69 protein-coding genes, 9 tRNA genes, 2 rRNA genes and 2 other annotated features (1 of these 82 only partly in view) are annotated in these 55,998 nt (G+C 37.4%); of the genes, 3 read left to right on the forward strand and 77 right to left on the reverse strand.

The window, feature by feature from the left end; all coding sequences use genetic code 11:
- The 12 genes from IEV35_RS16720 to IEV35_RS16775 form a co-directional block, all read right to left on the reverse strand.
- Nucleotides 1–365 (reverse strand): 16S ribosomal RNA (locus tag IEV35_RS16720); the annotation flags it as partial.
- Nucleotides 366–521: 156 nt separating this feature from the next.
- Nucleotides 522–597: transfer RNA gene (locus tag IEV35_RS16725), tRNA-Ala, on the reverse strand.
- 12 nt (nt 598–609) lie between these two features.
- Nucleotides 610–686 (reverse strand) — tRNA-Pro (locus IEV35_RS16730).
- A 7-nt stretch (nt 687–693) separates the two neighbouring features.
- A tRNA-Arg gene (locus IEV35_RS16735) sits at nt 694–770 on the reverse strand.
- Nucleotides 771–773: 3 nt separating this feature from the next.
- Nucleotides 774–862, reverse strand: a tRNA-Leu gene (locus IEV35_RS16740).
- A 13-nt stretch (nt 863–875) separates the two neighbouring features.
- Nucleotides 876–950, reverse strand: a tRNA-Gly gene (locus IEV35_RS16745).
- Between the two features lie 17 nt (nt 951–967).
- Nucleotides 968–1,052, reverse strand: a tRNA-Leu gene (locus IEV35_RS16750).
- A gap of 9 nt (nt 1,053–1,061) precedes the next feature.
- Nucleotides 1,062–1,137, reverse strand: a tRNA-Lys gene (locus IEV35_RS16755).
- 6 nt (nt 1,138–1,143) lie between these two features.
- A tRNA-Thr gene (locus tag IEV35_RS16760) sits at nt 1,144–1,219 on the reverse strand.
- Between the two features lie 4 nt (nt 1,220–1,223).
- Nucleotides 1,224–1,299, reverse strand: a tRNA-Val gene (locus IEV35_RS16765).
- Nucleotides 1,300–1,415, reverse strand: a 5S ribosomal RNA gene (gene rrf / locus IEV35_RS16770). It abuts the tRNA gene before it with no gap.
- Nucleotides 1,416–1,897: 482 nt separating this feature from the next.
- The gene (locus tag IEV35_RS16775) at nt 1,898–2,122 is read right to left on the reverse strand and encodes a hypothetical protein (RefSeq protein ID WP_188385873.1); all 225 of its coding nucleotides are present in this window, start codon (nt 2,120–2,122) and stop codon (nt 1,898–1,900) included.
- 200 nt (nt 2,123–2,322) lie between these two features.
- Between IEV35_RS16775 and pdaB the strand changes: the two genes are divergently transcribed.
- Entirely contained in the window at nt 2,323–3,081 is a 759-nt protein-coding gene (pdaB, locus tag IEV35_RS16780) for a polysaccharide deacetylase family sporulation protein PdaB (protein ID WP_188385812.1), read from the forward strand.
- A gap of 34 nt (nt 3,082–3,115) precedes the next feature.
- On the opposite strand, the gene IEV35_RS16785 is transcribed toward pdaB, so the two are convergent.
- The gene (locus tag IEV35_RS16785; RefSeq protein WP_188385813.1) at nt 3,116–3,727 is read right to left on the reverse strand and encodes a KinB-signaling pathway activation protein; all 612 of its coding nucleotides are present in this window, start codon (nt 3,725–3,727) and stop codon (nt 3,116–3,118) included.
- A 148-nt stretch (nt 3,728–3,875) separates the two neighbouring features.
- Between IEV35_RS16785 and gerD the strand changes: the two genes are divergently transcribed.
- Nucleotides 3,876–4,532, forward strand: coding sequence for a spore germination lipoprotein GerD (gerD, locus tag IEV35_RS16790; RefSeq protein ID WP_188385814.1), 657 nt, complete (start codon nt 3,876–3,878; stop codon nt 4,530–4,532).
- A gap of 53 nt (nt 4,533–4,585) precedes the next feature.
- Here the strand turns inward: gerD and salA are convergent, their stop codons facing one another.
- Together salA and cwlD are read right to left on the reverse strand one after the other, a co-directional pair.
- Nucleotides 4,586–5,647 carry an iron-sulfur carrier protein/transcriptional regulator SalA gene (gene salA, locus IEV35_RS16795; protein WP_188385815.1) on the reverse strand — a complete coding sequence of 354 codons (1,062 nt, stop codon included), beginning with the start codon at nt 5,645–5,647 and terminating at the stop codon, nt 4,586–4,588.
- 107 nt (nt 5,648–5,754) lie between these two features.
- The gene (gene cwlD, locus IEV35_RS16800; RefSeq protein WP_188385816.1) at nt 5,755–6,477 is read right to left on the reverse strand and encodes an N-acetylmuramoyl-L-alanine amidase CwlD; all 723 of its coding nucleotides are present in this window, start codon (nt 6,475–6,477) and stop codon (nt 5,755–5,757) included.
- A 268-nt stretch (nt 6,478–6,745) separates the two neighbouring features.
- Between cwlD and IEV35_RS16805 the strand changes: the two genes are divergently transcribed.
- Complete coding sequence (locus IEV35_RS16805; protein ID WP_188385817.1) at nt 6,746–6,988, forward strand: hypothetical protein; 243 nt, start codon at nt 6,746–6,748, stop codon at nt 6,986–6,988.
- A gap of 28 nt (nt 6,989–7,016) precedes the next feature.
- Here the strand turns inward: IEV35_RS16805 and IEV35_RS16810 are convergent, their stop codons facing one another.
- The 62 genes from IEV35_RS16810 to clpC all read right to left on the reverse strand — a co-directional run.
- Nucleotides 7,017–8,240, reverse strand: a complete 1,224-nt coding sequence (locus IEV35_RS16810; protein WP_188385818.1) for an efflux RND transporter periplasmic adaptor subunit — start codon at nt 8,238–8,240, stop codon at nt 7,017–7,019.
- Complete coding sequence (locus IEV35_RS16815; protein ID WP_188385819.1) at nt 8,237–8,914, reverse strand: hypothetical protein; 678 nt, start codon at nt 8,912–8,914, stop codon at nt 8,237–8,239. Before IEV35_RS16815 ends, IEV35_RS16810 begins: the two co-directional genes overlap by 4 nt.
- 356 nt (nt 8,915–9,270) lie before the next feature.
- The gene (rpsI, locus tag IEV35_RS16820; protein WP_188385820.1) at nt 9,271–9,663 is read right to left on the reverse strand and encodes a 30S ribosomal protein S9; all 393 of its coding nucleotides are present in this window, start codon (nt 9,661–9,663) and stop codon (nt 9,271–9,273) included.
- 18 nt (nt 9,664–9,681) lie between these two features.
- Entirely contained in the window at nt 9,682–10,119 is a 438-nt protein-coding gene (gene rplM, locus IEV35_RS16825) for a 50S ribosomal protein L13 (protein WP_188385821.1), read from the reverse strand.
- Nucleotides 10,120–10,405: 286 nt separating this feature from the next.
- The gene (gene truA, locus IEV35_RS16830; protein WP_188385822.1) at nt 10,406–11,146 is read right to left on the reverse strand and encodes a tRNA pseudouridine(38-40) synthase TruA; all 741 of its coding nucleotides are present in this window, start codon (nt 11,144–11,146) and stop codon (nt 10,406–10,408) included.
- A 20-nt stretch (nt 11,147–11,166) separates the two neighbouring features.
- The gene (locus IEV35_RS16835) at nt 11,167–11,967 is read right to left on the reverse strand and encodes an energy-coupling factor transporter transmembrane component T family protein (protein WP_188385823.1); all 801 of its coding nucleotides are present in this window, start codon (nt 11,965–11,967) and stop codon (nt 11,167–11,169) included.
- Entirely contained in the window at nt 11,960–12,832 is an 873-nt protein-coding gene (locus IEV35_RS16840; protein WP_188385824.1) for an energy-coupling factor ABC transporter ATP-binding protein, read from the reverse strand. The genes IEV35_RS16835 and IEV35_RS16840 overlap by 8 nt, the downstream gene beginning before the upstream one ends.
- Nucleotides 12,808–13,647, reverse strand: a complete 840-nt coding sequence (locus IEV35_RS16845) for an energy-coupling factor ABC transporter ATP-binding protein (RefSeq protein WP_188385825.1) — start codon at nt 13,645–13,647, stop codon at nt 12,808–12,810. Before IEV35_RS16845 ends, IEV35_RS16840 begins: the two co-directional genes overlap by 25 nt.
- Nucleotides 13,648–13,914: 267 nt before the next feature.
- Complete coding sequence (gene rplQ / locus IEV35_RS16850) at nt 13,915–14,268, reverse strand: 50S ribosomal protein L17 (RefSeq protein ID WP_186871278.1); 354 nt, start codon at nt 14,266–14,268, stop codon at nt 13,915–13,917.
- Nucleotides 14,269–14,312: 44 nt separating this feature from the next.
- Nucleotides 14,313–15,257 carry a DNA-directed RNA polymerase subunit alpha gene (locus tag IEV35_RS16855; protein WP_188385826.1) on the reverse strand — a complete coding sequence of 315 codons (945 nt, stop codon included), beginning with the start codon at nt 15,255–15,257 and terminating at the stop codon, nt 14,313–14,315.
- A gap of 297 nt (nt 15,258–15,554) precedes the next feature.
- Nucleotides 15,555–15,944 carry a 30S ribosomal protein S11 gene (rpsK, locus tag IEV35_RS16860; RefSeq protein ID WP_188385827.1) on the reverse strand — a complete coding sequence of 130 codons (390 nt, stop codon included), beginning with the start codon at nt 15,942–15,944 and terminating at the stop codon, nt 15,555–15,557.
- A gap of 20 nt (nt 15,945–15,964) precedes the next feature.
- Nucleotides 15,965–16,330 (reverse strand): 30S ribosomal protein S13, encoded by a 366-nt coding sequence (rpsM, locus tag IEV35_RS16865; protein ID WP_188385828.1) that lies wholly within the window; start codon nt 16,328–16,330, stop codon nt 15,965–15,967.
- Between the two features lie 23 nt (nt 16,331–16,353).
- Nucleotides 16,354–16,467 (reverse strand): 50S ribosomal protein L36, encoded by a 114-nt coding sequence (rpmJ, locus tag IEV35_RS16870; RefSeq protein WP_010095733.1) that lies wholly within the window; start codon nt 16,465–16,467, stop codon nt 16,354–16,356.
- Between the two features lie 30 nt (nt 16,468–16,497).
- Nucleotides 16,498–16,716 carry a translation initiation factor IF-1 gene (gene infA, locus IEV35_RS16875; RefSeq protein ID WP_010095735.1) on the reverse strand — a complete coding sequence of 73 codons (219 nt, stop codon included), beginning with the start codon at nt 16,714–16,716 and terminating at the stop codon, nt 16,498–16,500.
- Between the two features lie 423 nt (nt 16,717–17,139).
- Nucleotides 17,140–17,784, reverse strand: coding sequence for an adenylate kinase (locus IEV35_RS16880; protein WP_188385829.1), 645 nt, complete (start codon nt 17,782–17,784; stop codon nt 17,140–17,142).
- 28 nt (nt 17,785–17,812) lie between these two features.
- Nucleotides 17,813–19,105, reverse strand: a complete 1,293-nt coding sequence (secY, locus tag IEV35_RS16885) for a preprotein translocase subunit SecY (RefSeq protein WP_188385830.1) — start codon at nt 19,103–19,105, stop codon at nt 17,813–17,815.
- On the reverse strand, nt 19,105–19,545 hold the full coding sequence (rplO, locus tag IEV35_RS16890) for a 50S ribosomal protein L15 (RefSeq protein WP_188385831.1): 441 nt from the start codon (nt 19,543–19,545) through the stop codon (nt 19,105–19,107). Before rplO ends, secY begins: the two co-directional genes overlap by 1 nt.
- A 30-nt stretch (nt 19,546–19,575) precedes the next feature.
- The gene (gene rpmD / locus IEV35_RS16895) at nt 19,576–19,758 is read right to left on the reverse strand and encodes a 50S ribosomal protein L30 (RefSeq protein ID WP_188385832.1); all 183 of its coding nucleotides are present in this window, start codon (nt 19,756–19,758) and stop codon (nt 19,576–19,578) included.
- Between the two features lie 13 nt (nt 19,759–19,771).
- Nucleotides 19,772–20,275, reverse strand: a complete 504-nt coding sequence (rpsE, locus tag IEV35_RS16900; RefSeq protein ID WP_188385833.1) for a 30S ribosomal protein S5 — start codon at nt 20,273–20,275, stop codon at nt 19,772–19,774.
- 18 nt (nt 20,276–20,293) lie between these two features.
- Complete coding sequence (gene rplR, locus IEV35_RS16905; protein ID WP_188385834.1) at nt 20,294–20,656, reverse strand: 50S ribosomal protein L18; 363 nt, start codon at nt 20,654–20,656, stop codon at nt 20,294–20,296.
- Between the two features lie 30 nt (nt 20,657–20,686).
- Nucleotides 20,687–21,223, reverse strand: a complete 537-nt coding sequence (gene rplF / locus IEV35_RS16910; RefSeq protein ID WP_188385835.1) for a 50S ribosomal protein L6 — start codon at nt 21,221–21,223, stop codon at nt 20,687–20,689.
- Nucleotides 21,224–21,253: 30 nt separating this feature from the next.
- Nucleotides 21,254–21,652 carry a 30S ribosomal protein S8 gene (rpsH, locus tag IEV35_RS16915; RefSeq protein WP_188385836.1) on the reverse strand — a complete coding sequence of 133 codons (399 nt, stop codon included), beginning with the start codon at nt 21,650–21,652 and terminating at the stop codon, nt 21,254–21,256.
- 30 nt (nt 21,653–21,682) lie between these two features.
- Nucleotides 21,683–21,868, reverse strand: a complete 186-nt coding sequence (locus IEV35_RS16920) for a type Z 30S ribosomal protein S14 (RefSeq protein WP_188385837.1) — start codon at nt 21,866–21,868, stop codon at nt 21,683–21,685.
- 28 nt (nt 21,869–21,896) lie between these two features.
- On the reverse strand, nt 21,897–22,436 hold the full coding sequence (gene rplE, locus IEV35_RS16925) for a 50S ribosomal protein L5 (RefSeq protein WP_188385838.1): 540 nt from the start codon (nt 22,434–22,436) through the stop codon (nt 21,897–21,899).
- A 26-nt stretch (nt 22,437–22,462) separates the two neighbouring features.
- Nucleotides 22,463–22,774, reverse strand: coding sequence for a 50S ribosomal protein L24 (rplX, locus tag IEV35_RS16930; protein ID WP_188385839.1), 312 nt, complete (start codon nt 22,772–22,774; stop codon nt 22,463–22,465).
- A gap of 34 nt (nt 22,775–22,808) precedes the next feature.
- Nucleotides 22,809–23,177: a 50S ribosomal protein L14 gene (gene rplN / locus IEV35_RS16935; protein WP_010095756.1), complete on the reverse strand. Its 369-nt coding sequence runs from the start codon at nt 23,175–23,177 to the stop codon at nt 22,809–22,811.
- Between the two features lie 42 nt (nt 23,178–23,219).
- Nucleotides 23,220–23,483, reverse strand: coding sequence for a 30S ribosomal protein S17 (rpsQ, locus tag IEV35_RS16940; protein WP_188385840.1), 264 nt, complete (start codon nt 23,481–23,483; stop codon nt 23,220–23,222).
- A 22-nt stretch (nt 23,484–23,505) separates the two neighbouring features.
- Nucleotides 23,506–23,706 (reverse strand): 50S ribosomal protein L29, encoded by a 201-nt coding sequence (gene rpmC, locus IEV35_RS16945; protein WP_026907482.1) that lies wholly within the window; start codon nt 23,704–23,706, stop codon nt 23,506–23,508.
- A complete protein-coding gene (gene rplP, locus IEV35_RS16950; RefSeq protein WP_188385841.1) occupies nt 23,696–24,130 on the reverse strand; it encodes a 50S ribosomal protein L16 in 435 nt (144 codons plus the stop codon). Before rplP ends, rpmC begins: the two co-directional genes overlap by 11 nt.
- 18 nt (nt 24,131–24,148) lie before the next feature.
- The gene (rpsC, locus tag IEV35_RS16955) at nt 24,149–24,790 is read right to left on the reverse strand and encodes a 30S ribosomal protein S3 (RefSeq protein WP_188385842.1); all 642 of its coding nucleotides are present in this window, start codon (nt 24,788–24,790) and stop codon (nt 24,149–24,151) included.
- Between the two features lie 3 nt (nt 24,791–24,793).
- The gene (rplV, locus tag IEV35_RS16960; protein ID WP_188385843.1) at nt 24,794–25,135 is read right to left on the reverse strand and encodes a 50S ribosomal protein L22; all 342 of its coding nucleotides are present in this window, start codon (nt 25,133–25,135) and stop codon (nt 24,794–24,796) included.
- A gap of 20 nt (nt 25,136–25,155) precedes the next feature.
- Nucleotides 25,156–25,434 carry a 30S ribosomal protein S19 gene (gene rpsS / locus IEV35_RS16965; RefSeq protein ID WP_188385844.1) on the reverse strand — a complete coding sequence of 93 codons (279 nt, stop codon included), beginning with the start codon at nt 25,432–25,434 and terminating at the stop codon, nt 25,156–25,158.
- 57 nt (nt 25,435–25,491) lie between these two features.
- Nucleotides 25,492–26,322: a 50S ribosomal protein L2 gene (gene rplB, locus IEV35_RS16970; RefSeq protein ID WP_188385845.1), complete on the reverse strand. Its 831-nt coding sequence runs from the start codon at nt 26,320–26,322 to the stop codon at nt 25,492–25,494.
- Between the two features lie 26 nt (nt 26,323–26,348).
- Nucleotides 26,349–26,636 (reverse strand): 50S ribosomal protein L23, encoded by a 288-nt coding sequence (gene rplW, locus IEV35_RS16975; protein ID WP_188385846.1) that lies wholly within the window; start codon nt 26,634–26,636, stop codon nt 26,349–26,351.
- Nucleotides 26,636–27,259 carry a 50S ribosomal protein L4 gene (rplD, locus tag IEV35_RS16980; RefSeq protein ID WP_188385847.1) on the reverse strand — a complete coding sequence of 208 codons (624 nt, stop codon included), beginning with the start codon at nt 27,257–27,259 and terminating at the stop codon, nt 26,636–26,638. Before rplD ends, rplW begins: the two co-directional genes overlap by 1 nt.
- Nucleotides 27,260–27,285: 26 nt before the next feature.
- Nucleotides 27,286–27,915: a 50S ribosomal protein L3 gene (gene rplC, locus IEV35_RS16985; RefSeq protein WP_188385848.1), complete on the reverse strand. Its 630-nt coding sequence runs from the start codon at nt 27,913–27,915 to the stop codon at nt 27,286–27,288.
- A 31-nt stretch (nt 27,916–27,946) separates the two neighbouring features.
- Nucleotides 27,947–28,255 carry a 30S ribosomal protein S10 gene (gene rpsJ / locus IEV35_RS16990; RefSeq protein ID WP_010095771.1) on the reverse strand — a complete coding sequence of 103 codons (309 nt, stop codon included), beginning with the start codon at nt 28,253–28,255 and terminating at the stop codon, nt 27,947–27,949.
- A 329-nt stretch (nt 28,256–28,584) separates the two neighbouring features.
- Nucleotides 28,585–29,775, reverse strand: a complete 1,191-nt coding sequence (tuf, locus tag IEV35_RS16995; protein ID WP_188385849.1) for an elongation factor Tu — start codon at nt 29,773–29,775, stop codon at nt 28,585–28,587.
- Nucleotides 29,776–29,897: 122 nt separating this feature from the next.
- Nucleotides 29,898–31,976 (reverse strand): elongation factor G, encoded by a 2,079-nt coding sequence (gene fusA / locus IEV35_RS17000; RefSeq protein ID WP_188385850.1) that lies wholly within the window; start codon nt 31,974–31,976, stop codon nt 29,898–29,900.
- 42 nt (nt 31,977–32,018) lie between these two features.
- The gene (gene rpsG / locus IEV35_RS17005) at nt 32,019–32,489 is read right to left on the reverse strand and encodes a 30S ribosomal protein S7 (RefSeq protein WP_188385851.1); all 471 of its coding nucleotides are present in this window, start codon (nt 32,487–32,489) and stop codon (nt 32,019–32,021) included.
- A gap of 41 nt (nt 32,490–32,530) precedes the next feature.
- Nucleotides 32,531–32,950: a 30S ribosomal protein S12 gene (gene rpsL / locus IEV35_RS17010; RefSeq protein WP_188385852.1), complete on the reverse strand. Its 420-nt coding sequence runs from the start codon at nt 32,948–32,950 to the stop codon at nt 32,531–32,533.
- A 132-nt stretch (nt 32,951–33,082) separates the two neighbouring features.
- Nucleotides 33,083–33,334 carry a ribosomal L7Ae/L30e/S12e/Gadd45 family protein gene (locus tag IEV35_RS17015; protein ID WP_188385853.1) on the reverse strand — a complete coding sequence of 84 codons (252 nt, stop codon included), beginning with the start codon at nt 33,332–33,334 and terminating at the stop codon, nt 33,083–33,085.
- A 141-nt stretch (nt 33,335–33,475) separates the two neighbouring features.
- Nucleotides 33,476–37,081 (reverse strand): DNA-directed RNA polymerase subunit beta', encoded by a 3,606-nt coding sequence (gene rpoC, locus IEV35_RS17020; RefSeq protein ID WP_308419801.1) that lies wholly within the window; start codon nt 37,079–37,081, stop codon nt 33,476–33,478.
- Nucleotides 37,082–37,177: 96 nt separating this feature from the next.
- On the reverse strand, nt 37,178–40,714 hold the full coding sequence (rpoB, locus tag IEV35_RS17025) for a DNA-directed RNA polymerase subunit beta (protein WP_188385875.1): 3,537 nt from the start codon (nt 40,712–40,714) through the stop codon (nt 37,178–37,180).
- 395 nt (nt 40,715–41,109) lie between these two features.
- A complete protein-coding gene (locus tag IEV35_RS17030; protein ID WP_188385854.1) occupies nt 41,110–41,712 on the reverse strand; it encodes a class I SAM-dependent methyltransferase in 603 nt (200 codons plus the stop codon).
- Nucleotides 41,713–41,816: 104 nt separating this feature from the next.
- Nucleotides 41,817–42,179 carry a 50S ribosomal protein L7/L12 gene (rplL, locus tag IEV35_RS17035; protein WP_188385855.1) on the reverse strand — a complete coding sequence of 121 codons (363 nt, stop codon included), beginning with the start codon at nt 42,177–42,179 and terminating at the stop codon, nt 41,817–41,819.
- 66 nt (nt 42,180–42,245) lie between these two features.
- A complete protein-coding gene (gene rplJ / locus IEV35_RS17040; RefSeq protein WP_188385856.1) occupies nt 42,246–42,746 on the reverse strand; it encodes a 50S ribosomal protein L10 in 501 nt (166 codons plus the stop codon).
- A gap of 43 nt (nt 42,747–42,789) precedes the next feature.
- Nucleotides 42,790–42,919: a sequence feature (ribosomal protein L10 leader region), on the reverse strand.
- A gap of 48 nt (nt 42,920–42,967) precedes the next feature.
- On the reverse strand, nt 42,968–43,660 hold the full coding sequence (rplA, locus tag IEV35_RS17045) for a 50S ribosomal protein L1 (RefSeq protein ID WP_188385857.1): 693 nt from the start codon (nt 43,658–43,660) through the stop codon (nt 42,968–42,970).
- A 183-nt stretch (nt 43,661–43,843) separates the two neighbouring features.
- Nucleotides 43,844–44,269: a 50S ribosomal protein L11 gene (rplK, locus tag IEV35_RS17050; protein ID WP_042145365.1), complete on the reverse strand. Its 426-nt coding sequence runs from the start codon at nt 44,267–44,269 to the stop codon at nt 43,844–43,846.
- A 182-nt stretch (nt 44,270–44,451) separates the two neighbouring features.
- A complete protein-coding gene (gene nusG, locus IEV35_RS17055; protein WP_188385858.1) occupies nt 44,452–44,985 on the reverse strand; it encodes a transcription termination/antitermination protein NusG in 534 nt (177 codons plus the stop codon).
- Nucleotides 44,986–45,132: 147 nt separating this feature from the next.
- A complete protein-coding gene (gene secE, locus IEV35_RS17060; RefSeq protein WP_188385859.1) occupies nt 45,133–45,306 on the reverse strand; it encodes a preprotein translocase subunit SecE in 174 nt (57 codons plus the stop codon).
- A 60-nt stretch (nt 45,307–45,366) separates the two neighbouring features.
- Nucleotides 45,367–45,516 carry a 50S ribosomal protein L33 gene (rpmG, locus tag IEV35_RS17065; protein ID WP_188385876.1) on the reverse strand — a complete coding sequence of 50 codons (150 nt, stop codon included), beginning with the start codon at nt 45,514–45,516 and terminating at the stop codon, nt 45,367–45,369.
- A 70-nt stretch (nt 45,517–45,586) separates the two neighbouring features.
- Complete coding sequence (gene sigH, locus IEV35_RS17070) at nt 45,587–46,237, reverse strand: RNA polymerase sporulation sigma factor SigH (protein ID WP_188385860.1); 651 nt, start codon at nt 46,235–46,237, stop codon at nt 45,587–45,589.
- 125 nt (nt 46,238–46,362) lie between these two features.
- Nucleotides 46,363–46,872 (reverse strand): NYN domain-containing protein, encoded by a 510-nt coding sequence (locus IEV35_RS17075; protein ID WP_188385861.1) that lies wholly within the window; start codon nt 46,870–46,872, stop codon nt 46,363–46,365.
- 2 nt (nt 46,873–46,874) lie between these two features.
- The gene (rlmB, locus tag IEV35_RS17080) at nt 46,875–47,618 is read right to left on the reverse strand and encodes a 23S rRNA (guanosine(2251)-2'-O)-methyltransferase RlmB (RefSeq protein WP_188385862.1); all 744 of its coding nucleotides are present in this window, start codon (nt 47,616–47,618) and stop codon (nt 46,875–46,877) included.
- The gene (locus IEV35_RS17085) at nt 47,619–48,017 is read right to left on the reverse strand and encodes a Mini-ribonuclease 3 (protein WP_308419802.1); all 399 of its coding nucleotides are present in this window, start codon (nt 48,015–48,017) and stop codon (nt 47,619–47,621) included.
- A 5-nt stretch (nt 48,018–48,022) separates the two neighbouring features.
- Nucleotides 48,023–49,423 (reverse strand): cysteine--tRNA ligase, encoded by a 1,401-nt coding sequence (cysS, locus tag IEV35_RS17090; RefSeq protein ID WP_188385863.1) that lies wholly within the window; start codon nt 49,421–49,423, stop codon nt 48,023–48,025.
- Nucleotides 49,424–49,425: 2 nt separating this feature from the next.
- On the reverse strand, nt 49,426–50,073 hold the full coding sequence (cysE, locus tag IEV35_RS17095; protein ID WP_188385864.1) for a serine O-acetyltransferase: 648 nt from the start codon (nt 50,071–50,073) through the stop codon (nt 49,426–49,428).
- Nucleotides 50,074–50,138: 65 nt separating this feature from the next.
- Nucleotides 50,139–50,358 (reverse strand) — a binding site (T-box leader).
- Between the two features lie 158 nt (nt 50,359–50,516).
- On the reverse strand, nt 50,517–51,986 hold the full coding sequence (gene gltX, locus IEV35_RS17100; protein ID WP_188385865.1) for a glutamate--tRNA ligase: 1,470 nt from the start codon (nt 51,984–51,986) through the stop codon (nt 50,517–50,519).
- Between the two features lie 127 nt (nt 51,987–52,113).
- Nucleotides 52,114–53,208 (reverse strand): PIN/TRAM domain-containing protein, encoded by a 1,095-nt coding sequence (locus tag IEV35_RS17105; protein WP_188385866.1) that lies wholly within the window; start codon nt 53,206–53,208, stop codon nt 52,114–52,116.
- Nucleotides 53,209–53,466: 258 nt separating this feature from the next.
- Complete coding sequence (gene radA / locus IEV35_RS17110; protein WP_188385867.1) at nt 53,467–54,840, reverse strand: DNA repair protein RadA; 1,374 nt, start codon at nt 54,838–54,840, stop codon at nt 53,467–53,469.
- Nucleotides 54,841–55,076: 236 nt separating this feature from the next.
- Nucleotides 55,077–55,998, reverse strand: partial view of an ATP-dependent protease ATP-binding subunit ClpC gene (gene clpC, locus IEV35_RS17115; RefSeq protein WP_188385868.1) — the 3' end only. It continues 1,505 nt past the right edge of the window; the window shows 922 of its 2,427 coding nt (coding positions 1,506–2,427); its start codon lies beyond the right edge, outside the window; its stop codon occupies nt 55,077–55,079.

Raw genomic sequence — 55,998 nt, forward strand, 5'->3', positions numbered from 1 at the left:
GTAGGAGTCTGGGCCGTGTCTCAGTCCCAGTGTGGCCGATCACCCTCTCAGGTCGGCTACGCATCGTCGCCTTGGTGAGCCGTTACCTCACCAACTAGCTAATGCGCCGCGGGCCCATCTGTAAGTGGCAGCCGAAGCCGCCTTTCACCTTCTCACCATGAGGTGAAAAGTATCATCCGGTATTAGCTCACGTTTCCGCAAGTTATCCCAGTCTTACAGGCAGGTTGCCCACGTGTTACTCACCCGTCCGCCGCTAGATCCACTAACATCACCCCGAAGGGATCAGTTAGTTTCACTCGCTCGACTTGCATGTATTAGGCACGCCGCCAGCGTTCGTCCTGAGCCAAGATCAAACTCTCCAAAAAAGTAAAGTTTATAATAACTGAACGAGTCAATTATATTCTTAGCTACTAAAGCACGCTAGCTTTAGATTTATTTAATAGAAAAAACAGGGTATGTTTTTTCTTACATACTGGTTGTTTTGTTCAGTTTTCAAGGAGCAAAAAATGTAAAAACTATAATGGTGGAGCCTAGCGGGATCGAACCGCTGACCTCCTGCGTGCAAGGCAGGCGCTCTCCCAGCTGAGCTAAGGCCCCGAATTAAGTTCATGGTCGGGAAGACAGGATTCGAACCTGCGACCCCATGGTCCCAAACCATGTGCTCTACCAAGCTGAGCTACTTCCCGTAATTTATGGCGCGCCCGAGAGGAGTCGAACCCCTAACCTTTTGATCCGTAGTCAAACGCTCTATCCAATTGAGCTACGGGCGCATATGGTGCCGAGGACCGGAATCGAACCGGTACGGTAGTCACCTACCGCAGGATTTTAAGTCCTGTGCGTCTGCCAGTTCCGCCACCCCGGCACTATATGTTATCTGGAGCGGAAGACGGGATTCGAACCCGCGACCCCCACCTTGGCAAGGTGGTGTTCTACCACTGAACTACTTCCGCAAACGTATTAAATTAAGTGGTGCGGGTGAAGGGAGTCGAACCCCCACATCCGAAGATACTAGATCCTAAGTCTAGCGCGTCTGCCAATTCCGCCACACCCGCATTTATAAATGGTGAGCCATGAAGGATTCGAACCTTCGACCCTCTGATTAAAAGTCAGATGCTCTACCGACTGAGCTAATGGCTCGTTAAATGGTGCCGGCCAGAGGACTTGAACCCCCAACCTACTGATTACAAGTCAGTTGCTCTACCAATTGAGCTAGGCCGGCGTAATGGTGGAGGATGCAGGGCTCGAACCTGCGACCCCCTGCTTGTAAGGCAGGTGCTCTCCCAGCTGAGCTAATCCTCCGCCTGGCGGCGTCCTACTCTCGCAAGGGCAATGCCCTAACTACCATCGGCGCTGAGAAGCTTAACTTCTGTGTTCGGTATGGGAACAGGTGTGACCTTCTCGCTATCGCTACCAGACATTTTTAAATTAAAATCAAGACAAGCTTTATTATATTCATTTCTGATTAGAAATGCAAGGGTTTTTTTAAAAAAGTTTTTTATACCCTAAAAACTAAATAAGAGTAAACAAACGACAATCAAATTAAGTTAGTTAAGTCCTCGATCTATTAGTATCCGTCAGCTCCACGTGTCACCACGCTTCCACCTCGGACCTATCAACCTCATAGTCTCTAAGGNTCTTACATACTGGTTGTTTTGTTCAGTTTTCAAGGAACAATCTTTTGTTTGTCGTTTTTAGCGACAAGATATATATTAACAGGTTTGTTGTTTCTTGTCAACAACTTTTTTAAAACCTTTTTTCGAGAATGTTGTCGACATTTATTTGTATCTGACAACAAAAATTAATATACCATAGGTACATAATAAAATCAATGGTCTTTTACAAAAAAAGTCTCTTCAGAAATTTTCGTTAATAGTGTATTAGATTATTTAACGATCTATCATTCGCTTTGGGTTCTTCTCTTTGGCATATAACGAATACACTCTCTCTCATTAGCTACTCTTCTTAATAGTTGAAATAAAATCTTATATCTCTCTTTCATAGCTCCCTTCACTAAATTGTCTATACGGTTATCATCTAAATCAAATAATATTTCATCTAACTCTCTTTTGATTAAGTATTCTAGTTCTTTTTGTTCTATATGATTAATCATTAAACCAAGCATCAAATTCACCTCACCAGCTGGAACATATATAGTCAACTTCCCAAATCTTAAACTAGCATGATGGGAGTATTTTATATCGTTTACACATTTTTAGGATTTATTCATAAAAAATTCCTCTTAATTTAAAAGATAGCTTGTTCATATTTCACTATCTGTCTCATAAGATGTAATAATAGCTTGTTCATTAGGGAGGTAATTCGATGAATCACTTTTATGTACTTCGTTTTAATCGCTTAAAGAGATGGACTCTTGTTGTCATACTAGCTTTTTTTACTGCTGGATTTTTATGGTTTGAAAATAATGGAACATTATCTGTCTTCTCCAAAGACAAACCGACAGCATTAGCTAAAGGAAGTAGTGAGGAACCAAATATTGCACTAACATTTAATATTAGCTGGGGGGAACAAAAGGTACATGATATTTTAAAGCAATTAGAACAACATCAAGTCCGCGCCACTTTCTTCGTTAGTGGTGAATGGGCCGAAAAACATCCAGATATATTAAAAGAAATATCTGAAAGCAAACATGAAATTGGTATGCTTGGTTATCGTTATAAGAGTTATCTTGATCAAGAAATTTCACAGGTTAGAAAAGATCTACTCTATGCAAAAGAGATATTTGGAAAGTTAGGATACAAGGATCTGGAACTTGTTCGTGCTCCAAGCGGTCATTTTAATGATGAAATTATTAAACTTGCCGAAGACCTAGGGCACAAAGTTATCCATTGGAATATTAATCCTAACGATTGGCAAAATCCAGGTACACAAAAAATTGTAGATCACATCATGTCTCAAACAAATAATGGTGACATTATATTACTCCACGCATCCGATTCAGTAAAACAAACTGCCGATTCACTCAAAGTTATTTTACCTGGTTTAAAAAATAAAGGATTTAAATTTGTTACTGTTTCAGAAATGATGAATCAGGCCCATGCTGAGTCAAATATAGTAGATTAAAAAAAGAACCTGACATATCCCAGGTTCTTTTTTCTTATTTTTTTGCCTTTGGGCTATTATGCAGACGATGAAGGATTAATAATTGATATGTATTACATGCTAGTAAAGTTAATACCATAATCAGCGAGAAATCTGCACCTACAAAGCCAATACGTAACGCAGGTACCCACTCAATTACTGTAAAAACAACCATAAAAAATAGTGCAGGTATGAAAGCATGAGCCTTCGTTTCTTTTGCTTTAATTTTTGCAATAATCCAGCTATAAGTTAATAGCAGAAAAGCACCTAGTATAAACCAAATTAAAGATACTTCTCCATCAGAACCTTTATAAGGGAAATATACTAAATCAAATAACACAAATATGATTAATACAACTTGTACAATTGGCCAAAAAGAACGAAAAATGCTTAACCCTAACCGATGTACGTATAAATAAGCGAAAAATCCTGTCTGACTTACAACACTATACAATAAACCATGTCCAATAAAGAAAAGAATAACTCCAACTAAGCCCATTAAGTTAAACGGTTGAAGATTTTCAGTATATGCCCCACCAATATTAACAAAGAAACTTACAATAAGGCCAACTAGTCCTCCTATTGCTAACGTTTTGAAAAACAGATTTACTACTTTACGTGTATTCAATTAACATGTCCTCCTGAAATTGTTTAAATGTATAAAAGAATTTACTATTACAATGGTATTTTAACACGAACAACTTCTTTTTTCCTTTATCAAGCGCATATTTTTACTTTTCCCTTCTCATATTAATGGTAGTGGAAGGAGGATTTTCATGCTACGTATTATTTGTTTTCCATTAGTTAGTGTTTTTTTCCTCATCTTAAGTGCATGTGGTGGTCAAGCAGCACCTAAAGAAACCGATTATGATGCCACCAAGAAGATGGTTGTTGATATTTTACAAACGGAAGATGGTAAAAAAGCTCTTGGTGAAATATTAAGTGATGAAAAAATGCAAAAACAATTAGTAATTGAATCTTCTACAGTAAAGAAAGCAATTGACGAAACATTAGCATCAGACAAAGGTGCAGAAATGTGGAAAAAGTTATTTGAAGACCCTAAGTTCGTCGAAACTTATTATAAATCCATCGAAGAAGATTTAAAGAAGTTATTAACTGATTTGATGAAGGATTCGGAGTATCAGAAACAAATGTTAGAAATACTGCAAAACCCTGAAATGATGGAACAAACAACAAAGACTCTTAAGAGCCAAGAATTTCGTGCCCATTTGGAAGAAACAATTCAAACAACGTTAGAATCACCGCTTTTCCTAGCTAAAATACAAGACATCTTACTAAAAGCCGCAGAAGAACAAAGTAAAGGCGGCGGTGGAAGTGGTTCTGAATCTGGTGATGGACAAGGTGGCGGATCCGGTGGTGAAGGTTCAGGCGGTGGCGGTTCTGAAGGTGGCGGTTCTGAAGGTGGCGGATAATGGAAATCAAAAAGGTCATTTCCCAATGTATCGGGGAACTGACCTTTTTCACTTTATTCTTCTTCTACTTTAGCAATCACTTTTGCTGCAATTTTGTGGTACTCTTTTCCATTTGGATGATCCTCTTGATATACAGAAGGCGCAAAAACATCCTCTTCCTCATACGGTTGTTGAATCGGAAGCTGTCCTAGCACTTTAGTCTTTAGTACTTCGGCAAGTTTCTTCCCGCCACCTTGTCCAAATACATATTCTTTTTCTCCTGTTTTTGGACTCTTGTAGTAAGCCATGTTTTCAACCACACCTAAAATTTCATGGTCTGTTTTCAAAGCCATTTGTCCTGCGCGAGCTGCGACGAATGCAGCAGTTGGATGTGGAGTTGTTACAATGATTTCCTTACATGATGGTAGTAACTCATGAACATCCATTGCAATATCACCAGTTCCTGGCGGTAAATCTAGTAAAAGGTAATCTAGATCTCCCCACTCTACTTCTTTAAAGAAGCTATTTAGCATTTTACCTAACATCGGTCCACGCCATATTATTGGTGAGTTATCTTCAACAAAAAAGCCCATTGATATTACTTTTACTCCAAAACGCTCAACTGGAATAATCTTACCACCACGAACAACAGGACGCTCTTCAATCCCCATCATATCCGGTACACTAAAACCATAGATATCTGCATCAATAATTCCTACTCTTTTACCAAGTCTCATTAAGGAAACAGCTAGGTTTACTGTTACTGTTGACTTACCAACGCCCCCCTTACCACTAGCAATTGCAAGGAAGTTCGGTTGTTTATTTCCACCCATAAGGGCTTTTTCTTTAGCGCTTTCAATTGCAGGCTGATACTTTTGAATTACTTCATCGGGTAACTGTTCAAATCGAAGTCCAACCGTTACTGCACCATTACGCTTAAGTATTCCTACAACCTCTTGTTGTAGTTGCATTTGTTCTCCAGTATTTGTTTTACCGATGGCAAGCTTTACACTAACATGTTTTTTATCTTCTTTTATCGTCACTTCTTTAATGCCATCTGTTTCTTCAAATGTTCTATGTAAAAACGGATCTTTTACAGGATTGATTAATTGAATAACCTCTTCTTTTGTTAACATGTAATCACCTTCCCATTTCTAGCTTCTTGATATTACTGTCCAAGGCTAGTATAACACAAATCACTCAAAACCTAAGTGATAAGAATCATAGTCCGGTGTATCACTAGTTATTCTACTTCCTTCTCTGGTTCTTCTGTTACATAGCGCAAGATTCCTTCATAGATACTAGCTGCCATTTGGCGCTGATAGGTACCTTGTTTTAGTAACTCTCTTTCTTCTGCATTAGATAGAAAACCGATTTCTACCAACGCCCCAGGTATTTCAGCTTTTTTCAATAAGTACATATTATTTTTTGCAAGTGCTTCTCTGTTTGTGTTCTCCAAATTCCGCGTTATTTCCGCCTGAATCATTTTCGCTAAATGCTTACCTTCTTCTGAATCCGGATAATAAAAAGTCTGCGCCCCTCTCCATTTCGCTGATGGAATCGCGTTTAAGTGAATCGACAAATAGAAATCTGCATCTTTAGAATGTATGAACTCCATTCTTCTTCTAATATCCTCTGCTTTTCTCCTTGATAAGCCTTTTGTATTTTCATCAGCTAAATCTTTGTCAGTTTCTCGAGTCAAATACACTTCCGCTCCAGATTGGATAAGGTATTCTTTCAATTCGTGAGATACAGCTAATGCAATATCTTTTTCTAATGTTTCATCCTTCCCTACTGCCCCTCCATCAGGACCACCATGCCCTGGATCTAGTACGATAGTTTTTCCAGACAAAGGTAGTGTAAAACTTGTGGTTTGAATACCTTCTTCATTAATAGGTAATTTAACTAATACAATAAGGACAATTAATCCAATAAACCATATCGTAATTTTTCCAAATCGATTCATGTCTTTTCCCCCTCATATCTCCTAGAACTTATTTTATGGGACAAGATTTTCGATTATGACTTGAAGTTAGTAAATTCTTTATTGTTCTTTATCGCCTTTGTTATTTTCGAGAAGATAGCTCATCGTTGCTAATATTCAAAAGAAGCTCTAAAATATCTAAAGATAAAGGGATATCATATTCCTCAAACAGTTTTGAACTGGACAAGTGTCATAGTACATAGCTCTAGTTTATTTATTAATTCAATTGAGTAATTGTAAGGAGAAAAGATTGAAGAGAAAAAACTTTTATGAAGGTCTAACAACAGAATCATTAGCATGTTTTTATGTTTTTGTTCAGAAGAAACTAAGACAAGGAGATCATCTCAACCGGATGTTATTTGAAAATAACCTAATAGAAAAAGTAGCAAAAGAACGAGGAATTTCACTTCTAGAACTAAGAATAATTGGAGAATGGTATATTCAAAAAGAATCTCACCATACCATTGAAGAGATAAATAAAAGTGGAGAGTAGTTAATCAACTACTCTCCCACAATTAGCTTTACCTTTCTAAAATACCTATAGTCATATATAAAAGCTTGTCCCTATATTTTCCTATATCTAACCATGCCACATCAGAGAATTTTACTGGCGTAATAAACGGCATTCCTTTTAAGGATTTGGAGATAGGCGCATCTGTCACTAAGTCTCCGACCGACAGACCAGCACTAATTTCCACTTTATCATCTACTTGAAGACCAGTCTGTACAGGTAGATAATCTAATTTTCCAAGTTCATTTAACTTCCAAACATGATTGTTATTAACAATTTCTGAATTAGTAACCACAGCATCAAGTGTCTCATTTACAGTAATCATTAAGTCAACATGGTATCCAGGTAAAATCGCGTCTAGCTGTTGCTCTTCATTAAAACTGACTCGAAAAGGGTAAGTACTTGGTATATCTACATCTACTTCATACGGTGTATCTTCAACGTGTTGAATGAAACCATAGAGTTTCTCGTCCCCTTTCTTTAAAGAAACTTCAACTGATTGTTCTAATTCAACTTGTTCTCTAGCCGATTCTGTCAATTCACCTTTTACTAGTAATTCCATATTTTCTATTTGAATAATTGGGTCATTTAATGTGGTTGAGATCTCTTTTACCTTCCCTTCGAAAGGACTAGTAACCGTTATTGTATCTCCCGTTTCTTGTAAATCCTTTAATTGATCCTTTATTACACTTTCTTGTCTCTGTTTAGCTTTTAATTCTTGTTCTTTTTCAATTACAAACTGTTCTTTCATCAGTTCAGCTTCAACAGGTTCTTGTGTTGCGACGACAACAGTAGTATCTTCCTCAGAATTCTTTACCACAGGTATGGAAGGACTAGGAATACGGTACGCAACCATCTCAGATATAGCTGTTTCAATTGCGTCAATTTCTCCTTCAACCTTCTCGAGTTCATAATTTAAGTAGGTTTCCATCTCTGCAAAATCATTTACTCGATATTGAAATAACGGGTCACCAACTGTAACAATACTTCCTTCTTCCACAAGGAATTTATCGAAACTTCCAACATTCTTATCATAATAAACTGGGCTTTCTCCGGAATATGAAATTACTCCATCTGCTTCAATTGTTTCAAAAAGGTCATCCTGATACACTCTCTCCCAAGAGGAAACAAAGGCTTGTCTCGTTACTTTTTGTCCATTATCCACCCATACAAGGATACAATTTATGCCAATAAATAATATTAACAACCACTTTTTCCATTTCCTCTTCATCATAAGTTAAACCACCTATTTACCATTAGATTATCAGTATAAGCAACTAGGGCTGTTACAACCCAAACAATAGCGTTAAATAAAATTACAGTTGCCCATATAATCCTGTTATCAGTAGCAGATAAATTCTTTAAAAACTTAATTTGAAAACCAACAATCCATAATTGAAAGATGGAAATTGAACCAAAAAGAAAGATGAGATAAGAAATATCAGTTAGATAAGAAGCAATAATTCCAAAAGATAAAGGTGATACATACCAGTCTAATCCGAAATATACTACTAACGGAATCCAAATAACCCTTTCTAACAGTAATACAAATAATACAACAGTCTGCATAAGTAATAATTTTTTATATGGAATCTTTGTAACTAAATAAAATATAAATGACGGAACAAATAAAACAAAAAGGAAAAATAATAATGAATAAATTATTCGACCGATTATAAACCACAATTTTTGCATTTCAAATTCTGATTGTGTATAGATTGTTGCTCCACTAGATATAGCTTGCGAACCAATCCCCAACATAGCCATGCCACTGTATACAAATAGTGACAGAAATAGCAGTAGAAACATGACTTTCCAAGGTGTGCGAATTAATTCTGCTTTTCCAATCCGATAAATATGATCATCGACTGCAAACAATAATTTAATTAAATTTATCGAGTATGTCATCATTTCACCCTTTCCATATAAAAATTTTTGGGGACTCTTGGCTATATTTTAGCTCACGTTTCTACATATATCCATTATTTTCTTTTAATTTTGACTAATAACACTACTTAGTACCTAAAATAACATAGAAAGTAAGATATCTGCCAATCATTTCAAAACGGGGTGTTTGACAAAATACTTTAATAACAGTCAGTATTGTTTAAGGGTAAAATTTTCATCATTCAAAACAACTGTATTCTAAGATGTTTTGAAAAACGGCGGTATACCCTTTATTTTTACGTTTTAATATTACAGGTTTTCCAGACAAAAAAAGACCCTTTCCACCGAAGTGAAAAGAGCCTTGAAACGTAGATAAATTAACGTTTTGAGAACTGTGGAGCACGACGAGCGCCTTTAAGACCGTATTTCTTACGTTCTTTCATACGAGGATCACGAGTTAAGAATCCTGCGCTCTTAAGTGCTTTACGATATTCTGGATCAGCTTCTAGTAAAGCACGTGCGATACCATGACGGATAGCACCAGCTTGACCAGTAAATCCACCACCATTAACGTTAACTAAAACATCATATGTTCCTTGAGTTTCAGTAGCTTGTAATGGTTGGTTAAGGATTAATAATTGAGTATCATATGGGAAATAGTCTTTTGCATCACGACCATTGATAGTAACATTTCCAGTACCCGGTACTAAACGTACACGTGCAGTTGATTTTTTACGACGACCTGTGCCGTAATATTGTACTTGTGCCAATGTGTTTACCTCCTTTTATTATCCGCGAAGTTCGTAAACTTCTGGTTTTTGTGCAGCATGGTTATGTTCTGCACCTCTGTATACATGTAATTTCTTACTCATTTTACGTCCTAAAGTTCCTTTTGGAAGCATACCTTTAATTGCAAGCTCTAACATTTGTTCAGGATACTTTGTACGCATTTCTTCTGCATTACGTTCTTTTAATCCACCTGGATGTCCAGAGTGACGGTAATACTTTTTGTCAGCTAACTTGTTACCAGTTAGTTCAATTTTGTCTGCATTAACGATGATTACATAATCACCAGTATCAACATGTGGAGTGTAAGTAGGCTTATGCTTTCCGCGAAGGATTGCAGCAACTTCACTTGCTAGACGACCAAGACGTTGGCCTTCAGCATCCACAACAAGCCATTTGCGTTCGATATTGTTTTCATTCGCCATGAAAGTTGTGCGCATGATTGGTTTCCCTCCATATTATCATTCATTCATTTTTTTAATTTTTACATTCACTAAACTATATTTTCAACACAATTAGTTCCGGGGCTAATCGCGGTAATAGAAAATAAAATGCCATAGACCATAATACACCTAAATACATACTTTTGTCAAGTTATGGTTAGAAATTTTATTAAATTTATAACTAATACTCTGTGAAAACATAAACTTATTATATATCATATCAACACAAAAGAAAACTGTCGATATTTCCCAGGAAATGTCGAGTGGAGTTGTAGCATTTTTGTCAATATCCTACTCGCCATAAATACAGTCCTTCTGCGGGAGCAGTCTTTCCAGCTATACTACGATCTTTTGCTTCTAACAAAGTAATGATATCATTGGGTTCTATTTTTCCTTGTCCAACCGATAATAATGTTCCAACTAGTATCCGCACCATATTATATAGAAAGCCGCTACCACGAAATACAAATTCTAATTCCTCGCCATGTGAACGACACGATACTTCAAATAAAGTACGTATCTTATCACCTTTCACTGTTGCTCTTGCAGAAGAAAATGTTGTAAAGTCATGTGTACCTATTAAATATTTACATGCACGTTCTATCTTTTCAATATCTAATGAATACGGATAATGATAGATATATTTCCTTCTGAATATATCTCTTTCTTCTCTATTTAACACAAAGTACCGATATTCTTTTTCTACGACATCAAAACGTGCATGAAATTGATCTGGAACAATTTCGGATTGGTGTACATAAAGATCATCAGGGAGTAATGCATTTAGCGCTCGAGTCCAACTTTCGCTCGAGAGCTTTAAATCTGATTCAAAATGGATAGTTTGACCTTTCGCATGTACACCTGTATCTGTTCTACCTGAGGCATGAACGCGGATACTATTCTTTTTATGAATCTTCTGTAGAGCACTCTCTAATTCACCTTGTACAGTTCGTTTGTCAGGCTGTATTTGATAGCCAAAAAAGTGTGAACCATCATAAGCAATTGTACATTTAACTTTTGGCATATCGTTAAGCCTCCAACTTTTTAATAATTTCTAGTATAAAACATGCCTGCGATTACTAATAAAAAAACAAGAAATACATAAATGTCTAATTTCCTGATTTTTAATTCCCGTAGTTTTGTTCTTCCTTCTCCTCCTTGATAGCCACGGGCTTCCATTGCCATAGCAAGTTCTTCTGCCCGTTTAAAAGCACTCACAAATAATGGCACTAAAAGAGGGACAACAGCTTTGATACGGTCTCTAATCGGCCCTGTTCTAAAGTCTACTCCTCTAGAGGCTTGGGCTTTAGAGATTTTATCAGTTTCCTGAAGTAAGGTTGGTATAAACCGTAATGAGATAGACATCATCAAAGCAAGCTCATGTACAGGAAATTTTATTTTTTTAAGTGGATGTAATATATCTTCAATTGCATCTGTTATCTCAATCGGTGTTGTAGTTAAAGTAAGTAAAGATGTGATTAAAATTAATAAAAAGAATCGTAAAGAAATTGCAAAACCTTGAATAAGTGCACCAGAGTAAACTTTAAATCCCAATATATCAAATAAAATAATACCTTCTTTTGTAACAATTAAATGTAAAAGGAAAGTGAAAATAATTAAAAACCAAACAGGAGTTAATCCTTTAAGAATAAATCGAAATGGTATTTTTGTTATTGCTGTTGTAATAATTGCAAATGACGTCAAGATACTGTAGCTTAGAACATTATTTGCAAAGAAGACAAAAATAACAAACAAAAAGATAATTGTTATTTTCATCCGTGGGTCCAGGCGATGAACTAAGGAATTTCCTGGGACATATTGTCCGATAATTATCGCATTATTCACGTAAATCAGCCCCCTTTACGACTTGACTAATTTCTTGAGCTAGACGCTCAATGGTTTGTCGTTTAAAGGGAATATGAGATCCAAAACGAGTTTCAAATGCATGTAAAAACTGAATTATTTCGGGAATATCTAACTGTACTTGATTAAGTAATTCTCTTTGAACAAACACCTCTTCTGGAGGACCTTCCATATATTTTGAACCCTTATTCATAATAATAACTTGATCAGCATATTTTACAGCATCCTCCATACTATGTGTTACGAGTACTGTTGTTAAGCCTTGATCCTTATGAAGGTTATAAAACATATCCATCATTTCGCGTTGACCTTTTGGATCAAGTCCAGCTGTAGGTTCATCCAATACTAGAATTTCAGGTTTAACTGCAAGAACACCAGCAATAGCGACCCTTCTCATCTGCCCTCCACTTAAATCAAAGGGTGATCTATCTAGTAAATTCTCATCAAGTCCTACTGCTGGAAGAATCTCATTGATTCTTTTACTAATTTCTACTGCTGGAACACCGAAGTTCTTCGGACCAAATGCAATATCTTTTTCTACTGTTTCATCAAATAACTGGTGTTCAGGGTATTGAAACACTACTCCTACTCGACTTCTTAACTCTTTAAGACTATCTGGCTTTTTACCTGAGTGAATACGATAGTCACCAATTCGTACTTCGCCCTTTGTTGGAGTAATAAGTCCATTTAAGTGCTGAATTAACGTAGATTTACCAGAACCAGTATGTCCAATGATAGCCACAAAAGAACCAGACGGGATATGAAAAGATACATCTTTTAAAGCAATATGGGCAAAAGGTGAGTTTGCTTGATAAATAAAACTTACATCTTTGAATGTAATGTCCATAGTTCCTCCAGTATTTCATCATGATCTAAAGGTTCATTTTTTATCATGATTCCATTTTGTATTAATTCATCTGCTAAAACAGCTACAAATGGTACATCTAGCCCTATCTTTCTTAACTCATCTTTTTTTGCAAAGATTTCTCTTGGCTTTGCTTCATCCCATACTTTTCCATTATTCATCACTATTACCCGTTCTGCTTTTACAACCTCTTGTAAATCATGTGTAATCGTAATAAGTGAAATTTCACTTTGTTGTTGTATTTCAGCAACAGTTTGCATTATTTCTTTTCGACCTCTCGGGTCTAACATTGCTGTAGCCTCATCTAGAATGAGAACTTCTGGTTTAATCGCCAGAACCCCAGCAATCGCCGCACGTTGCTTTTGTCCACCTGATAATCGGTGTGGTTCTGTTAATCGATACTCTTCCATCCGAACAGCTTTTAATACTTCTTCAATCCTTAATATCATTTCTTCTCTTGGTACACCACGGTTTTCCATACCGAAGGCAACATCATCTTGGACAGTTGTTCCAACAAACTGATTATCTGGGTTTTGAAATACCATTCCTACGAATTTGCGAATTTCCCAAACATGTTTATCATTAACTGGTAATCCATTTATAATAATTTCGCCTTCTTGCGGATATAATAATCCATTCATTAGCTTCGCAATCGTTGATTTCCCAGAACCATTATGTCCAATTATGGCAACCCATTCATCTTTATATATGTCAAATGACACGTTTTTTAATACCCAAGGCTCATTATCTCCATAACGAAATGAAACATTTCTAAACTCTATAAATTTCTCTCTCATCTTTTCTCCTCCTCAACTCAGCTAGGCCAGTGGGTTTTATTTATGTATGTATTTTACTATGAATACGATTGTATGTTAATAGATAAGGTAATTGTTTGAACGCACACGGTTAATTTAAAAACCAAGCCAGTAAAAAAACTGTAGAACATATTCCAAATAAGAATATTTTAACAGATTCCTAAGCATTCCTTTTAAATATACAAAAAAAGGGCTTGGATTTCACCTCACGGAAGAGATCAAGTCCTGCCCTTAACGCGTATGGATTGATTAAACTAGCTCAATAATTGCCATTTTCGCTCCATCACCTTGGCGTTCGCCTAATTTAAGAACGCGTGTATATCCACCTTGTCTGTCTTCATAGCGTTTTGCTACATCATTGAAAAGCTTTTGAAGTACTGTATCTTCTTCATTAGCCTCTTTGTTGTATAAGAATGCAGCTGCTTGACGTCGAGCGTGTAGATCACCACGTTTACCTAATGTAATCATTTTATCTACAACAGAACGTAGCTCCTTCGCTTTAGCTTCTGTTGTTTCAATCCGCTCATGAATAATTAAATCAGATGCTAAATTGCGAAGTAAAGCTAGTCGCTGATCAGTTGTACGTCCTAGTTTTCTTGCCATGGACTATCCCTCCCTTTCTTGAAACTCTAAAGATGTCCGATTTATTAGTCGTCTTTACGTAAGCCTAATCCTAAATCAGCAAGTTTAAGTTTTACCTCTTCTAGTGATTTACGACCAAGATTACGTACTTTCATCATATCTTCTTCAGATTTATTTGAAAGCTCTTGAACTGTATTAATGCCAGCACGTTTTAGACAATTGTATGAACGAACTGATAAATCTAGTTCTTCAATTGTCATTTCCATTACTTTTTCTTTTTGATCTTCTTCTTTTTCGACCATAATTTCTACATTTTGTGCTTCATCCGTTAAGCCTACGAAAATATTTAGATGTTCTGATAGGATTTTAGCGCCAAGAGAAATTGCTTCTTCTGGACGTATACTTCCATCGGTTGTAACATCAAGTGTTAATTTATCGTAGTTCGCACTTTGACCAACACGAGTATTTTCCACTTGGTAAGTAACACGCGATACCGGTGTGAAAATGGAATCAACTGGAATAACACCAATTGGTTGATCTTCGTGTTTATTTGCCTCAGCTGGAACATAGCCTCGACCACGCCCGGCAGTAATTTTCATACGCAAGCTTCCTTTTGCATTAAGTGTTGCAATAGGAAGATCTGGATTTAATACTTCTACATCACTATCATAGGTAAGATCAGCAGCAGTAACTACACCTTCACCTTGCGCATCTATTTCTAGTGTCTTTGGTTCATCTGAATAGATTTTTAGGGCTAGCTTTTTCAAATTCAAAATAATCGCAGTTACATCCTCAACTACACCATCAATTGTAGAAAATTCATGTAATGCACCATCTATTTGAACTGAAGTTACAGCAGCACCTGGAAGTGAGGATAGCAGGATACGACGCAAGGAGTTACCTAGAGTTGTACCATAACCACGTTCGAGCGGTTCTACCACAAATTTTCCAAATGTAGCATCATCACTAATCTCAACCGTTTCAATCTTTGGCTTTTCTATTTCAATCATTCCATAATACCCTCCTTTAAAACGTCGAAACCCCGGTTAGACAAATTACCCAACCGAAATTCCTCATATAGGCAGTTGGCGATTCTGCGCTATCAGTATACTTTTTCGTACATTTTTGTCTATGCGATGCTGTATAGTTGGTTGTAAAAAGAAAAATACACGAGAGATTGTCTAAAGACTTCTCTTAGTATTTTCTTTTTAAAACCACAGGTGAATTATTTAGTATCTCTATTTCCATCTATACTTTTAGTCATCATAACCCATTATTGACAGGGTGACAAATATTATACGTTAAAATTATACACGACGACGTTTTGGTGGACGGCAACCGTTATGAGGTACTGGAGTTACATCTTTAATAGCAGTAACTTCTAGTCCCGCTGCCTGTAATGAACGGATCGCTGCTTCACGACCAGCTCCAGGGCCTTTAACTGATACTTCTAGAGATTTCATACCATTATCAACTGCAGTTTTAGCAGCTGTTTCAGCAGCCATTTGTGCAGCAAAAGGTGTAGATTTACGAGAACCTTTGAAACCAAGTGCACCAGCAGAACTCCATCCAACAACATTACCTTGAACGTCAGTAATTGTAACGATAGTGTTATTAAAAGTAGAGCGGATGTGTGCTACACCAGTCTCAATATTCTTTTTCACACGGCGTTTACGTGTATTAGTTTTACGAGCCATCTATTTACTAACCTCCTTACTTATTTTTTCTTGTTAGCGATTGTACGACGTGGGCCTTTACGAGTACGAGAGTTGTTCTTCGTATTTTGACCACGAACAGGTAAACCACGACGATGTCTTAAACCACGATACGAACCGATCTCGATAAGACGTTTAATATTAAGTGAAACTTCACGACGAAGATCACCTTCAGTTGTGTAACCATCAACTGCTTGACGAATACGTCCTAGCTCGTCTTCAGTTAAGTCACGTACACGTGTATCTTCAGAAACGCCAGCTTCTTTTAAGATATTTTGTGCAGTTTTCTTACCAATACCAAAAATATATGTTAAAGAGATTACCACACGTTTATCACGTGGTACGTCTACTCCTCCAATACGTGCCATAGATACTCTGCACCTCCTTCAATTTATCCTTGTTTTTGCTTGTGTTTCGGATTTTCACAAATCACCATTACTTTGCCTTTTCGTTTAATGACTTTGCATTTTTCACAAATTGGCTTTACAGATGCTCTTACTTTCATCATCTTTACCTCCTTTTATATTAGGAGCACTTATTTATAACGGTACGTAATTCGTCCTCTTGTCAAGTCATACGGAGAGAGTTCTACCGTTACTTTATCACCTGGTAAGATACGGATGAAGTGCATACGGATTTTACCAGACACATGTGCCAAGACCGTATGGCCATTCTCAAGCTCTACGTTAAACATCGCGTTCGGCAACGTTTCCGTTACGGTTCCTTCCACTTCAATTACATCATCTTTCGCCATCGCGCCTTACTCCCTTCTTTTAAATCAGTCACAACATTCGTTTTTAAAATAAATGTTTACTAAACTTACATTTGTGACACGACCAGTTCTAGAAGGCTGTTTTGGACTTCTGGAGACGTATAATCCATATTACATTATAATGTTGTATTCTCTCATTGGTCGATCATATTTTCGTTCCATCAAGCTATGAAGATATTTTGGGTTATTAAACCCAAAAATATCCCTCTTTTGCCCTTTTAAAATAACGACAAACAAGACCTATCATATCCTTGGAAACGAACCAGCACTCTTTAACAATACAAGCTTAAGATGCAATATTGAAAAATAACGCTGATAAGTTCAATCAAAAAGCAATAAACTAAGCGACTCGAGCATATATAATACAAATAGAAATGTCTATTCGTGCAAGCCTACAGTAATAGCTTATTTTTCGATAATCGATTGAATGTCATTAAAAACTTTATCAATATCTTGATCACCATTTACGCTAACAAGATATCCTTTATTATCATAAAAGTCTAGTAACGGCTTTGATTGTTCGATATTAATGTTCAAACGATTTTTAACCGTTTCTGGTTTGTCATCGTCACGTTGAATTAACGCTGAGCCATCTTTATCACAAATGCCCTCTTTTTCTGGAGGATTATACATCACGTGATAAGCTTTACCACATGTTGGACAAATTCTACGACCGGATAAACGCTCCACTAGCTTTTCTTCTGGTACATTTACATGTAATACATGGTCAATTTGTTGATCCAATTCGGAAAGAAGAGCTTGTAAAGCTTCTGCTTGAGCTATCGTTCTTGGAAAACCATCCAACAGGAAGCCATTTTTGCAGTCATCTTTACTTAAACGCTCTTTAACTATACCGATTGTTACTTCATCCGGAACAAGAGCACCTTGGTCCATAAAGCTTTTCGCCTTAACACCAAGTTCTGTCCCTTCCTTAATTGCGGAGCGGAACATATCTCCTGTTGAAATATGAGGGATGTTATATTTCTCGCTAATTTTTTCTGCCTGTGTACCTTTACCAGCACCAGGTAGACCCATTAATAACAGATTCAATACTTTCCCCTCGCTTTTTTGGCAATTCTTACTTGATAAAACCTTTATAGTGTCGCTTCACTAACTGACCTTCTAATTGTTTCATCGTTTGGATTGCAACACCTACTACGATTAGTAAACTTGTTCCACCGATCTGTACTGCTTGAGGAAGACCCGCAAGTTTCCCAAAAACAATTGGTAGGACAGAAACAGCAGCCAAGAATATAGAACCAACAAAAGTTAAACGATGGATAACACGAGTAAGGTACGTCTCGGTATTTTTACCTGGACGAATCCCTGGAATGTAGCCACCTTGTTTTTGTAAGTTCTCAGCCATTTGCTCAGGATTCACTTGAACAAATGTATAGAAATACGTGAATGCAATAATTAACACAACATAAATTACCATACCAATAGGAGTAGTATAATCAAAGATTTCCTGAACCTTTGTTGCAACACTACCTTCAAAGAAGCTCGCAATAGTTCTTGGTGCCATAATAAAGGCAATCGCAAAGATTACAGGAATAACTCCTGCAGCATTTACTTTAAGTGGTAAATGTGTCGAATGACCACCAACTGGAGAACGATTTACAAGTTTCTTTGCATACTGGATAGGGATTTTACGTAATGCTTGTTGCACGAAAACAACACCTGCAGTTATAGCAACAGCAGCTAATGCAACTAGTGCAACAATAACAATATTTATAAATAATTCATCGCCAGGATTTGTAAAATACTGGGCGAATAACTGATTAACAGCATTTGGTATAGCAGCTACGATACCTGCAAAGATAAGTATCGAAATTCCATTCCCAACTCCATTTGCAGTGATCTGTTCACCTAACCACATTAGGAATGTTGTTCCAGCAGTCAGTACTAAAGCAATAATTAAGAACTTACCAGGACCTGGATTTGAAATTAGCAAACCACCAGCCATAGCGTTAAATCCTATAGACATTGCAATAGCCTGAACAAACGCAAGAACTACCGTTCCATAACGAGTAATTTGAGCCAACTTTTTACGACCCATTTCACCTTGTTTTTTCCACTCAGTAAACTTTGGCACAACATCCATTTGCAATAATTGCATAATGATGGAAGCAGTAATATAAGGCATAATCCCCATAGCAAAAATGGAGAAGTTCATTAACGCCCCACCGCCAAATGTATCCAAGAATCCAAATACATTGTTTTGTTCGTTTAAAAATTGAATTGCATTTTTATCTGTGAACGGCACAGGAATAAAAGTGCCAAGACGGAATACAATTAACAAAGCTAATGTAAAAAGTATTTTCCGTCTAATGTCAGCCACGCGCATAAAATTGGAGAATGTACGGAACATTAGATCACCTCTGTTTTACCGCCCGCTTCTTCGATAGCTGCTTTTGCAGAAGCAGAGAACTTATGAGCTTTAACGGTATATTTGTTTTCGACGGAACCATTACCAAGTATTTTGATACCTGACTTTTCGTTCTTAACGACACCTGATTCAATTAATAACTCAGGAGTAATTTCTGTGCCGTCTTCAAATCTATTTAAAACATCTAAGTTCACTATAGCATATTCTTTGCGGTTAATGTTTGTAAATCCACGTTTTGGTAAACGTTGGAATAAAGGCATTTGTCCACCTTCAAATCCTGGGCGAACTCCACCGCCTGAACGAGCTTTCTGTCCTTTGTGTCCTCTACCAGAAGTTTTTCCGTTACCTGATGATGTTCCGCGTCCAACACGGTTTCTCTCTTTACGACTTCCTTCTGCTGGCTTCAATTCATGAAGTTTCATACGAGCACCTCCTCTTTACGCTTATGTTTATTAACCTTCTTTAACCGATACAAGATGAGATACTTTATTAACCATTCCACGAATAGCTGGAGTATCTTCAAGAACCACGGTTTGACGAATCTTTTTTAAACCTAGTGCTTCAACTGTTTTAATTTGTTTTTCTTTAGCACCTATAACACTGCGTGTGAGGGTGATTTCTAATTTTTTAGACATAATGTTTCCCTCCTTATCCTAACAGTTCTTCTACAGACTTTCCTCTTAGTTTCGCTACATCTTCAGCACGTTTTAGATTATCTAAACCGTTAATCGTAGCACGAATCATATTAATCGGTGTATTAGAACCTAGTGATTTAGTTAAAATGTCACCAACACCAGCAAGTTCTAATACCGCACGAACTGGTCCACCAGAGATAACCCCAGTACCTTCAGAAGCTGGTTTCATTAGTACGTTACCAGATCCGAATACACCATGAATTTCGTGTGGAATAGTAGTTCCAACGATTGGTACAGTGATCAAGTTTTTCTTCGCATCATCAACAGCCTTTTTAATTGCATCTGGTACTTCTTGTGCTTTACCAGTACCAAATCCAACATGACCATTTTTATCACCAACAACAACAAGTGCAGCAAAACGGAAACGACGTCCACCTTTTACTACTTTTGCAACGCGGTTAACCGCAACAACACGTTCCTCTAGATCTAATTTATTAGGATCGATTACTGTTTTCATTCTGTGTCCCTCCTTTTATTAGAATTCAAGACCTGCCTCACGAGCAGCATCTGCAAGTGCTTTTACACGACCATGATAAAGGTAGCCTCCACGATCGAATACAATTGATTTATGACCTTTATCTTGGGCACGTTTTGCTATTAATTCTCCAACTTTAGTAGCAGCATCAACACTGCTAGTTGAATCTAGTGTTAAATCTTTATCTAAAGTTGACGCACTAACAAGTGTTACACCGTTAGTATCATCAATTAGCTGAGCATAAATGTGTTTATTTGAACGATACACGTTTAAACGAGGACGCTCTGCAGTTCCAAAAAGGTTTTTACGAACGCGATTGTGTCTTCTTTTACGTGATACATTTTTGTCAGGTTTTGTGATCATCTGGGTCACTCCTTTCTCGCCTAACTAGCCTTACTTAGCAGTTTTACCTTCTTTACGACGTACATGTTCATCGATATAACGAATACCTTTACCTTTATATGGTTCAGGTGGTCTGATAGCTCTAATGTTAGAAGCAATTGCTCCAACTTTTTCTTTATCAATACCTTTTACAATAACAGTTGTATTGTTTGGTACATCGATTTCAATACCGTCAATTTGATCTATTTCAACTGGATGTGAATACCCAGCATTCATTACTAGTTTGTTACCTTGTTTTTGTGCACGATAACCAACACCGATAATTTGAAGTTGCTTTTCAAATCCTTTAGAAACACCTTCAACCATGTTAGCGATTAGGCTACGAGTTGTTCCGTGTAATGAACGATGTTCTTTTTGATCACTTGGACGTTCAATAGTCACTTGCGTTTCTGCAACAACAATCTTCATATCACTATGAAAATCTCTAGTTAATTCACCCTTAGGGCCTTTGACAGTTACTGTATTACCGTTTAGTTTTACTTCAACACCACTCGGAATCTCAATTGGTTTAAGTCCTATACGAGACATTCCATGCACCTCCTCATCATAAAAGATTAATTACCATACATATGCAAGTACTTCGCCGCCAACTGCTTGTGAGCGAGCTTCTTTATCAGAAAGAACGCCTTTAGAAGTTGAAACGATTGCGATACCTAGACCATTTAGTACACGTGGTACTTCGTCAGCTTTCGCATAAACACGTAATCCTGGCTTACTAATACGTTTAATACCTGTAATTACTCGTTCCTCATTAGCACCGTACTTAAGGAAAATACGCAGAACACCTTGTTTGTTGTCTTCAACAACTTCATAATCACGTACAAAGCCTTCACGTTTTAGAATATCAGCAATTTCAGTTTTAATTTTAGAAGCAGGAAGTTCTAACTTTTCATGTTTTACCATGTTCGCATTACGAATACGAGTTAGCATATCTGCGATTGGATCTGTCATAACCATTACTAAATTACCTCCTTCCCTATTCGGGGTTTACCAGCTTGCTTTTTTGACACCAGGAATTTGACCTTTATAGGCAAGTTCGCGGAAACAAATACGGCAAAGTTTAAATTTACGCATTACAGAGTGCGGACGTCCGCAACGTTCACAACGAGTATATTCTTGAACTTTATACTTTTGTGTGCGTTTTTGTTTCGCAATCATTGATTTTTTAGCCACAATTTTCCCTCCTTGTATTAGCTCATGTCTATTTTTGGAAAGGCATGCCAAGCTGAGCTAAAAGTTCACGTGCTTCCTCATCGGTATTTGATGTTGTTACGATAACAATATCCATACCACGCACTTTACTTACTTTATCGTAATTAATTTCTGGGAAAATTAACTGCTCTTTAACACCTAATGTGTAGTTACCTCTACCATCAAAAGCTTTTTTAGAAATTCCACGGAAGTCACGTACACGTGGTAGTGAAACAGAAACAAGCTTTTGTAGGAATTCATACATACGCTCACCGCGAAGTGTAACTTTTGCACCAATCGGCATTCCTTCACGTAGACGGAATCCAGCGATTGACTTTTTAGCGCGTGTAATCATTGGTTTTTGACCAGAAATTAATGCTAATTCTTCAACTGCGTTATCTAGTGCTTTTGAGTTTTGAACAGCATCACCAACACCCATGTTGATAACGATTTTTTCAAGACCTGGCACTTCCATTACAGATTTATAATTAAATTTATTCATCAAAGATGGTACGATCTCATCTTGGTATTTTTGTTTTAATTGATTCACCATGTTGCCCTCCTTTCACAGCAATACTATTTATCTAATGCTTCACCGGACTTTTTAGCAATACGAACTTTTTTACCGTCGCGTACTTCATATCCAACACGAGTTGGTTGGCCGGATTTTGGATCTACTGGCATCACGTTAGAAACATGAATTGGAGCTTCTTGGTTAAGAATTCCACCTTGTGGATTTTCTTGTGAAGGTTTTGCGTGTTTCTTAATCATGTTTACACCTTCGACTAAGACGCGATCCTTTTTAGGGTATGCTTCTAAAATTGTGCCTGTTTTACCACGGTCTTTACCGGAAATAACAATAACTTTATCACCTTTTTTTACATGCATGCTTGCCGCACCTCCTTACAAGGTAATTCACTTCTTATAGAACTTCTGGAGCTAGAGATACGATTTTCATGAATTGTGCGTCACGTAATTCACGTGCAACTGGTCCGAAGATACGAGTTCCTCTTGGACTTTTGTCGTCACGAATGATCACTGCAGCATTTTCATCAAAACGAATATATGAGCCGTCTTTACGACGAACACCAGATTTAGTACGTACAATAACTGCTTTAACTACGTCACCTTTTTTGACAACGCCTCCTGGTGTTGCTTGTTTTACGGAACAAACGATAACATCACCAATATTAGCAGTTTTGCGTCCAGAACCACCAAGTACTTTAATAGTTAATAACTCACGAGCACCAGAGTTATCTGCAACTTTTAAGCGTGTTTCTTGTTGAATCATGCGCTATAGACCTCCCTTCGGATACCTTCCGAGCGAACTTTATTATATAATTACCGCTTCTTCAACGATTTCTACTAGACGGAATCGTTTAGTTGCTGAAAGCGGACGAGTTTCCATGATTTTAACGATATCACCTGTTTTAGCTTGATTGTTCTCATCATGGGCTTTAAATTTCTTAGAATACTTAACACGTTTACCATATAATTTATGGTTTTTGTAAGTTTCAACTAAAACAGTGATAGTTTTATCCATTTTATCTGAAACTACACGGCCTGTGTATACTTTACGATTATTACGTTCAGTCATTTTGAGGCTAACCTCCTCTCAATTAGTTGTTTACGCTTAGTTCACGTTGACGTACAACAGTTTTCATACGTGCAATGGACTTTCTTACTTCACGAATACGTGCAGTGTTTTCAAGTTGACCAGTTGCAAGTTGGAAGCGTAAGTTAAACAATTCTTCTTTTAAAGATTTAAGTTTTTGTTCAATTTCGGCAGTGGTTAGTTCTCTGATTTCATTAGCCTTCATTGATTTCACCACCAATTTCTTCACGTTTTACGAATTTAGTTTTGATTGGAAGTTTGTGAGAAGCAAGACGTAATGCTTCACGAGCAACTTCTTCTGAAACTCCAGCAATTTCAAACATGATTTTACCAGGCTTAACTACAGCAACCCATCCTTCTGGAGCACCTTTACCGGATCCCATACGAACTTCTAGAGGCTTAGCTGTATAAGGCTTATCTGGGAAAATTTTAATCCAAACTTTACCGCCACGTTTCATGTAACGAGTCATAGCGATACGAGCAGCTTCTATTTGGCGGCTTGTGATCCAAGACGCTTCTAGAGCTTGTAATCCATATTCACCGAAGGAAACTTGAGTGCCGCCTTTAGCTTGGCCTCTCATTTTACCACGATGTTGTCTACGATATTTAACACGTTTAGGCATTAACATACGTAAAAGCCCCCTTCCTTATTTGTTAGTTTTTGTTGGAAGGACTTCACCACGATAGATCCACACTTTAACACCAAGTTTACCGTATGTTGTATCAGCTTCTGCTGTTGCATAATCGATATCAGCACGTAAAGTGTGTAGTGGAACAGTTCCTTCACTATAATGTTCAGCACGAGCAATGTCTGCACCGCCTAAGCGACCAGATACTTGCGTTTTAATTCCTTTTGCACCAGCACGCATAGCACGTTGGATAGCTTGCTTTTGTGCACGACGGAATGAAATACGATTTTCTAATTGACGAGCAATGTTTTCTGCAACTAGCTTAGCATTTACATCAACTTTTTTAATTTCAACGATGTTAATGTGAACGCGTTTGCCAGTTAAACTGTTTAATGAGTTACGTAGAGCTTCTACTTCAGATCCGCCTTTACCAATAACCATACCAGGTTTACCAGTATGAATCGTTACGTTAACGCGATTTGCGGCACGTTCGATTTCAACATGGGAAACAGCTGCAGTTTTAAGACGGTTTTCAAGATATTCTCTGATTTTAATATCTTCATGTAGTAAGTCTGCATAGTCTTTGCCTGCATACCATTTAGACTCCCAGTCTTTAATGATACCAACGCGAAGACCTGTTGGATTCACTTTTTGACCCACTAACTACCCCTCCTTCTTTTCTGTTACAACCACTGTAATGTGGCTTGTGCGCTTATTGATTTTGCTTGCACGTCCTTGAGCACGTGGACGGAAACGTTTTAAAGTTACACCTTCATTAACGAATGCTTCAGAAATCACAAGATTATCTGGATTCATTTCGTAGTTGTGTTCTGCATTTGCGATTGCAGATTTAAGCACTTTTTCAACAACTGGTGAAGCACCACGTTGTGTATGGCGTAGAATCGCAATTGCTTCGCCAACTTCTTTTCCTCGAATTAAATCAACAACTAATCGTACTTTACGAGGAGCAATACGAACTGATTTTGCTACGGCTTTAGCTTGCATACCTAGAGCGCCTCCTCTCATTAGCGTTTTGTTTTCTTATCGTCACTAGCGTGTCCTTTGTACGTACGTGTTGGAGCAAATTCACCTAATTTATGTCCAACCATGTCTTCTGTAATATAAACAGGAACATGTTTACGTCCATCATAAACAGCAATAGTGTGGCCGATGAATGTTGGGAATATAGTGGAACGACGAGACCAAGTTTTAATAACCTGTTTCTTGTCAGACTCATTTAATAGTTCGATCTTTTTCATTAGATGGTCATCTACGAAAGGTCCCTTTTTTAAGCTACGACCCATGGATAAACCTCCTTTCGAAGTTCAGAGATGGGAGTTATCACCCATCCACAGTTACGATTATTTTTTACGTTTACGTACAATATACTTATCAGTTGGTTTATTACGTTTACGTGTTTTGTAGCCAAGTGTAGGTTTGCCCCAAGGTGACATTGGTGATTTACGTCCGATTGGTGCGCGTCCTTCACCACCACCGTGTGGGTGATCGTTAGGGTTCATAACAGATCCACGAACAGTTGGGCGTTTACCTAACCAACGAGAACGACCTGCTTTACCAACACGAATAAGTTCATGTTCTAAATTACCAACTTGACCAACAGTCGCACGGCAAGTAGATAAAATTAAGCGAACTTCACCTGAAGCTAAACGTACTAGCGTATATTTACCTTCACGTCCTAGGATTTGTGCTTCTGCACCAGCAGAACGAGCTAATTGCCCACCATTTCCTGGTTTAAGCTCGATATTATGAATCACAGTACCTACTGGAATGTTTTCAAGTGGAAGTGCATTACCCACTTTAATATCAGCATTTACACCAGACTCAATTTCTTGACCAACTTTTAGTCCTTTTGGTGCAAGAATATAACGCTTTTCACCATCAGCGTAGTTAATTAATGCAATGTTAGCGGTACGGTTTGGATCGTACTCAACTGTAGCAACGCGTCCTGGTATACCATCTTTATCGCGTTTAAAGTCGATGATACGGTATTGACGCTTATGACCGCCGCCTTGATGACGAACCGTAAGTTTCCCTTGGTTATTACGACCACCACGTTTAGCAAGTGGAGCTAAAAGGGATTTTTCCGGTTTATCTGTAGTAATTTCTGCGAAATCAAGTACAGACATATTACGTCTACCATTAGAGGTAGGTTTGAATTTTTTAATCGCCATCTTTTTTTCCCTCCTTCTCTATAATCTTAACCTTCAAAGAAATCTAGGTCTTTACTATCTTCGGAAAGCTGAACAACTGCTTTCTTACGATTAGGGCGGAAGCCGCCGTAACGACCCATTCGTTTGAATTTACCTTTAAGGTTCATTGTATTTACTTTTTCAACTTTAACACCAAAGATTTCTTCAACAGCATCTTTGATTTGTGTTTTATTTGCTTTTGTACTAACTTCGAACGTATACTTTTTCTCCGCCATTAAGTCAGCAGAGTGTTCAGTGATTACAGGGCGCTTAATGATATCACGTGCATCAGTCATTATGCAAGCACCTCCCCTGCTTTTTCAGCTGCATCTTTTGTTAAGATCAACTTGTCATGCGTTAACAGATCAAGAACGTTAACTTCAGTAACAGTTAGAACTTTAACTCCTTGTAGGTTGTTCGCTGAACGAACTACGTTTTCTTCGTTTTCAGCAGTAACGATAAGTGCTTTTCTGTCTACATTTAGAGCACCAAGCATTTTTACTACTTCTTTTGTCTTAGGAGCATCAAATGATAGACTTTCTAACACTACAACATTTTCTTCTTTCACTTTAGAAGATAATGCAGATTTAAGTGCTAAACGACGTACTTTTTTAGGTAGTTTGTAGCTATAGCTACGAGGTGTAGGTCCGAATACTACTCCACCACCAACCCATTGAGGTGAGCGGATAGATCCTTGACGAGCACGACCAGTACCTTTTTGACGCCACGGTTTGCGTCCTCCGCCGCGAACTTCAGAACGATTTTTAACGTCGTGAGTTCCTTGACGTAATGATGCACGTTGCATAACAACTGCTTCGTGTAATACATGTGTATTTGGTTCAATACCGAATACAGATTCGTTTAATTCGATTTCACCAGCTTGTGAACCGTCTTGTTTAAATAGTGCTACTTTAGGCATGACATATCCTCCCTTCGTATATATGATTAGTTAGCCTTTACTGCACTCGTAATTTTTACGAATGATTTTTTTGAACCTGGTACATTACCTTTAATTAATAGTAAGTTGCGTTCAACATCGACGCTTACTACTTCAAGGTTTTGAATAGTTACTTGTTCAGCACCCATATGACCTGGTAAGTTTTTTCCTGGGAATACACGCATTGGATCAACAGCACCCATAGAACCAGGTGATCTGTGGTAATGAGAACCGTGAGACATAGGTCCTCGAGCTTGACCGTGACGTTTAATTACACCTTGGAATCCTTTACCTTTAGAAGTCCCAGTTACGTCAACTTTTTCTCCAGCTTGGAAAATTTCAACGCTAAGTTCTTGACCAACTTCATACTCATCAAGATTAACGTTACGGATTTCACGAACGTAGCGCTTAGGGGCTGTGTTTGCTTTTGCAGCATGACCTTTTTCCGCTTTGTTAGTACGTGATTCCTTTAATTCTTGGAAACCGATTTGAATTGCTTCATATCCGTCGTTTTCAAGTGTTCTCTTTTGTAAAACTACGTTAGGTTCAGCTTGAACAACTGTTACCGGGATTAATTCACCGTTTTCGTTAAATAGCTGTGTCATGCCGATTTTTCGACCTAAGATTCCTTTCGTCATCCGTTACACCTCCTATTATATAACCATTGTTTTATAGTTTAATTTCAATATCAACACCAGATGGTAAATCTAAACGCATTAGCGAATCAACTGTTTGTGGTGTTGGGTTAACAATATCGATTAAGCGTTTATGAGTACGCATTTCGAATTGTTCACGTGAGTCCTTATATTTATGAACCGCACGTAAGATTGTATATACAGCTTTCTCTGTAGGTAGTGGAATCGGTCCAGATACTTTAGCACCGGAACGTTTCGCTGTATCTACGATTTTTTCAGCAGATTGATCTAGAATACGGTGATCATATGCTTTTAAACGAATTCTGATTTTTTCTTTTGCCATCATTTTACCTCCTTTTCGCCCATATTATTATAGACATACTCCGTGAAAATTTCTTAGCAACCGCCCATGGCAAAGGGGCCGGGTGTGCCAACAACCTTTCACATCATCGCCTGAAACGACCAACATTATTATTATATAGAATAATAGTGGTCAGTGCAACCCTTTTTTAAAGTAAATACTATTTATTGCACATTTATGTATTATACTTATTTAAACCACTAATTGCAAGGTTTCTAGAAAGGTTTTAGTTGGGAATGTTTGGTGTGATTATTTATAAACAAAAAACAGATAGCGATTAAACGCTACCTGTTTTTTTATCTTAGTATCTATTATTTAGTGATAGTAGAAACAACGCCTGATCCTACTGTACGTCCACCTTCACGAATAGAGAAACGAGTTCCTTCTTCGATAGCGATTGGAGAGATTAGTTCAACATCCATTTCGATGTTGTCTCCAGGCATAACCATTTCTACTCCTTCTGGTAGATTAATTACACCAGTAACGTCAGTTGTACGGAAGTAGAACTGAGGGCGGTAGTTAGAGAAGAATGGAGTATGACGTCCACCTTCTTCTTTAGATAGTACATAAACTTCAGCTTTGAAGTTAGTGTGTGGAGTGATTGTACCTGGTTTAGCTAATACTTGACCACGGCTAATATCTTCACGAGCCACACCACGTAGTAACGCACCAATGTTATCTCCAGCTTCAGCATAATCTAGAAGCTTACGGAACATTTCAACACCAGTTACAGTAGTTTTACCGTTTTCTTCTTGTAGACCGATAATTTCAACTTCATCACCGACTTTAACTTGACCACGCTCAACACGACCAGTAGCAACTGTTCCACGACCAGTGATTGAGAATACGTCCTCAACTGGCATCATGAATGGTTTGTCAGTATCACGTTCTGGAGCAGGGATGTATTCATCAACTGCAGCCATTAATTCAACGATTCTTTCTTCGTAATCAGCATCTCCTTCAAGAGCTTTAAGAGCAGAACCTTTGATTACTGGTACGTCGTCACCAGGGAAGTCATATTCACTTAGTAGGTCACGAACTTCCATTTCTACTAGTTCAAGTAATTCTTCGTCATCAACCATATCTACTTTGTTTAGGAATACTACGAATGCAGGTACCCCAACGTTACGAGATAGAAGGATGTGTTCACGTGTTTGTGGCATTGGACCATCAGCAGCAGATACTACAAGGATAGCACCGTCCATTTGCGCAGCACCTGTGATCATGTTTTTAACATAGTCAGCGTGTCCTGGGCAGTCAACGTGAGCATAGTGGCGAGTTTCAGTTTCGTATTCAACGTGTGAAGTTGAGATTGTGATTCCACGTTCTCTTTCTTCTGGTGCGTTGTCGATTTGGTCGTAACCTCTTGCATCTCCATTACCATTTCTTTTTGCCATTACAGTAGTAATCGCAGCAGTTAGAGTAGTTTTACCATGGTCAACGTGTCCAAGTGTACCAACGTTTACGTGTTGTTTGGAGCGGTCGAATTTTTCTTTAGCCATTTATATTTCCTCCTTTAGATAAATAAAATAATTTTAAGTATATTTTGGAGCTAAGAAATAACAACTTGTGTCACTTCTTAGCTTACAATAAAAGTTATACTTGAAGATAGTGAAAAAAGCAATTATTCTCCTGCGTTTTTCTTAATAATTTCCTCAGAAATACTCTTAGGAACTTCTTCGTAGTGGTCAAATGTCATAGTATATTGACCGCGACCTTGTGTGTTTGAACGTAATGCAGTTGCATATCCAAACATTTCTGCAAGTGGAACAAAAGCTTTAACTACTTGAAGTGGTCCACGAGCTTCCATACCTTCCATGCGTCCACGACGAGAAGTAATGTCGCCGATGATATCACCCATGTATTCCTCAGGCATTACAACTTCTACTTTCATCATTGGTTCAAGTAGAACTGGATTACATTTGTTTTTAGCAGCTTTAAGTGCCATTGATGCAGCAATCTTGAACGCCATTTCGTTTGAGTCAACATCATGGTAGCTACCATCGAATAATGCAGCTTTTACGTCTATTAGCGGATAACCAGCTAATACACCGTTTTCCATTGCTTCTTTAACACCTTGTTCAACTGCAGGGATGTATTCACGAGGAACGACACCACCAACAATTTTGTTTTCAAACTCAAAGCCAGCGCCTTCTTCGTTTGGTTCGAATTTAATCCAAACATGACCGTATTGTCCACGTCCACCAGACTGACGTACGAATTTACCTTCGACTTCAGCAGCTTGACGGAACGTTTCACGGTATGCAACTTGAGGTGCACCAACGTTAGCTTCAACTTTGAATTCACGTTTTAGACGGTCAACAATAATATCTAGGTGAAGTTCACCCATACCAGAGATGATTGTTTGACCTGTTTCTGGGTTTGTTTCAGTACGGAATGTTGGATCTTCCTCCGCTAGCTTACCTAATGCAATACCCATCTTATCTTGGTCAGCTTTTGTTTTTGGTTCAATAGCTACCGAGATAACTGGTTCTGGGAATTCCATAGATTCAAGAATAACAAGATTCTTTTCATCACATAGTGTGTCACCAGTACCTGTATCTTTTAAACCAACCGCTGCAGCAATTTCTCCAGAATACACTGTTGAAATTTCTTCACGAGAGTTCGCGTGCATTTGTAGGATACGCCCTACACGCTCACGTTTGCCCTTAACAGAGTTACGAACGTATGAACCTGAATCCAATGTTCCAGAGTAAACACGGAAGAATGTTAGTTTACCAACAAACGGATCAGTCATAACTTTAAATGCTAGTGCAGCAAATGGGGCATCATCAGATGATTCTCTAGTTACTTTTTCATCACTATCCGGTAGAGTACCTTCAATAGCAGGCACATCAGTTGGAGCTGGTAGGTAATCTAGCACTCCATCAAGCACTAATTGTACACCTTTGTTTTTGAAAGCAGATCCACAGAATACAGGATAGAATTCTACAGAAAGTGTTGCCTTACGAATAGCTTTCTTAAGTTCTTCGTTGGAGATTTCTTCTCCTTCTAGATACTTCATCATAAGCTCTTCGTCTAGTTCAGATACAGCTTCAATAAGGCTTGCACGTAATTCCTCAGCTTGTTCTTTTAACTCAGCAGGAATTTCTGTAGCTTCATCAACTGTTCCTAGGTCATCTTTATAGAAGTGTGCTTCCATATTTATAAGGTCAATAATACCGTTGAACTGGTCTTCTGCACCAATCGGCATTTGAACCGGGTGTGCATTAGCTCCTAAACGGTCTTTTAAAGTACCTACAGAATATAGGAAGTCTGCACCAGTTTTATCCATTTTATTAATGAATACGATACGTGGCACACCATAAGTTGTTGCTTGACGCCACACTGTTTCAGTTTGAGGTTCAACACCTGATTGTGCATCAAGTACTGTAACAGCACCATCAAGTACACGTAGAGAACGTTCAACTTCTACAGTGAAGTCTACGTGTCCTGGAGTATCGATAATGTTGATTCGGTGACCTTTCCATTGAGCAGTTGTCGCAGCGGAAGTAATTGTAATTCCACGCTCTTGCTCTTGTTCCATCCAGTCCATTTGGGAAGCACCTTCGTGTGTTTCACCGATTTTGTGAATGCGTCCTGTATAGAAAAGAATACGCTCAGTAGTAGTGGTTTTACCTGCATCGATGTGTGCCATAATACCAATATTGCGCGTCTTTTCCAAGGAGAACTCTCTTGCCATGTATTCTTCTCCTTCCTGTTAAAACCTTTATTTTTATTTAGTTTACCAACGGTAGTGAGCAAATGCTTTGTTTGCTTCTGCCATTTTGTGCATATCTTCGCGTTTTTTAACTGCTGCACCTGTATTATTTGAAGCATCTAGAATTTCATTCGCTAAACGTTCTTCCATAGTTTTTTCTCCGCGTAAACGTGAATAGTTAACTAGGTAACGTAATCCTAACGCTTGACGACGTTCTGGACGAACTTCAACTGGCACTTGGTAGTTTGATCCACCAACACGACGTGCACGAACTTCAAGTACAGGCATAACATTTTTCATTGCTTGCTCAAATACTTCCATCGGGTTTTGTCCACTACGTTGTTGAACTAATTCGAAAGCATTATATAAAATCTTTTGTGCAACACCGCGTTTTCCATCAACCATGATTTGGTTGATTAAACGTGTTACTAATTTTGAATTGTAAAGTGGATCTGGTAAGACATCGCGTTTAGGTACTGGTCCTTTACGTGGCATATGTCCCCCTCCTTTCCTATATCTATGTTGTTACGAATATATTACTTTTTCTCTTTAGGGCGTTTTGCACCGTATTTAGAACGAGCTTGCATACGTCCTTCAACTCCAGCAGTATCTAGCGCACCGCGAACGATGTGATAACGTACCCCTGGTAAGTCTTTAACACGTCCACCACGGATTAGTACTACACTGTGTTCCTGTAGGTTGTGTCCAATACCAGGAATGTATGCAGTTACCTCCATGTTGTTTGATAAACGAACACGCGCATATTTACGTAAAGCTGAGTTCGGTTTTTTAGGAGTTAGTGTACCAACACGAGTACATACACCACGTTTTTGTGGAGAGTTTTCGTTAGTTAGAGACTTCTTGAAACTGTTATACCCTCTGTTAAGTGCAGGAGAGTCAGATTTCTTAGGTTTGCTTGAACGACCTTTACGGATAAGTTGGTTAATTGTAGGCATTTATATGTCCTCCCTTCTCTGAAAATATAAAGAATAAGAGCTAGTAATCACCGGATTGTAATCCCACACATCCAGGTGGTTCATCTTGAGGCAAAAAAAACTTAGTTTCTCAATTTTTATCTTGCTGAAACTTTACTTTTTGATTGCTACAGTTGATGCGCTGACACTAATACCGCATGCAGCACCTAGCTTTTTCTTGGAATCAACACGCTCGACTGGAATGCCTAGCGTTTCAGCTAATTCTTCCACTTTTTGTGTTAGTGACCGATCAGCATCTTCGGCAACAAACACTTTATTCACTTGGCCATGTTTCATGGCTTTCATTGTTTGCTTCACACCAATAATGGTTTGATTTTTTACTTTACTCACTTTTTCATAAGACATGGAATATCCTCCAAAGTAAGAAGTATAAATCAGAAGCACCTTGAATATATTATCATTCTAATTTTTTAATGTCAACTAGATTTCTAATATTTTTTTAGTGCTTCTGATAATTTTATAGACAATTTACAATCACTTCATAAATTACTGTACCGGTTGTTCTACCTCATCTGTTGTTTCTTCTTCTTCGATTGCTGGTAGTTGGATTTTACGGTAACGTTGCATACCGGTTCCAGCTGGTACAAGTTTACCTATAATCACATTTTCCTTAAGACCTAATAACTCGTCACGCTTACCTTTAATTGCTGCATCAGTAAGTACTCTTGTTGTTTCTTGGAAGGATGCGGCTGATAAGAATGAATCTGTTTCTAGGGAAGCTTTAGTTATTCCTAGTAGAACTGGTCTTCCAACAGCTGGTTGGTTGCCCTCTGCTAGTACTTTACGGTTTGCTTCTTTAAACTGATGTAATTCAAGTAATGAACCCGGTAATACATCTGTATCCCCTGCGTCAATCACACGTACTTTTCGTAGCATTTGACGTACCATTACTTCAACGTGTTTATCGCCAATTTCAACACCTTGCATTCGGTAAACACGCTGCACTTCACGTAACAAGTAATCCTGAACTCCCGATACACCTTGAACTCGAATTAGTTCTTTCGGATCCACAGAACCTTCTGTTAACTCCTGTCCCGCAAACACTTCATCACCAACAGATACTTTAAGTCTTGCATTATACGGCACAGCATATGAACGTTGTTCTACTTCGCCTTGGATTACTATTTCTTGTTTATCCTTAACCTCGTGAATATCAAGTACTGTTCCATAGATTTCACTAATTATCGCTTGACCTTTCGGATTACGCGCTTCAAATAGCTCTTGGATACGAGGTAGACCTTGGGTAATATCGTCTCCAGCAACCCCACCAGTGTGGAATGTACGCATTGTTAACTGTGTACCTGGTTCACCAATTGATTGGGCAGCAATGATTCCAACTGCTTCTCCAACTTCAACTTCAGAACCTGTTGCAAGGTTTCGTCCATAACACTTCTTACATACCCCGTGTTTAGTATTACATGTAAACACTGTACGAATAGTAACCTCTTCAATACCCGCTTCAACGATTTGCTTAGCTTGGTCCTCTGTAATGATTGAATCAAATTCAACAATCACTTCGTTTGTCTCAGGATGAACAACTTCTTCAAACGCAGTACGTCCAACTAATCGATCATATAATGGTTCAATTAGTTCATTACCATCCGTAAGAGCTGCAACTGGTAAACCACGGTCTGTTCCGCAATCTGTTTCACGTACTATTACATCCTGTGCAACATCAACAAGACGACGTGTTAAGTAACCAGAGTCTGCAGTCTTAAGTGCAGTATCAGCTAGACCTTTACGAGCACCGTGGGTAGAGATAAAGTACTCTAATACTGTTAATCCCTCACGGAAACTTGACTTAATCGGTAATTCAATAATACGTCCAGCCGGGTTAGCCATCAGACCACGCATACCCGCTAACTGTGTAAAGTTAGATGCGTTACCACGGGCCCCTGAATCACTCATCATGAAGATTGGGTTACGGTTATCTAAAGACTCCATCAAGCGTTCTTGAATTGTATCTTTAGCTTGTGTCCAAATTGCAATTACTCGATCGTAGCGTTCTTCATCAGTAACTAGACCACGACGGAATTGTTTCATTACATTGTCAACTTTTTTCTGTGCTTCTTCTAGAATAATTTCTTTTTCAGGTAATACTACGATATCAGATATACCAACTGTCATACCCGCAGTAGTCGACATGCTGAAACCTAGATCTTTCATTCTATCAAGCATCTTCGAGGTTTCTGTTATTTTATATCGTTTAAAGACTTCAGCAATAATATCGCCCAAGAAGCCTTTTTTAAATGGTTTAATAAGTTCACGTGTTTTCAATTCTTCTTTAACATCTGTACCTTTTTCAACAAAATACATTTCCGGTGTTCGTTCCTCTAGATTTAATCTAGTTGGTTCATTAATATACGGGAACGATTCAGGAAGAATTTCATTAAAAATAAGCTTTCCAACTGTTGTTAGAAGTAATTGATTGTTTTGTTCTTCCGTAAATGTCTTGTTCTTAAGACTAGAAGCTTGAACTGCAACACGTGTGTGTAAGTGAACATAACCATTTTGATAAGCGATTCTCGCTTCATCCACACCAGTAAAGACAGAACCTTCACCGACAGCTTCTTTACGTTCTAGCGTTAGGTAATAGTTACCTAATACCATATCCTGTGATGGTGTTACAACCGGTTTACCATCTTTCGGGTTTAGAATGTTTTGTGCCGCTAACATCAAAAGACGTGCTTCTGCTTGAGCTTCAGCAGATAGTGGTACGTGAACCGCCATTTGGTCACCATCAAAGTCAGCGTTATATGCCGTACATACTAATGGATGCAGACGAATCGCACGACCTTCTACAAGCGTTGGTTCGAAAGCCTGAATACCAAGTCTATGAAGTGTTGGTGCACGGTTTAATAATACAGGATGCTCTTTAATAACTTCTTCTAAAACACCCCAAACATCAGGATGTACGCGCTCAATTTTACGTTTTGCTGATTTAATATTATGAGCTATTCCTCGTTCTACAAGTTCTTTCATAATAAACGGTTTGAACAATTCGAGAGCCATTTCTTTTGGTAATCCGCATTGGTACATTTTTAAATTTGGACCAACAACAATTACGGAACGGCCAGAATAGTCAACACGTTTACCTAGTAAGTTTTGACGGAAACGCCCTTGCTTACCTTTTAGCATATGAGAAAGTGACTTCAACGGACGATTACCAGGACCAGTTACTGGACGACCACGACGACCATTGTCAATTAATGCGTCAACAGCTTCTTGTAGCATACGCTTTTCATTTTGCACAATAATACTTGGTGCACCAAGGTCTAACAAACGTTTTAAACGATTATTACGATTAATTACACGACGATATAGGTCGTTTAAATCAGATGTCGCAAAACGGCCGCCATCAAGCTGAACCATTGGTCTGATTTCTGGTGGTATAACAGGTAGAACATCTAAAATCATCCAAGAAGTTTCATTTCCGGAATTGCGAAATGCTTCTAGTACTTCAAGACGTTTAATTGCTCTTGTTCTACGTTGTCCTTGTGCAGTTTTCAACTCTTCTTTCAGAATATCAACTTCTTTATCAAGGTCAATATCTTGAAGGAGTTTACGGATTGCTTCAGCACCCATTTGTGCCTTAAAGGTATTACCATACTTATCATAATAACTACGGAATTCCTTTTCAGATAATAATTGTTTCTTTTCTAAAGGTGTGTTTCCAGGGTCCGTTACAATGTACGCTGCGAAGTAAATTACTTCTTCTAGAGCTCTTGGGGACATATCAAGTACAAGTCCCATACGACTCGGAATCCCTTTAAAGTACCAAATATGCGATACCGGTGCAGCAAGTTCAATATGTCCCATACGTTCTCTGCGGACTTTTGACTTTGTAACCTCAACACCACAACGATCACAAACTACCCCTTTATATCGCACCCTCTTGTACTTACCACAATGACATTCCCAATCTTTTTGTGGTCCGAAAATACGCTCACAAAATAAACCATCTTTTTCTGGTTTTAATGTACGGTAGTTAATTGTTTCGGGCTTTTTCACCTCACCAAAAGACCATGATCTGATTTTTTCAGGTGAAGCCAAACCTATTTTCATAAATTCAAAGTTATTTACATCTAACAAGGGTATACCTCCCTTTTTAATGTCCGTTTTCCATTGGATTACTTGCTTTTTATTATAAGATATGGGGGAAAGACAAAAGTCAATTCCCCTCGTTAATTAATTTTCTTCAACTTCTAAATTCAATTTGCTTGCCGATTGTGTTTCGTCATCTTCTAAATCACGCATTTCTATTTCTGACTCGTCACCAGCAAGGATTTTTACATCTAATCCTAAACTTTGTAATTCTTTAATTAATACCTTAAACGACTCAGGAACTCCCGGCTCAGGTACATTATCACCTTTCACAATAGCTTCATATGTTTTCACACGACCAACAACATCGTCTGACTTAACAGTTAGAATCTCTTGAAGTGTATAAGCTGCACCATACGCTTCTAAGGCCCATACCTCCATCTCCCCAAAACGCTGACCACCAAACTGCGCTTTACCACCAAGTGGCTGTTGAGTAACTAGAGAGTACGGTCCAGTTGAACGTGCATGTAATTTATCATCAACCATGTGTGCTAGTTTGATCATATACATTACACCAACCGAAACACGATTATCAAACGGATTACCAGTTCTTCCGTCATAAAGTACAGTTTTCGCATCTCTTGGCATACCTGCCTCTTCTAAAGTATCCCAAACATCCTGTTCTGTTGCTCCATCAAATACTGGAGAAGCAACATGGATACCCAATTGTCGAGCAGCCATACCTAGATGCAATTCAAACACCTGTCCGATATTCATACGTGACGGAACCCCAAGTGGGTTAAGCATAATATCTACTGGTGTGCCATCAGGTAAGAAAGGCATATCCTCTTCCGGTAATATACGAGAGATAACCCCTTTGTTACCATGGCGTCCTGCCATTTTATCTCCTTCGTGAATTTTACGTTTTTGAACAATATATACACGTACTAATTCATTAACGCCAGGCGGTAATTCATCGCCATCTTCACGATTAAATATCTTAACATCCAACACGATACCACCAGCTCCGTGTGGTACACGCAAGGAAGTATCGCGAACTTCACGAGCTTTTTCACCGAAAATCGCATGCAAAAGTCGTTCTTCCGCAGAAAGTTCAGTTACCCCTTTTGGTGTTACTTTACCAACTAAAATATCACCATCAGTTACTTCGGCTCCGATACGGATAATACCTTGTTCGTTAAGGTTCTTCAGTGCATCTTCCCCAACGTTTGGAATATCTCTCGTAATTTCTTCTGGTCCTAGCTTTGTATCACGAGCTTCTGATTCATACTCTTCAATATGAATAGATGTATATACATCATCTTTAACTAGGCGCTCGCTCATGATAATCGCATCTTCATAGTTGTAACCTTCCCAAGTCATGAACGCAACTAACACGTTTTGACCTAGCGCAAGCTCTCCTAACTCCATAGACGGACCATCAGCAAGCACTTCACCTTTTGTTACACGATCGCCTTCTTTTACAATAGGACGTTGGTTTATACAAGTTCCTTGGTTTGAACGAATAAACTTCTGAACCTTATAACGATCAACGTCACCAGTAACTTCATTACCGTCCACGTCAGATACACGGCGAACTAAAATTTCTTTCGCTTCTACACGCTCTACAATACCATCATGTTTACAGATTACAGCTGCACCAGAATCTTTACCTGATACATACTCCATACCTGTACCTACAAGTGGTGCTTGTGGTCTTAATAACGGAACTGCTTGACGTTGCATGTTCGCTCCCATTAGAGCACGGTTGGAGTCATCGTTTTCTAAGAACGGAATACATGCTGTCGCAGCTGAAACAACCTGTTTCGGCGAAACGTCCATGTAATCGATTTTTTCCCGCGGAACTACTGTGTTTTCACCACGGAAACGAGCGATAACTTCATCATCTACGAATGTTCCATCATCATTTAATCGCGCATTCGCCTGTGCAACTACATAATTATCTTCTTCATCAGCAGTCAAGTAATCAATTTGATTCGTAACTTTACCAGTATTCGGATCAACACGACGGTAAGGTGTTTCAATAAAACCAAACTTATTTACTTTCGCATAAGAAGAAAGTGAGTTAATAAGCCCGATATTTGGCCCCTCTGGAGTTTCAATCGGACACATACGACCATAGTGTGAATAGTGAACATCTCGTACTTCAAATCCGGCACGTTCACGTGTTAAACCTCCAGGCCCAAGCGCCGATAGACGACGTTTGTGTGTTAATTCAGCTAATGGATTAGTTTGGTCCATAAACTGTGATAACTGAGAACTACCAAAGAATTCTTTAATCGATGCAATTACAGGACGAATGTTTATCAATTGTTGCGGAGTAACACTTGATGTATCTTGAATTGACATACGTTCACGAACAACACGTTCCATACGGGATAACCCAATACGGAATTGGTTTTGTAATAATTCACCCACAGAACGCAGTCTACGATTCCCTAAATGATCAATATCATCTGTATCTCCAACTTTATGAAGTAAGTTAAAGAAATAACTAATGGATGCTAGAATATCAGCAGGAGTAATATGTTTTACACTCGTGTCAATATTCGCATTACCAATAATATTTAATACTCTTTCTCCACTCGGATCTGTTGGATCAATTATTTTAACAGATTGAATACGAATAGGATCTTCCAACACTCCTTCATGAGGCTCGATGATTTTTTCTCCTACAACAAAATCATTCTGTTCAATGTAAGGTATAATTTTATCCAACAATCTGCGCTCCAGCCTTGCACCAGCTTCCGCTAATACTTCACCAGTATCCCCATCAACAATAGGTTCAGCAAGTACTTGGTTAAATAGACGATTCTTTAAATGAAGCTTCTTATTAATTTTGTATCGTCCTACATGAGCAAGATCATAACGTTTCGGATCGAAGAAACGCGAGATTAATAAACTTTTAGCATTTTCTACAGTAGGTGGTTCACCTGGACGTAAGCGCTCGTAAATTTCAAGTAATGCTTTTTCAGTTGTTTCAGTATTGTCTTTTTCTAACGTGTTAATTAAGTATTCATTTTCACCAATTAGATCAATAATCTCTTGATCCGTCCCAAAACCTAACGCTCGTAATAAAACGGTAATTGGCAATTTACGAGTACGATCAATACGGACATAAGCTACATCTTTAGCATCAGTTTCAAACTCTAACCAAGCACCTCGGTTAGGGATTACTGTTGCAGCAATGCCTCTTTTTCCGTTTTTATCAATTTTTTCATTAAAATAGACACTTGGAGAACGCACTAGCTGTGAAACGATAACACGTTCAGCTCCATTAATAATGAACGTACCAGTATCTGTCATGAGAGGGAAGTCTCCCATAAAGACTTCTTGCTCTTTCACTTCGCCTGTTTCGTTATTAATCAAACGAACTTTCACTCGAAGTGGAGCATTATAAGTAACGTCTCTTTCTTTTGATTCATCTACTGGATACTTAGGTTCGCCTAAGCTATAATCTACAAACTCTAGAGATAGATTACCTGTAAAATCCTCAATTGGAGAAATGTCTCTAAACATTTCTCTCAAACCTTCTTCCATAAACCATTGATATGAAGCGGTTTGGATTTCGATTAGATTCGGCAATTCTAATACTTCGCTGATACGCGCATAACTTCTACGCTTACGGTGCCGTCCATACTGAACTAGTTGACCTGTCAACTGCTTCACCTCTCAAATCATGCATATTTTATTTGTAGGCATTGCCTACAGTGAAAAATATATTGTTAGAAAACAATTAATTTAATTGTTTTCAAAACTGACAAATATAGATCTAGGGTTATGTACAAGTTTCAAATAGAGTTTCTATTACTTGTTTGAAATAATTACTTGCCATCCCTTATAAATTGGGGTATGATTTTAAAATAGAAAAGTGAAAAAATAGCATATTTTTTCATTGAAAATCGAAAAATAGATAGAACACTCACAAACTCGATTCTATCATTGTTTCCGAAATGTAACGAATTATACACTTTTCCACGCTTCGCAAAAATTCCTCTTGACAAAATAACCCCATATTAGCATTTTATTATATTATCACAACTCAACTATTGAAGTCAACCTTTTATTGAGCGTAATATATAGTATCCTTTGCTCCTTGTGATAATCTCACAGTTTCCAAACAAACTTTCCAATTTATCAACAGCTGATGGAGCACCTTGTTTCTTTTGTATAACAACCCACAACTCTCCACCATCTCTTAAACTCAACTGACTACTTTCAAAGATACCATGTACCACTTTCTTCCCTGCACGAATCGGGGGATTCGTTAAAACAGCAGCGAACTCTCGACCTTTGAGACCATCAAACTGATCACTCAGAACAAACTCCACATTAGAAATATTGTTTTGTTTTGCGTTGGTTTCAGCTAGCGCTAAAGCACGTTGGTTAACATCTGACATAACAATTATGCGTTCGTTCATTAAATCAGCAAGACTAATCCCAATAGGCCCATAGCCACACCCCATGTCTAATACATCTCCCGGAATTTCAGGTGGGGTAAATGTTTCGATTAGTAATCTCGACCCAAAATCAACTTCATTTTTAGAAAACACGCCGACATCACTAGTAAATATGTAGTTTTTTCCTCTTAATCTGTAATTCCAATGTTTGGGTGAACTTTTTGATTGGGGTTTTTGTGAAAAGTAATGCTCAGTCATTTGGGCACCTACTTTGTTTAGTATGTAATATATAGAAGATTCATGAGTATGTACATGTAGAGCTCGCCGAATAATTACGACGAGCTCTTCATTTTTATTATAAATTATTTAACTGCAACAGTTGCGCCTGCTTCTTCAAGCTTAGCTTTAACTTCTTCAGCTTCGTCTTTAGAAACGCCTTCTTTAACTGCTTTAGGTGCGTTATCTACTAAATCTTTAGCGTCTTTTAGACCAAGACCAGTGATTTCGCGAACTGCTTTAACAACTTTGATTTTAGATGCTCCTGCACTTTCAAGTACAACATCAAATTCAGTTTGTTCTTCAGCAGCTCCACCAGCAGCAGCTCCAGCAACAGCAACAGGTGCTGCAGCAGTTACTCCGAATTCTTCTTCAATAGCTTTAACTAGATCATTTAAATCTAGAACGGACATTTCTTTAATAGCGTCGATAATTTGCTCTTTAGTCATTATTGTTCCTCCTAATTTTTTTATAATTATATTATCGTAAGACCAGGTTGTTGATTAACAATCAACTTATGCGCCTTGTTCTTCTTTCTGTTCTGCAACTGCTTTTGTAGCAAGTGCAAAATTGCGGATTGGTGCTTGTAGTACGCTGAGAAGCATAGAAAGCATACCTTCGTAATTCGGTAGGTCTGCAAGTTCCTTGATTTGCTCAAGAGAAACCATTTTACCTTCTAATACACCAGCTTTAATTTCTAATGCATCATGCTCTTTAGCGAAGTTAGCAATAACTTTTGCAGGAGCAATTACATCATCCTTACTAAAAGCGATTGCTGTAGGTCCAACTAAAGATTCATTTAACTCACTTAAGTTAGCATCATCAGCAGCACGACGGGACATTGTGTTTTTGTAAACTTTAAACTCAACACCAGCATCACGTAATTGTTTACGAAGCTCAGTTACCTCAGCAACGTTTAGACCACGGTAATCAACTAAAATAGTTGATTGGCTATCGCGGAATTTATCTGCGATTTCTTGTACTAGTTGTTTCTTTTTTTCCATTACTTTTGACATTGTTCCACCTCCCGTTAGTTTATCCATTATACCGTTCGGGTTCTATTTACTAAAAAGAGCCTTCATGTAGACATGAAGGCTCGTAAAAAACAAATTCACACTTGTTTCAAACACCTCGGCAGGATATTAAGCGAATACGCACCTACTGTCTACGGTACAACGTATTTATTTAATCAACAAAAAGAATTATACCGAAGTTAATCAGATAAGTCAATTACCAATTAACGGTAGTCTGAAACATCAACTTTGATTCCAGGACCCATTGTAGAAGTGATCGCCACATTCTTCATGTAAGTACCTTTAGCTGCTTGTGGTTTAACTTTAACAATAGTTTCAACAAGCGCTTTAAAGTTCTCAACAAGTTTCTCGTTATCGAAAGAAATTTTGCCAATTGGCACATGGATGTTAGATTGCTTATCAACACGATATTCAACCTTACCAGCTTTAATTTCTTTCACAGCTTTTTCTACATCAAATGTAACTGTACCCGTTTTAGGGTTTGGCATTAAACCTTTAGGTCCTAATACACGACCAAGTTTACCAACTTCAGCCATCATGTCTGGAGTAGCAACGATAACATCAAATTCGAACCAACCTTGGTTGATCTTATTGATTAAATCTTGATCTCCAACATAATCTGCTCCAGCCGCTTCTGCTTCTTTTAGTTTTTCACCTTTAGCAAACACTAGAACACGTTGAGTTTTTCCAGTTCCGTTTGGCAATACCATCGCACCACGGATTTGTTGATCTGCTTTCTTAGGATCTACTCCTAGACGGAAAGCAACTTCAACAGTTTCATCAAATTTTGCTTTTGCTGTTTCTTTTAACAAGCTAACAGCTTCATTTATATCATAAGACTTAGAACGATCAATTAGCTTTGCAGCTTCTTGATATCTTTTTCCTCTTTTAGCCATTATTTATTTCCTCCTCTAATGTGGTAATAACGGTAGTACCTCCCACTTATAAAAGCTCAAAACTAGAGCTTTTATAAAGCTTACGATACAATCTACTACTTCAGTAAATTGTTTTCATGAAAAAGGTTGCGCGAAACGGAAGACCATCACCGCAACCATCAATTCATAAACATGTAATGAGTATTAGTCTTCGATAACAATACCCATACTACGTGCAGTTCCTTCAACCATACGCATAGCCGCTTCTACATCAGCAGCATTTAGGTCAGGCATTTTAGTTTCTGCAATTTCTCTTACTTTATCACGTTTCAAAGTCGCAACTTTGTTTTTATTAGGCTCTCCAGATCCTGAGTCTAAACCAGCTGCTTTTTTAAGTAATACAGCTGCAGGTGGAGTTTTCGTAATAAATGTGAATGAACGGTCTTCGAATACAGTGATTTCAACCGGAATAATTAAACCAGCTTGATCCTGTGTTCGTGCGTTGAATTCCTTACAGAATCCCATAATATTTACACCAGCTTGACCAAGCGCAGGTCCCACCGGTGGAGCTGGATTAGCTTTACCAGCTGGAATTTGCAATTTCACTAATTTGATAACTTTTTTAGCCACGAGACACACCTCCTTAAAGTCCGTGATGTGGTAATTGGGGATTTTCCCCTCCCACTCAGGTTTCATTACTCCTGTTTATATCAGGGCATGAATAACAAAAGAAGTTTAGCACGAATCGAAAAAAAATGCAAGTATGTGAATATGTCTTTTTTCGATTTTCCCACTAACCTTATTAATAACTACTATAACTTTTCTACTTGAGTAAAGTCTAGTTCTACTGGAGTTTCTCTTCCAAACATATTGACATGTACTTTTACTTTTTGTTTATCTGTATCAATATGTTCAATGGTGCCAGTAAAGTTCGCAAAAGGACCTTCTGCTACTCGAACATTTTCTTTTAATTCGAAGTCAACTTGTAGAACAGGTTCAGCCATACCCATTCGTTTCAGGATAGCCTCTGCTTCACCTGGCATTAGGGGTGTAGGTTTTGTTCCCCCACCACTCGAACCAATAAATCCAGTTACCCCGGGAGTATTTCTCACTACATACCAAGAATCGTCCGTCATAATCATCTCTGCTAGTACATAACCAGGGAATACTTTTTTCTTAAGTACTTTCTTTTTACCATTTTTTATTTCTGTTTCTTCCTCTTCTGGAACGATTACACGGAAAATCTTGTCTTCCATTCCCATTGTTTCAACTCGTTTTTCCAAGTTGTTTTTAACTTTGTTTTCATATCCTGAATACGTATGAATTACATACCAATTTTTCTCCATTACATAGGACAAATAGACTTGCCCTTCCCTCCCTTTATAGGCGAAATTTAAAGAAACCTCAAAAAAATCATATTAAAAAAACCCGTGTTGCTCGGGTTTTTAAAATTTTCGTTATTCATTTCTCATTATAGCATAATAATAGGAAATTTATTCAAAAAATAAGTTTAACACTTCAGAAATCCCTAGATCAACTACGCCAAAGAAAACTGCCATAAAGATCACAGTAGAGATAACTACTACTGTATAGCTTGTAAGCTCTTTTCCTTTTGGCCAACTTACCTTTTTCATTTCTCTAGATACATTTTTTAAAAAGTTAAACATACAGTACCCCCCCAAACTAAGGCCTTGAAGATGCGTCGTCTTTTGTTCTCTTAAACAAATTTATTTAGTTTCGCGATGCAATGTATGTTGCCCACAATTCTTGCAATACTTACGCACTTCCATGCGGTTAGATTGTGTGGATACATTCTTACTAGTTGAATAATTCCTGCTAGAACAAATTGCACACGATAAAATTATCTTTTTATTCACTAATTCCACCCCGTATTCCGGGTATTTTTCTCTTTTAAATGTAGCATGGTTGTCCATTTGTGTCAATGCACTACATGCTGACTTCACTTGTTTCCATCAACTGTTCTAATTTCCGCTTAACTCGCTGTAGGGCATTGTCTATTGACTTTACATGTCTATTTAATTCAACGGATATCTCTTGATAAGTTTTTCCTTCCAGGTATAGGTGTAAAACTTCTTTTTCAAACTCACTTAATAATTCAGACAGTTTAAGTTCCATATCCCCGAACTTTTCTTGATTAATAAGCAACTCTTGGGGATCTATCTCAGAAGAACCCGCGATAACATCTAACAATGTTCTATCTGACTCTTCATCATATATAGGCTTGTCCAACGATACATAAGAATTTAACGGAATGTGCTTTTGCCTAGTTGCCGTTTTAATTGCCGTAATTATCTGCCTAGTAATACATAATTCAGCAAAAGCTTTGAAAGAGGTTTGCTTGTCCTCATTATAATCGCGAATTGCTTTATATAAGCCTATCATTCCTTCTTGAATTATATCTTCTTTGTCTGCACCTATTAAGAAATAGGTTCTAGCTTTGGCTCGAACAAAATTTTTATATTTATGTATTAAATAATCTAATGCCTGATTATCTCCATGATGGATCAACTCTAATATTTCATCATCATCAAGCGTTTGTAGTTTATTATTTTCGCCAATTAATTGCTTGATGTTCATTCGGAAGCCTCCTTGACCAATAGACAATTATTACAAACATTATACAGTAAGCGTTTAAATAACTCAATAAATTTAATTTTCTAACAAATTTTATAGTTACTACTAAAAAAAGAGAGAAGTAAGTTTTACATCTTCCCTCTCCTCCATTTTTCAAACGTCGCTAAAATCTCATCATTTAACGGTATTTTTGATTTTGGCTTATTTTGTTGATGTTTTGTTACATCGTTAGTAATTTCACGTTCAAGGTTTTCTAATTCTATGGAAAGCTCTCTTGCAGACTTCCTTAATGCTCCTTGTCCAAAGGTAACACGTTGCTCTGTGTAATCAGAGGTTGCAACATACACTTGTGTTTTTACATTCTTCAGTTTCTTAACTAATCTTTCAATACACTCATCGGCTGTTTCTTTTTCTTTTGTATAAATAATCTCTACTTTAAACTGCTTTAATTTACTCTCAATTCCACGTACATAATATGCATCAAACACTATGATAACTCTGCTTCCAGAATAAGCTTGGTACTCTGCCATTAATTCAATTAAGCGATCACGAGCTTGACTTAAATCCTTCTTCTTTAACTGCTTTAATTCCTCCCAGTCGCCAATAATATTATAGCCATCTACTATTAGTACAACCATGACTACTCACCGACTGGATACCTTTTCCTATAAACCTCATACAGTAATAAGCTGCAAGCTACAGAAGCATTAAGGGAAGAAACTTGTCCCTTCATTGGCAAACTTACTGTCCAATCACACTTCTCACGAACAAGTCTACTCATACCTTTCCCCTCATTACCAATAACAACAGCAATAGGAATTGCCCCATCGAGTCTTCTAAAATCTTCTGTTGCCTCTGCTTCTGTCCCAACTACCCAAACATTATTCTTTTTAAGTTCGTCAATTGTATTTGCTATATTGGTAACTCGTACAACAGGAATATGTTCCAGAGCTCCTGCAGCTGTCTTTGCTACAGTTGCTGTTAATCCAACCGATCGCCTTTTCGGAATAATAACTCCATGCGCACCCGTTGCATCAGCTGTACGTAATATGGACCCTAAATTATGCGGATCCTCTAATTCATCAAGTATGATAAAAAACGGTTCTTCATTTCTTGCATTTGCTCTTGAAAACAAATCATCTAAAGATGCATATTGATAAGATGCAACATATGCAACAACACCTTGATGATTTCCGTTAGTAATTTGTTCTAATTTACTTTTAGGCACTTTCTGAACTATTGTACCTGCAGATTTACTAAGCTGAAATATTTTACTTTGTGCATTAGAGTTTAATTGATCAGAGATGAGTACTTTATTTACTGACCTTCCTGATTTTAAAGCTTCTAATACGGGATTTTTACCAATGATTAATTCTTGATCCATTTAACCTTTCCTCCCCTCTAAAAACTGTATTGCTAAGTTTATTAACTCTTCTAATCGAACATTATTACTCGATAAATAGTGGAAACCAATAAGCGCTTCAAAAGCCGTTGAATAGCGATAGGTTTGTACACTTGTATTTCTAGGGACAGAACCCGATTTCGCATTCCGTCCCCTAGAAACAATACTTTTTTCTTCATCATCTAAAATATCTCGCTCTAACCAATCTAGTAATACACTACTTTGTGCTTTTGCGGAAACAAATGTAATCGCTTCTTGGTGAAGTTGATTCGGTTTAACTGTTCCCTTCTTTAAAAGATGCTCTCTTACATATACTTCATAGATAGCATCACCCATATAGGCTAAGGCTAGACTTTTCATTTGTTTTATGTCTTTTTCCAAACAAATTAGCCCCTTTTCCACCTTACTCCTTGTGCTGTATCTTCTAAGATAATATTCTTTTCCTTTAAAAGGTCCCGGATTTCATCTGCACGAGTAAAGTTACGAGATTTTCTCGCTTCATTTCTTTCTTCAATCAATGACTCTATTTCTTCATCTAGTAGTTCCTTTTCACTTTGTAAATTAACGCCTAAAATTTCTAGGAAGGACTTCATCGTTTCTTGGAAAAGTGCAATGATACTTTCCGATGTATGAGTACCATTTAAATAAACATTTGCTTCTTTTGTTAAATCAAATAGCACAGAAATAGCATTTGCAGTATTAAAATCATCATCCATCTCTGCTTCAAAACGCTGCTTCAATATATTTATTTTTTCCGTCCAATGATGTTGATCTTTATCTAAGTTAGTGCTTGATGACTTACGATGCCCTAGATTTTGATATGCTGTTATTACACGATCCAAGCTGTTTTTTGCCGACTCTAATAGGTCTTCGGAGAAGTTAATTGGGTTACGATAATGTACACTAAGCATGAAGAACCTTATAACATTTGGGTCATGTTGTTCTAATAGCTCTCTTGTAAGTACAAAATTCCCTAGTGACTTCGACATTTTTTCATTGTTAATATTAATATACCCATTGTGCATCCAATAGTTAGCAAAGGTCTTTCCATTATTTGCTTCTGACTGCGCAATCTCATTTTCATGATGCGGAAATGTTAAATCCTGTCCCCCTGCATGAATGTCAATTGTTTCTCCTAGATACTTCTTGGCCATAGCAGAGCACTCAATATGCCAACCAGGACGTCCTTTTCCCCATGGAGAATCCCATGATATTTCTCCTTCCTTTGCCCCTTTCCATAAAGCAAAGTCTAATGGATCTTCTTTTTTCTCACCAATTTGAATTCTAGCTCCAGATCGTAATTCATCAATGGATTGATGCGAAAGCTTACCATAACCTTCAAATGCCCTTGGCTTAAAGTAAACGTCTCCTCCCGCTTCATAGGCATATCCCTTTTCAATCAAACTACCAATAAATGCAATAATCTCTTGCATCGTGTTTGTTACTCTAGGATTATGAGTTGCCTTTTTAACTCCTAACTTAGAAACATCTTCTAAGTATGCATCTATATACCGGTCGGAAACCGCAAAAACATCTTCCCCTAGTTCATTTGCCCGATTAATGATTTTGTCATCTACATCCGTAAAATTAAGAACATAATTAACATCATAACCTTTATATTCTAAATATCTTCTAACTGTATCAAAAACAACTGCTGGACGAGCGTTGCCAATATGAATATAGTTATAAACAGTTGGTCCACATACATACATACGGACTTTACCCTCTTCAATCGGTCTAAATTCTTCTTTTTCTCTAGTTAATGTATTATAAATTGAGACTACCATTATTATTTCCCTTCCTTCATCATCGCAATTTCTTCTTTTAATAGATCAATTTGCTTCTGTAAGGCAATACATTTATCTTCAATTGGGTCTGGTAATTTGTGATGTTCCAAATCACGACTTACCCTCTTTCCATCTTGAACAACAACTTTTCCTGGAATTCCAACAACGGTAGAATTATCGGGAACATCTTTTAATACAACTGAGCCAGCCCCAATCTTTGCATTTTCTCCTACTGTAATAGATCCTAGCACTTTTGCTCCTGATGCAATTAATGCATTATCTTTAACAGTGGGATGGCGCTTCCCCTTCTCTTTACCTGTCCCGCCTAAAGTTACCCCTTGAAAGACAGTAACATTATCTCCAATTTCACACGTTTCTCCAATAACAACCCCCATACCGTGGTCAATAAAGAAACGTCTACCAATTTTAGCTCCTGGATGAATTTCAATTCCAGTAAAAAATCGGCTTATTTGAGAAATCGTTCGTGCAATAAAGAATAACTTTCGTTTATAAAAGGCATGTGCAATTCGATGGGACCAAACTGCATGTAATCCAGAATAAGTTAAAAATACCTCAAAATAGGTTCTAGCTGCAGGATCTTGTTCAAAGACAACATCCATGTCTTCTTTCATTCGCTTAAAAAACCCCATTGTCCATCCCCCCTAAAGTTAAAAATCTTTCAAATAAAACAAAAGAAGCGTCCTTGTGTAAAATACACAGAGACGCTTCTAGCGCGGTTCCACTCTGTTTGAAGAGGTCCTTCCACTTCCAACTTGTACTCTTATAACGGTAGAGAACCGCTGTTATGTACTAACTAAATTTCCATAACAGACTCCAAGGGGCACTTCATAGTTAGTAATTAAAACCACTTCCAGCCATGGTGGTTCTCTCTGTGTAATTAGTTAACTATTACTTTCCCTTATCAACGTTCATGTATTGATTATTAATACTATATTACAGTTAGGGTGAAATGTGAATCAGTTCGCTCATTTTTTTCGGATAGACTTCCTCTTTGAAATCCGTAGTTCGAATACACTTAAAGTTATTTACTCACTAATGCACTGCTTTTACAAAAGAACAATAGAACTAAGTTTTATGCTCCTAATTCTTTTAATAGGTTGTCTAAGCGTTGGACGATTGTTTCTTTTCCAAGTAGTTCAATCGCTAATGGTAATTCCGGGCCATGTGTCTGACCTGATGTAGCTACACGAATTGGCATGAATAATTTTTTACCACGGTGACCTGTTTCTTTTTGTGTAGCTTTAATTTGATCTTTAATAGTGTCTTTATTAAACTCATCTAGATGGATTAATTTGTCTGTAAACACTTGTAATACTTCAGGAACTTGTTCTTCCGCGAGTACTGCCTTAGCAGCTTCGTCTAGTTCTACTTCTTTTGTAAAGAACATTTTAGTTAACTCAACGATTTCTTCTCCATAGCGCAACTGCTCATGGTATAGTCCAATAACTTTTTCTGCCCATTCGCTTGTTGTTGCATCCATATTTTCCGGAAGTTTTCCAGCTTCAATTAGATGTGGTAACGCAAGTTCTATTACTTTTTCTAATTCTGCCGCTTTTATATATTCACCATTCATCCATTTCAATTTATTTACATCAAAAATTGCTGGCGAAGTCGATAATCTTTCTGGATCAAAGATTTCAATTAGTTTATCCTTTGTAAAGATCTCTTCTTCCCCAACTGGAGACCAACCAAGAAGGGTAATAAAGTTAAATAATGCTTCAGGTAGGAATCCAAGATTTTTATATTGCTCGATAAACTGAATGATATGAGAGTCACGTTTACTTAACTTCTTACGGTCTTCATTTAAGATTAATGTCATGTGTCCAAATGCTGGTGGTTCCCAACCAAATGCATCATAAACCATTAATTGTTTCGGAGTATTTGAAATGTGTTCCTCTCCACGTAACACATGAGATATTCCCATTAAATGATCATCAATAGCTACTGCAAAATTATATGTCGGAACTCCATTTTTCTTCACAATTACCCAATCACCAAAATCACTCGATTCAAAATTAATATCCCCACGAACAATATCACTAAATGTATAGGTTACTTGTTCAGGAACACGGAAACGAATACTTGGTTTACGCCCTTCCGCTTCAAATGCTGCAATTTGTTCTGGTGTTAAATCACGATGCTTTCCTGCATATTTTGGTGGTAGTCCATTTGCAATTTGTTCTTCTCTTTCAGCTTCTAATTCTTCTTCTGTCATATAGCATTTATATGCTAGTCCTTTTTCTAAAAGCTGATCAACATGTTTATTATAAATATCTAGACGTTCCATCTGGCGGTATGGTCCGTAGTTTCCTCCTATATCTGCTCCTTCGTCCCACTCAATACCTAACCATTTTAAGTAGGTTAGTTGACTTTCTTCTCCGCCTTCAACATTACGCTTATCATCAGTGTCTTCGATTCGGATGATGAATTTTCCATCAAAATGTTTCGCATACAAATAATTAAATAATGCTGTCCGAGCATTACCAATATGTAAATGTCCTGTTGGACTTGGTGCATAGCGCACACGAACTTCTTTAGTCATGTTTTGCCTCTTCCTTTTTAGTTGATTTTCTATCGATTAATATTACCCTTATTATTATAACAAAAAGTGATAACATTATCTGTTATCACTTCATTTAAGTTAATGTCCAATATAAGTTATACCTTTTTTACAGTGCTTTTTCAAGTAATTTTGGTTTCGCGAAGATCATGCGGCCAGCAGAAGTTTGTAGAACACTAGTTATGAGTACTTCAATCGTTTTTCCAATATAATTTCTGCCTTCTTCCACAACAATCATTGTTCCATCATCAAGATATGCAATCCCTTGATTTTGTTCTTTTCCGTCTTTAATAACTTGAACCATTAGTTCTTCACCTGGTAACACTACTGGTTTCACCGCATTAGCCAGATCATTAATATTCAATACATGAACACCTTGTAAATCACATACTTTATTTAAATTAAAATCATTAGTAACAACTATGCCATCTATTACTTTAGCGAGTTTAATTAACTTACTATCAACTTCATGAATTTCTTCAAAGTCACCTTCATAGATTTCTACTTTAATAGGTAATTCTTTTTGAATTCTGTTTAATACGTCCAATCCTCTTCTGCCTCTGTTACGTTTTAAAACATCTGATGAGTCAGCAATATGTTGTAATTCTCCTAGTACAAACTGAGGAATAATAATCGTCCCCTCTAGAAAGCTAGTTTGACAAATATCCGCAATCCGTCCATCAATAATAACACTAGTGTCTAGTATTTTAGGACGTGGTTCACTTGATTCTACACTGTCTTGATCATTTGTACTTTTTTTCTTTTCTTTACGGTTAAGGCTTAGTAGATTTAATAACTCATCTCGTCTACGAAATCCAACTTGGAAACCGAAATACCCGAGCAGAATTGTTACAAATAGAGGAATCACCTTAGAAACAAATTCTATATTAGTAATTTCTTGTATCGGTAAATTAATTAAAAATGCAATTACTAACCCAATAATTAATCCAAGGCTTCCAAATATTAAATCACCAATTGGTATTTTGACTAGTCCTTCTTCTATCCATCTTAAAAAATCAACAATATAATCAGCTAGCCAAAATGAAATAACAAAAAATATAATTGCACCTATTGCAACACCCAAATATGGTGATTCGACCCAAGATACATTAAAATCTAATAGCCTAATAATGTAAGGGATATATAAATACCCAATGGTACCCCCTGAAATAATAAAAAACAAATGTACAATCTTTTTCAGCACCACTGTCACCTCCTAATCATTATTATTGCCTATTAACTTGAAAAAATAACCATTAATTTTTCAGACAGAGATTCACTTAGAATCATTTTATTATGAAGAGTAAATTTTACATTTTAACCTGTATCCCTATTGAATGTTACTTCACAATCATAGCACAGGATTAGCAAACAATCAAATTGTCAAAAACTTAAATTTTATCACACACATATATACAAGTCAATCAAAATTCGACAAATTTCTTGTGTTCTTGTAAATCTACTATCTCGGTACACCAATATTTAGTGCCTCTTGAATTGATTTTACTCCAATCACTTGGATACCTTTTGGATAAGTCCAACCATCCAAATTATTTTCAGGACAAATTACTCGTTTAAACCCTAACTTAGCCGCTTCTTGTACACGCTGTTCAATACGGGATACACGTCTTATTTCACCCGTCAATCCAACTTCTCCAATAAAAATGTCATCTGGTCTCGTAGGAATATCTCTAAAACTCGAAGCAATACTAATTGCTGTTGCTAAATCAATAGCAGGCTCGTCTAGCTTTACTCCTCCAGCAACTTTAATATATGCGTCTTGATTTTGTAACATTAAGCCGACCCTTTTTTCTAACACAGCCATTAATAGCGATACACGATTATGATCAATACCGGTAGCCATCCTTCTAGGGTTTCCAAAGCTCGATGGAGAAATTAATGCTTGAATCTCCACAAGAACAGGTCTTGTCCCTTCCATTGATGCAACAACTGTTGATCCTGCCGAACCTTCCGAACGTTCTTCTAAAAATATCTCGGATGGATTTAAGACTTCCCTTAACCCTTCTTCTTTCATTTCAAAAATTCCCATCTCGTTGGTGCTACCGAACCTATTCTTAACTCCACGTAAGATTCGATACGTATGATGTCTCTCACCTTCAAAGTAAAGAACAGTATCAACCATATGTTCAAGAAGTCTTGGACCTGCAATTGCTCCTTCTTTTGTAACATGGCCAACAATAAATATAGGAATCCCACTAGTTTTAGCAATTCGCATTAATTCACTTGTACACTCCCTAACTTGTGAAACACTTCCAGGTGCACTAGTTACTTCTTCACGATAGATAGTTTGAATTGAATCAATAATAACTAGTGAAGGTTTTAATTGCTCGATATGATGAGTGATACTAAGTAAATTTGTTTCTGATAATACATATAGCAAATCAGAACTTACACCTAAACGATCCGCACGAAGCTTTGTCTGTTTTGGTGATTCCTCACCCGATATATACAATACTGGTAAATTCTTTTCCGCAAGTTGTGAAGATACCTGTAATAGTAATGTGGACTTCCCTATTCCGGGATCGCCTCCAATTAAAACTAGTGATCCAGGAACAACTCCTCCACCAAGTACACGGTTTAATTCTTTAAGATTAGTGGTAATGCGTGGTTCTTTTTGTGAAGCGATAGAAGTAATTTTCTCTGGTTTACTTCCTGCTGTCGTTACTCCACTGAATGTATGCCTTGACTGTTTTCCTGTAATTGATGTTTCTTCAACAAAGCTATTCCAATTATTACAACCGGGACATTTCCCCATCCATTTTGCAGACTCATAGCCACATTCCTGGCAAACAAATTTCGTCTTTATTTTCGCCACAAATACTCAGTCCCTTCCTAGTAGAAAAAGTATATCTGCTTTTACTACTACCTCTATTATATACGTATTATTTCCTCTTATGGTTACAAGAATCTATCATTTTAGTGATAAATACCTAAAGTCTGCCACATATTTTGTATCGCATTTATTATTGAATTATAGCAATCTTGTTGGCTATTGAAAAAAACTAGAAGGAGAATTTCCCTCTAGTTTTTCCTGATAATAAGATGAATTTACTAAGGCAAAATAATAAATTCCCCTTTATTATTGAGCCCAATTTTCACTTTTTGACCAAATGTTACAGTACCTTTTAATAGTTCTTCAGATAATAAATCTTCAATATTCTTTTGAATGGAACGGCGTAATGGCCTTGCTCCATACTCTGGATCAAATCCTTCATTAGCAATCTTTTCAATTGCCTTATCTGTTAAACTAAAGTCGATTTCTTGTTCAATTAATCGTTTCTGAACATCTTTTATCATTAATGTTACAATAGATTTCATATGTTTCTTCTCTAAGGAATGGAACACAATAGTTTCATCAATACGATTTAAGAATTCTGGTCGGAATGCTTTTTTCAATTCATCCATTACTTTTGTTTTCATATTAGAATAGTCTTTGGATTCATCATCGAGATTAAACCCTACATACTTATTCCGTTTTAATTCACTAGCACCAACATTAGAAGTCATAATGACAACCGTATTACGGAAATCTACCACGCGTCCCTTAGAATCTGTTAGTCGTCCATCTTCTAATACTTGTAATAATATATTAAATACTTCAGGATGGGCCTTTTCAATTTCATCTAGTAAAACAACAGAATATGGTTTTCTTCGTACTTTCTCTGTTAATTGCCCACCTTCTTCATAACCTACATATCCTGGAGGGGATCCTACAAGTCTAGAAGTCGAATGTTTCTCCATGTATTCAGACATATCTATTCGAATCATTGCATCTTCATCAGCAAACATTGCCTCTGCTAATGCTCTTGCTAATTCTGTTTTACCTACTCCTGTTGGGCCTAAGAAGATAAAAGAACCAATTGGTCGCTTTGGATCTTTAAGACCAGCTCTAGCTCTTCTGATTGCTTTTGCGATTGCTTTAACTGCCTCTTCTTGCCCAATAATTCGATCATGAAGTACCTCTTCTAAATTA

Source organism: Ornithinibacillus halotolerans (genome assembly GCF_014637405.1).
Taxonomy (GTDB): domain Bacteria; phylum Bacillota; class Bacilli; order Bacillales; family Amphibacillaceae; genus Ornithinibacillus; species Ornithinibacillus halotolerans.

What these genes read in the sequence shown, in the direction of transcription:
- rplF (WP_188385835.1), bottom strand. Translation starts at nt 21,223, where the DNA reads ATGTCTCGTATAGGACTTAAACCAATTGAGATTCCGAGTGGTGTTGAA.
- rpsE (WP_188385833.1), bottom strand. Translation starts at nt 20,275, where the DNA reads ATGAAAACAGTAATCGATCCTAATAAATTAGATCTAGAGGAACGTGTT.
- rplC (WP_188385848.1), bottom strand. Translation starts at nt 27,915, where the DNA reads ATGACGAAAGGAATCTTAGGTCGAAAAATCGGCATGACACAGCTATTT.
- IEV35_RS17015 (WP_188385853.1), bottom strand. Translation starts at nt 33,334, where the DNA reads ATGTCTTATGAAAAAGTGAGTAAAGTAAAAAATCAAACCATTATTGGT.
- nusG (WP_188385858.1), bottom strand. Translation starts at nt 44,985, where the DNA reads ATGGAGAAAAATTGGTATGTAATTCATACGTATTCAGGATATGAAAAC.
- IEV35_RS16855 (WP_188385826.1), bottom strand. Translation starts at nt 15,257, where the DNA reads ATGATTGAAATAGAAAAGCCAAAGATTGAAACGGTTGAGATTAGTGAT.
- cwlD (WP_188385816.1), bottom strand. Translation starts at nt 6,477, where the DNA reads ATGAATCGATTTGGAAAAATTACGATATGGTTTATTGGATTAATTGTC.
- fusA (WP_188385850.1), bottom strand. Translation starts at nt 31,976, where the DNA reads ATGGCAAGAGAGTTCTCCTTGGAAAAGACGCGCAATATTGGTATTATG.
- gerD (WP_188385814.1), top strand. Translation starts at nt 3,876, where the DNA reads ATGCTACGTATTATTTGTTTTCCATTAGTTAGTGTTTTTTTCCTCATC.
- rpsG (WP_188385851.1), bottom strand. Translation starts at nt 32,489, where the DNA reads ATGCCACGTAAAGGACCAGTACCTAAACGCGATGTCTTACCAGATCCA.
- sigH (WP_188385860.1), bottom strand. Translation starts at nt 46,237, where the DNA reads ATGAACATCAAGCAATTAATTGGCGAAAATAATAAACTACAAACGCTT.
- rpsK (WP_188385827.1), bottom strand. Translation starts at nt 15,944, where the DNA reads ATGGCTCGTAAAACTAATACACGTAAACGCCGTGTGAAAAAGAATATT.
- rplB (WP_188385845.1), bottom strand. Translation starts at nt 26,322, where the DNA reads ATGGCGATTAAAAAATTCAAACCTACCTCTAATGGTAGACGTAATATG.
- cysS (WP_188385863.1), bottom strand. Translation starts at nt 49,423, where the DNA reads ATGGTAGTCTCAATTTATAATACATTAACTAGAGAAAAAGAAGAATTT.
- rpsS (WP_188385844.1), bottom strand. Translation starts at nt 25,434, where the DNA reads ATGGGTCGTAGCTTAAAAAAGGGACCTTTCGTAGATGACCATCTAATG.
- rpsJ (WP_010095771.1), bottom strand. Translation starts at nt 28,255, where the DNA reads ATGGCAAAAGAAAAAATCAGAATTCGTTTAAAAGCATATGATCACCGT.
- rplR (WP_188385834.1), bottom strand. Translation starts at nt 20,656, where the DNA reads ATGATCACAAAACCTGACAAAAATGTATCACGTAAAAGAAGACACAAT.
- rpmJ (WP_010095733.1), bottom strand. Translation starts at nt 16,467, where the DNA reads ATGAAAGTAAGAGCATCTGTAAAGCCAATTTGTGAAAAATGCAAAGTC.
- rpmC (WP_026907482.1), bottom strand. Translation starts at nt 23,706, where the DNA reads ATGAAGGCTAATGAAATCAGAGAACTAACCACTGCCGAAATTGAACAA.
- pdaB (WP_188385812.1), top strand. Translation starts at nt 2,323, where the DNA reads ATGAATCACTTTTATGTACTTCGTTTTAATCGCTTAAAGAGATGGACT.
- IEV35_RS17030 (WP_188385854.1), bottom strand. Translation starts at nt 41,712, where the DNA reads ATGACTGAGCATTACTTTTCACAAAAACCCCAATCAAAAAGTTCACCC.
- IEV35_RS16840 (WP_188385824.1), bottom strand. Translation starts at nt 12,832, where the DNA reads ATGGACATTACATTCAAAGATGTAAGTTTTATTTATCAAGCAAACTCA.
- rpsQ (WP_188385840.1), bottom strand. Translation starts at nt 23,483, where the DNA reads ATGACTGAACGTAATAATCGTAAAGTATACACAGGCCGTGTAGTTTCA.
- rpmD (WP_188385832.1), bottom strand. Translation starts at nt 19,758, where the DNA reads ATGTCTAAAAAATTAGAAATCACCCTCACACGCAGTGTTATAGGTGCT.
- IEV35_RS16810 (WP_188385818.1), bottom strand. Translation starts at nt 8,240, where the DNA reads ATGATGAAGAGGAAATGGAAAAAGTGGTTGTTAATATTATTTATTGGC.
- rplD (WP_188385847.1), bottom strand. Translation starts at nt 27,259, where the DNA reads ATGCCTAAAGTAGCACTATTTAAACAAGACGGTTCACAAGCTGGTGAA.
- rplQ (WP_186871278.1), bottom strand. Translation starts at nt 14,268, where the DNA reads ATGGCAAGAAAACTAGGACGTACAACTGATCAGCGACTAGCTTTACTT.
- secE (WP_188385859.1), bottom strand. Translation starts at nt 45,306, where the DNA reads ATGTTTAACTTTTTAAAAAATGTATCTAGAGAAATGAAAAAGGTAAGT.
- cysE (WP_188385864.1), bottom strand. Translation starts at nt 50,073, where the DNA reads ATGGGGTTTTTTAAGCGAATGAAAGAAGACATGGATGTTGTCTTTGAA.
- tuf (WP_188385849.1), bottom strand. Translation starts at nt 29,775, where the DNA reads ATGGCTAAAGAAAAATTCGACCGCTCCAAACAACACGTAAACGTTGGT.
- infA (WP_010095735.1), bottom strand. Translation starts at nt 16,716, where the DNA reads ATGGCGAAAGATGATGTAATTGAAGTGGAAGGAACCGTAACGGAAACG.
- rlmB (WP_188385862.1), bottom strand. Translation starts at nt 47,618, where the DNA reads ATGGATCAAGAATTAATCATTGGTAAAAATCCCGTATTAGAAGCTTTA.
- rpsH (WP_188385836.1), bottom strand. Translation starts at nt 21,652, where the DNA reads ATGGTTATGACAGATCCAATCGCAGATATGCTAACTCGTATTCGTAAT.
- gltX (WP_188385865.1), bottom strand. Translation starts at nt 51,986, where the DNA reads ATGACTAAAGAAGTTCGTGTGCGCTATGCACCAAGTCCAACAGGACAT.
- salA (WP_188385815.1), bottom strand. Translation starts at nt 5,647, where the DNA reads ATGTTAACAAAAGAAGAGGTTATTCAATTAATCAATCCTGTAAAAGAT.
- IEV35_RS16775 (WP_188385873.1), bottom strand. Translation starts at nt 2,122, where the DNA reads ATGCTTGGTTTAATGATTAATCATATAGAACAAAAAGAACTAGAATAC.
- rpsM (WP_188385828.1), bottom strand. Translation starts at nt 16,330, where the DNA reads ATGGCACGTATTGGAGGAGTAGACGTACCACGTGATAAACGTGTGGTA.
- IEV35_RS16815 (WP_188385819.1), bottom strand. Translation starts at nt 8,914, where the DNA reads ATGACATACTCGATAAATTTAATTAAATTATTGTTTGCAGTCGATGAT.
- IEV35_RS16845 (WP_188385825.1), bottom strand. Translation starts at nt 13,647, where the DNA reads ATGAGAGAGAAATTTATAGAGTTTAGAAATGTTTCATTTCGTTATGGA.
- rplL (WP_188385855.1), bottom strand. Translation starts at nt 42,179, where the DNA reads ATGACTAAAGAGCAAATTATCGACGCTATTAAAGAAATGTCCGTTCTA.
- rplX (WP_188385839.1), bottom strand. Translation starts at nt 22,774, where the DNA reads ATGCATGTAAAAAAAGGTGATAAAGTTATTGTTATTTCCGGTAAAGAC.
- rplV (WP_188385843.1), bottom strand. Translation starts at nt 25,135, where the DNA reads ATGCAAGCTAAAGCCGTAGCAAAATCAGTTCGTATTGCTCCTCGTAAA.
- rplO (WP_188385831.1), bottom strand. Translation starts at nt 19,545, where the DNA reads ATGAAACTTCATGAATTGAAGCCAGCAGAAGGAAGTCGTAAAGAGAGA.
- rplA (WP_188385857.1), bottom strand. Translation starts at nt 43,660, where the DNA reads ATGGCTAAAAGAGGAAAAAGATATCAAGAAGCTGCAAAGCTAATTGAT.
- rplP (WP_188385841.1), bottom strand. Translation starts at nt 24,130, where the DNA reads ATGTTAATGCCTAAACGTGTTAAATATCGTAGACAACATCGTGGTAAA.
- rplN (WP_010095756.1), bottom strand. Translation starts at nt 23,177, where the DNA reads ATGATTCAACAAGAAACACGCTTAAAAGTTGCAGATAACTCTGGTGCT.
- IEV35_RS17075 (WP_188385861.1), bottom strand. Translation starts at nt 46,872, where the DNA reads ATGGTTGTACTAATAGTAGATGGCTATAATATTATTGGCGACTGGGAG.
- rplJ (WP_188385856.1), bottom strand. Translation starts at nt 42,746, where the DNA reads ATGTCAAAAGTAATGGAAAAAAAGAAACAACTAGTACAAGAAATCGCA.
- secY (WP_188385830.1), bottom strand. Translation starts at nt 19,105, where the DNA reads ATGTTCCGTACATTCTCCAATTTTATGCGCGTGGCTGACATTAGACGG.
- rplM (WP_188385821.1), bottom strand. Translation starts at nt 10,119, where the DNA reads ATGCGCACAACTTTCATGGCGAATGAAAACAATATCGAACGCAAATGG.
- truA (WP_188385822.1), bottom strand. Translation starts at nt 11,146, where the DNA reads ATGCCAAAAGTTAAATGTACAATTGCTTATGATGGTTCACACTTTTTT.
- rplW (WP_188385846.1), bottom strand. Translation starts at nt 26,636, where the DNA reads ATGACTGATGCACGTGATATCATTAAGCGCCCTGTAATCACTGAACAC.
- rpsL (WP_188385852.1), bottom strand. Translation starts at nt 32,950, where the DNA reads ATGCCTACAATTAACCAACTTATCCGTAAAGGTCGTTCAAGCAAACCT.